Raw genomic sequence first — 57,671 nt, forward strand, 5'->3', positions numbered from 1 at the left:
AGCAGGAGCGCGAGAGGAACGACGCCGCGAATGCGGCCCGCGATTCCAAGATGGCGGATTTTTTGCGCTCAATCGGAGTTTCCGAGAAAAACGTAAAAACGGCCCTTGCAATTAAGTAAGCCCTCTGACACTTTCTCAAGAAGTTAAAGAACCGGTCCCTAGGGCCGGTTTTTGTGTGTACCCCGACTAAGGTCCCTGAGCTTGTCGAAGGGCCGATGTGCTGTTGAAGGGAACATGTCGTTGCTGCGTAGCGAAGCAATCTCTATTGACATAGCCCCTTTCTGGCTTGGATGTTGTTCGCCGTGCAATGTTAGCTCCAGAAGATAAGCTCGCATCGCTCACATGGCCTCGGGCTTCGCCCGACGAATGTTCGCTTAACGACTTATCTTCTTACGCGTCATTCTTCGTCCTTGATGCAACGAACAGGTTCATAAGAATCCATTCCTATACCACTAATATCAATCATACCCTGATTTATATACCAGTCTACTGCATTCGCGCAATGCACATATCCACTAACACACGCACTCGTAGGATCAACGGCTATATCAGAACTTAAAATACGCGCCTCCTCAAAACCCATATATCCATATGAAGAATGATAAAAACTTCCTGGTAAAACAGAAAAACCATAATCATCTGTAGCAAATCTCCAACTCTTTATTATTCCTTTAGCCAAAAGAGTCTTGCTGTCATCATTTACATAATTTTTTAAAACAGACCATTCCTCTTGACTCGGCAAGTGCCACCCACTTGGGCATATACCTTTCACCTGTTTGGGCAATCTACACATTTTCAACAACTCATTATCCTCATAATAGTCAAACTCCTTATAGCCGCAAGTTTCACCTTTTTCCGCCCAATATATAGAATCTATAGCCGCAGACCACATATAATAACGTCCATATTTTTCGCAGCTATCCAGGTTTGCCATACACCAATTTTTTCCTATCATACTTGGATAAATACTTTCATCAGCAAGGTTCAAATTTTCCGCCATCCACGTCTGATCACCTATTTGAACCGTTCGATAGATTCGTCCATCTCGCTCATCTTCTAATTTTCCATATGAAATAGATTCGTTTCCGTAGAATCGTTTCCATTCTTCACCATAACAGAAATAGACGTAATCAGCATTTATATTTCCATGAACAATTTGACCAAATTCAGAGCATTCCTGTTTATATGTATCATACTGTAATGTAGTCGCAATATTCCACTTGCGGGGATTGCAGATATAATACACATCGCCTACTTTACCAACGGAATCTTGTATAGCAGCAACGCATCCGCCTAGCACTTCTTCAATATTGTTAGCAGCACGCCATGCAGTCGCATCAAATACATAAATAGTGTTCGTTACTGAGCCCTTCTTTATTTCGCCATCAACGCCATCTTCCCAATCTTTATTATTCTCATGGTCGTAGGTGTCTTTTTCTAAAGTGGTAGCATTTCGCCAAATCTTCTTATCAGTCTCGTAAATGTAATAGATGTTTTTGTTTATTTGCCCTGTACGAACTTCACCATTAAATTCTCCGACACCCCAAGTCGCGGTATCCTTTTCTATGTTGGTTGCAGCACGCCAGGTTTGCGATACGCACTTGTACCAAACATCATCTTTTCCCTTGCCAACGGTATCCTGCCTTAGCGTGGTGCAGCCCCGCAGTCCGAGCGAACAATCGGTTTTGTTTCCGCTGCGCCATGTCTTATTTTCATAGACATAACAGTTGGCAGTATTCACAGAGCCGGGCTTGCTGTCGCCGTCCTTTCCTGCCGCCCAGCGGTATGTGTCGTATTCAATGGCGGACGCTTCGACCCACTTGCTCGATTTGCATATGTAATAGGTCGAGCCGACCTTGCCTACAGTATCCTGCCGCAAAGCAGTGCAACCACGCAAGCCAAGTGAACAATCTGTAGATTCTCCACTGCGCCAAACCGAATCTTCGAAAACATAACAATTCGTCTTAACGACATCTCCGTATTTCACGTCGGCATCGTTACCAGTTTTCCAACCATAGGTATCTTTTTCTATATCAGCCGCTTTACGCCATTCGCGTTTTTGACAGATATAATAAACGCCTTCTGTTTCCGCAACTTTGCCAAATCTTTTTTCAACGCAGCCACCTAATGCAGATTCCACATTGCTGGCATGACGCCATCTTTGGACATCGCAATCGTAGGCGTAATCCTTGTTCACGTTGCCGAAAACAATTTTTCCGTCTTTGTCACATTTCTGCTGATAGGTGTCATATTCCGTATCGTACGCAACGCGCCAAGCACCGCTTTCGCATATAAAGTAGGTGCTGTAATTTCGACTGAGTGCGTTTTCGTTTTTCTTTACTTCACCTTCGCGTTTTTTGTTGCAGGTGCCGAGACCGTAGTTTTGCCACCAGAAATTATCGACGTATTTTTCGAAGGCAGGAACGTCGGCGGAAAGGCCCCAGTTTGTAATTTTTTCACGTATGTAAGACAAACTCTGGCCTAGGCTTTTGGCTGCGGCCCAGTCGGCGATTTCTGTTGCCGTTTTGGAATCGTCCCATTTTCCGTCTGTTTCCATATCGGCTGCATAGTCGGCGAGGCGTTCGCTGAAGTCCGCCTCGTTTAAGTCACCCTGCATAAGAACACTTATGGCTAGGAGTGCGGCGGCGCCTTCGTCTTCTCCAAAGATGTTTAAATCTTCAGCGCTTTTGAAATCTCCATCTATTCCGAACGACGCTAGCACTTCGCGTTCTGCCTGTTTTTTGGCTACGGAAACCGTCACGGAATCGTCTGCAGCCAAGTACAGCGAACGTTCATATTCCAGATGCGTGAGCAGGTTCACGTTCACTTCGTCGCGGTTGCTTAAATCGGTAAGCGCATAGAGTGTCACTTGCGATTTAGATTTTTCGCCAGAAACCTCGTTGCGGTAGAAACCGTTCGCTTTAAGAAGTGCATATTGCGAAGCGAGTTTTGCCACTTTCACCGAGAATTCGCCCATATCGTTCTTGATTTTACCCTCGTAGCTGTTACCGGTCTGCGCGAGAGTCTCGCCATCAAGTTCCTGTACAGTTACACTGGAACCGTTTACGAACGGGCCTTTCTGCGATACGCCCGAAACGGTCTTGTCGGAAATTGCGATGACTTCCTGATCTTCAACCGTACCGCCGGCATTCTTGTTGTCGTCTCCGCAGGCGGCAAGGAATAAACTGATTGAGACTGCCGCTGTTGCAAGGCCCTTCGGCAAGCTCAGGGACCGAGCAACAAGATTGTTTTTGTTGAGAGTTCTCATTTTTTCCTCCGTTTGTTAGAGGGGTTGCTTTCTTTGTAAACTTTATCTAGAGATCCTTCGACTTCGCCTTTCAGGCTTCGCTCAGGATGACGGGGGGTGTGGGTTCCTTCGCGGAGCTTCACTTGCTCAGGATGACAGGTTCTGTGCATTTTTTCGCTTAGGTTCGTTAAAGGGAACAGTTGCATGTTCAGACGGTAAACTTCATCGGTTTGGTCGGTTTCGGAGGCTATTGCTACGATTCGACGCCGACATTCGGCAAGTTCTGCGACAATGCGGTCGTAGTTTTCATGCGTGATGCCTAACGTAAGTCCTGTGATGTTTCGACCATAGGCGCTTTCATTCTTTAAGGCGTCTACAGCGAGTTCTGCCATTTGGAGTTGAAGGTCGTGGGCGATGGTGCGACGGATGGAAGACGGACTCATTTTTAGTGAGCGGTCGATTTGCCTAAAGTTCCCATTTTCGTCTTTTTCGAGATAGCCAGCCTGTTGCAGGAATTCGAGAATGTCGCCTACTTCGCTAGTCGATATGCGGCGCCGTGTTGCACTTGCGATTTGTCTTGGCGTTGCCTCTGGCATGGCGGGGGCGAGTTCGCGGATGAGCGCGTTTTTCCAGGACCTGAAAAACTCGAATTCGTCGGCAGCGACACTACGCACTTTATGGATCTTTGCGAGTTCGGTGATGGCTTCAAGTGTCTTTTTCTTGCCTTCGATATTTTTGGCGTTGTCGTATTGAACGAGTAACTGGAAATAGGTTGCTTCGAAGCCTGCAAGTCTCATGGCTGCGGCGACCTGTGGTGCCGTGCTTTCGCTCAGGTTCTTTTTGCCTTCACATACATATTGCAAAAACACCGGCGACGAAATATTGGCAAGTTTCGCGAATGTAGCCCAAGAAAACCCGACGCGAGCCTTGCGCTCGTCGTAGAAATCTCGGATATATTTCCGATAATCTATGTATTCAATAATCGGTGCCATCGTATTGAATATAAATCTGAAATCTGAAATTAGCAATAGTTGGAATATGAAAATTACTTATTTTTTATTATAAATGTCAAAATTCGCTTAAATTCGCAAATATTTTAGTCTAATTTGGAATATGACAGCCGTTGAAGTTCGCTTCCCGTACCGGTCCTGTTTTTATCTATAATGGATAAGATTGTTTTTACACGGTTTTTAAACGGTGTTGTTGTAATACACAACACATAAACTAAAATTAACACAAATTTTTACACACATGGAATTATTTTTATGATATAAAGTGGAGGATTTATGGGCTATTGGGCTAAAGTCATTTCTGCCACGGCGCTATTGGCGTCTTTTTCGCTTGCGCAGACCTACGATCTGCCGATTGTGTTCATTGATACCAAGGGCGAGTGTCTCGACCAGAATGTGACCGAGAAAATCCCTGCCACCATGAAGGTTCTAGATGGTGCCACGAACAATGTGGCCGACAGTGCCAAGGGTACCCGCTACGACATCGGCATCAAGGTTCGTGGGCAGTCTTCGGCCAAGTTCCCGAAACCGGGTTACAGCATCGAAGTCCGCGACGAGAAGGGCGAGGGCATGGACGTAAGCCTGTTCGGCCTCCCTCCAGCTGACGACTGGGTCTTGCACGGCCCGTATGTCGACAAGAGCATGATGCGCAACGCCCTTGCCCATTGGCTTTTTAGGCAGGCAGGGCATTACAGCCCCCGCACCAGGCATTTCGACTTGTATATCAACGGCGTGTACCGCGGCGTCTACGTGCTCATCGAAAAAATCAAGCGCGGCAAGTATCGTGTAAACGTGAGCAAACTCAAGGAAACCGACATCAGTGGCGACGACGTGACTGGCGGCTACATCTGGGCTTTCGACAAGACGGGCACCAATACCGGTGGCATGGGCATGGAAGATATCAACAAGGAAGGTTTCAGCACGGCTGACGGCCTGAATGTCATTATGCACTACCCCAAGAAGGAAAACCTGCAAACTCAGCAGCAGGCCTACCTGAAAAAGTACCTGGAAGATCTCGAAAATCTGTTCAAGAACGGCAGGAACGGTAGCGGCTATGAAAATTATGTCGATATGACTTCTGCGCTCGATTACGTGCTGCACGAAGAGGTCACCAACAACTCCGACTCCTACTGGTGCAGTTTCTTCTTGCACAAGCCCAAGGACAGCAAGGGTGGCAAGGTGACTCTTGGCCCGGCTTGGGACTTTAACCTCGCCATGAGTAACGGTGGCGGCATGGGCTCGACATCGACCGACGGCTGGCAAATCGAGAATCCTCAGAAACAGGGCCAAGGTGGAATGATGATGATGGGTGGTGGCCTGAAAGCTCCGAACTGGCTTATCGGTATGTGGAAAGATAGCCACTACCAGAGCGAACTGAAAAAGCGCTGGGCGGAACTCCGCAGCGGTGTATGGCATACCAAGACGATGGATGCGTACCTGGATTCCATGAAGGTCTACATCACCAAGGCGGCTGACCGCAACTTTAAGCGCTGGCCTAACCTGGGGCAGGGTAGTGGTCAGGGGGATCCCGATCCGGAGCCGATGAAATACTGCAACAACCAGAACCAGGGTGGCCAAAACCAGAACCCGTGGGGAATGTGGGGTGGCGGCATGGGTGGTGGCATCACCATGGGTGGCAATAATGCAAGCACTTGGGACGGCGAATTTGAACACCTTCGCAAGAAGATGAAAGAAAGAATGCAGTGGATGGACCGGCAACTCGGATTTACCGAACCTGCGCAGCCCATTGTGACTGAGCCCGTGATTCATGATCCGGATTGGCAGATGGATACCGTAACGCAGTCAAATTACAGGAATGTTCAGATGGAAAATCTGAGCAGACTTTCTCCGACGAATTACTTTACCGTGAACGGGGAGTATCTTGAAATCCAGACGGACCTGGGTGGAACATTAGCCCTTCTCGACTTGAATGGTTCCGTTCTGTACAAGACCAGAATCCAGAAGGGTCTCACGAGCATGAAGGTTCCTGCCAAGGCAAAGAACAAGCTCTGGATAGCCACTCTTAATGGCAAGATGATGAGCCACTAAAAATAAATCCTGTAGCGGAAGCTACAGGAAATCTTTATAGATAATGCTTGACCTTGTTGATAGGGTCAAGATTTTCTTTTGGAGGCTTCGGTACGTAGATTTTCACGGCGTACACGTAGTGCTCCGTTTCGGCAAGGATGTCTCCTTCCTGCATGTCTTCGTTGATTTCGATTTCGAGCTCGACTCCGTCGCGGGCAATGCGGCGGATGGAGTGTTCCTTAAGTTCGTGGCTTTCGAACAGTACGTCGATGACTTTCTTGTAAGTGCCGTGGTGGGTGGTTCCCAAAATCCTGTCGCAAATCATTGATATTCCCGTGTTAAACCGCATCCATGGTGTCCACCTGGTTCACGATGCCGGTGACGGTCGCAATATAGCTATTTATGCTTTCAATGAATGCTTTCTCGTTTCGGCTAGAGAGGGGTGCCTTGAGCGCAGGGTAGGCGTTAAAGATTTGCTGGTGGTTTTCGGGGTAGGTCCTGTGAATCAAGTAATAGACGCCGTACATGATCGGGAGCAGGGTCGCGTTTGCACGGGCGAAAAATCCGAGCGGGTTACGGTCCTGTTGCAGGTAGATGTAGGCTTCGCGGAGGTGTATCAGGAGCCCGCGGAGTTCGCGTTCGCATTCCAGGCGCAGGCATTCCACGTTCGGTTCGTAGTTGGGGAGCGGCTTTGCTCCGGCTAAGGCCACGTTCCTGTTGGCGATGTGCAAAAATTCGAGCGGAAAAACGTCTTCGGAGGTCTGGATTTCCTTGAGCGTAAAGAAGTAGCGGAACTCGATGTTTTCCTTTTTCGCCTCGCGCAGCAGGTCTTGCAGGGGCTTGATGCTTGCGGTTGAATTGTCTCGCAGGATAAAGCTGATGGTCCAGGGGCTTTCGAGCGCGTTGAACCCCTCGACTAGGCAGTCTCCGTGAATAAAGGCCGAAATCAGGTTGTCGCCCAGGGCTTGCTGCAGCATGCCCGGCCAATTGGATCTTTGAAGTTCTACGATGCTCAGGTTCTTTTTCATGATAACCTCACCAGGAATTGCGCCGCCCGAAACCGTTACGGCTTTCTCCGCTGAAACTGCTGCCTCCGAAACTTCCACCGAGTCCGCCGCCAAAGCCTCCTCCGAAACCTCGTGGACTGCTTCCGAATCCGCCGCTGAATCCGGTCTCGGGTTCGTCCTTTTTCTTGTTCTTGATGGCGCCTCCGAACAGGAACCAGAGAATTCCGTTTCCGCGCCCGCCGCTGAACTTTGCCATGAGCAGCAGGAAGAAAACGAACAGGATAAAGAGAATCATGAGCGCGGGGACGCTGTTTTCGTGGAGCTTGTAGGGGGCTTCGTCGATGTCGAGCTTTATTCCTTTCGCCTTTGCGCCCATTTGCGCCAACGCGTACGAAAGGGAGAGGATTCCTTCGCCGTAGTTGTATTCGCGGAAGGCAGGAAGAAGCGTCTTTTGCTGAACTTTCGCGAGAGTTTTTTCGCTATAGATATTCTCGATGCCGGGGGTCACGACAATGTTTTTCCAGCGTTGTTTTTGCGAAACGAAAATCATGATCCCGTCGCCGTTCTTTTTGCCGAGTTCCCATTGGTCGGCGGTATTCTTGGCGTACAGGTCTCCCTTTTCGAACAGGTTCACGTGCCCGATGTCGTCCATAAGTACGCAGGTAAGTTCGATACCCGTCTTTTGGAAGAACTCTACTGCAAGATTGTTGAAAAGGCCTGTCTCGGATGCGTTAAGCAGGTGGTTGTCGTCGTAAATTTGGCTTTCGGCTGGCTTTTGCGGGTATCTTTGGGTATCTGTAGATGTTTCTGCCGTTACTCCGAGAGTAAGGCTCAGGCATAAAAGTGCAATACGAATGAAAAGTCGCTTGGTAGAAAACATCTACTAGAAAATATAAAGTTTATTTCAAAAAAGTAGACTATGAAATTTATTTTTCATAGTCTTATCGAATAAACGGCCCGAGTTACGGATGGCTTGGGCTCAGTTGCTTTTGCAGGGGGCCAAAATCCAGTTTGCCGATTGCCTTTACGGTGGCGTCATTGGCGGACTTGCCTGTTTCCCTTGCCGATGCGATAAAGGATATTCCCTTGCCCTTGAGGGCCACATCGACGTTGTAGGTGTAGCGGGTCATGTTGTCGCTAATCTTGAGAGCCTTTTCTTCGGTGGAATTCACCTTGAGTTCCAGTTGTGGCGCAGTCGTTTCGTTGTCGACGTAAATGGATTTCTTGGCGAGTGCCTTTTCGATCGCGTTGCAGAGGGGGGCTGTCTCGTGGCAGAGAATCCGGATGGAGTACCGGGTGTCGCTTACCTGGTAGGAAAATGCGAGTTTTTGACGAAGTCCTGTCGCTTCAAGCAGTTCGGGGGTGAAATTGGGCTCGACGATGATTTCGTAGGGACCTTTTTCGAAATTCACTTTCCTCAGGTTGAATGTGGCGGTACCGTCGGTTTGAGTCCTGCGTTCGAGCAGAACCTGGAATCCCTGCTTGGCGACAAGAGGAAAATTGGAAACGGGACCGACATTGTCAAAGACCGTAACATTCCAGGGCGGCATTTCGGATTTGCTTAAGGTGAATGTCTCACTGGGGCCTTCGATTCGAATTTGCGAGAGCTTTTCCAGGAGCTTTGCTTCGAGTTCTGGAATGTGATGCTTGAGCTGATGCGCTTCGTTGACGGGGTAGACGGAGGCGAGTCTGGAAACCAGTTGTTGGTATTCGTCAATCTTGCGGTTCGCGTTCTGGAGCGCGTCGATGCCTTGCGCGTACTGCCTTTCGTCAATGGATTTTGAAAGTTTTGCTTCGAGTTCTGCAATTTGTGTGCGTGCCGCACTCATCTGAAACTGAATGTCGGCGGTGAATTCGTCCAGGTCGAGCGTGGCGGTTGCCTTGAAGCCTTTGTCCGTCTTGACGGGGGTAATGGTGATGCCCTTGATTTTAAGGTTGCTTGTCACCTGGCTTGTCGCATAGAAGTTTTCGGTGAGGTTGGATTTTTTACCCGATGTCGTTTCTTCTTTTGTGAGCGTTTGAGTCGCGCGGACTTGCGAGGAAATTTGTTTTGCGACACCTGCGATGGCTGTATTGTTCGCATCTTCCTGGGATACGTTAGAAGAGGCCGTGTAGGTGATGACCTTGCTGGCGAAGGAGGCTCCCGTTGCCAATAGAACAATCCAACATAATTTAAAAACTCGCATCATCTTTTTCCTTTAATAGCCAATTTTTCCCTGGATTCCCTCCCTCGTTACACTCGGTCGAGGATGGCCTCTCCTAACCACTAACCGCAGCCTACTTCACTTCCATCACGATCAGCTTCTTGGAAATGTTCAGTTTCTTGGTTTCTGCAGTTGACTTGAGGGTTTGGCGAATGGTCCTGTAGACGTCGTTGACATCTTCGAACTTGTCACTGGGGGCGTAGACGACCAGGTCGATGGTCTTGGACGTCATGGCGTTAATCTTTACCTTGTTGAACATTCCTTTTAGGCTTTGGGTAATCTGGTCGTGCAGGTCTTCGAGTGCGGAATCGGAATATTCTCCGGTGATGTTCATGACCACCTTGTACTGGCTTCCGGTCTTGATTTCGTCTTTCCAGTAGTTAAGAATCTGTGCCTCGATTGATGGCATCGCCTTCTTGGCCGCATTTTTCAGGTTCGCCTGCTGGTCTAGGTCGGTTGTGCGGCCGTGGCTGTTGATAGAACTGGTCTGGGAACCCAAAAGACGTGCCGTCGTCGTTTCGTAGGCGTGGAGGTCTATCGTCACAAAACCCTTGGGATCGATCGCGGTCGAATACTTGATATAGATATCTGCGTTCAGGGCGAGACCCGCGAGGTAGGCCAGGTCTTCGTCGTTTCCGGCAATGTCGTTTTGCATTTGGACGATGTTGTCCAGTTCGGCGCTGCCTTCAAGGGATTTTACCTCGTAGTGATGCTGCGTGAGGTAGTCGTTTAGACCGTCCTGGGCCGCTTTTGCAAAAGGATTGCTCGAGACCTGTTGCAGACTGCCGATACCCTTGCCCTGGGAGACCGGAATGACCATGATGACCGGTTTCGTGAAATTTTCGGTGGCCTGTTCTGTCTTTCGGCCAGTCTTGTTTTCTGAAAGTGTTTTTGGGGATGAATTTTTCTTTTTGTCCCAGTTGAGTTCCTCGTACGAGGATTTGGCCCGTTCGCGAGTTTCGCGGGCGGAGTCATTTTTCTTGTTGCCGGACCATGATGCCGTTGTGGCGACCAAAAGGAGCCCTAAAATAACGTTTATCGTCTTCATATATGTAAAAAATATGTAAACAGTAGCATAAAGTCAATATGTGGGGTGAAAAAAGAACGATTTTATCTTTTTTTTCAAAATAATGTCCTATTCTAAAAAAACTCTATATATTTAGAGTAAAGATTCGGTATCAAATTGCAGAAACGGAAAGGTTCGTATGAATGAAAAATGGCTTTGGCTCCCGGATTTTGCATCGGATTTGGGACTGTGGGAAGATGATCTGGTCGGCGTTGCCCCCGCTGCAGACCATGTTTTTGTGCCGTACGAAAAGATGGCGAATTCCCTGGATGATCTTTATGGGTTGGAGGACATGTCGAGTGCGTCAACCGTGGCCGCCTGGGGGCTTGGCGCCTTTGCCCTGCTGAAAAATGCGGCGCATCGCCCGAAACGGCAACAGTGGGTGTTGCTTTCGCCGTTTGCCGATTTTTGTTCCGAAGATAGCGAGTGGACGACCGAGAACTTGTCCTTTATTGCGCACCAGACCCTTACGGCGATCGATGCGACCGTCAATGCTTTTTTTGAATTGCTTGAAGACGAACTGGGTGAATGGCAAGACGACTGGCTGAAAAAGGCCAAAAGTATGGACCCGGCGTCTTTGCGCCTTGGGCTTGATTACATGGCGAAAAACCGTATCGATTCTCCGGTAAAGACGGACGGTGACATTCGTGTCCTGTTTGGACGCTTGGACAAGGCGATTTTACCTGCGATGACTTTGGCTTTGAAAGATTTCCTGCCGCAGGCGGAATTCAAGGAACGTCCCAAGGCCGGGCACTGGCCTCCGATGCTACTCTTTTAGGGATTTTTGCTATCTTTCTTCTCGATGCATACACTATATATAGTTGCGACCCCTATCGGGAACATGGAAGATATCACTTACCGAGCCGTGCGGATTCTGAAGGAAGTTCCGCTGGTGCTTGCCGAAGACACTCGCCATACGCGGGTGCTGTTCGATAATTTTGGCATTAACACGCCCATGGAGCCTTACCACGATTTTAACAAGGAAAAGGTGACGCCCCGGTACGTGGAATACCTGAAGAACGAAGGGGATATTGCGCTGGTGAGTGACGCGGGAACGCCCGGTGTTGCAGACCCTGCGTTTAACTTGGTTCGCGAATGTGTGCGAGAAGGAATTGACGTGCGAGCCGTTCCTGGGGCCTGCGCGATGATTACGGCGCTGGTTTCGAGCGGTATGCCGACGGACCATTTCAGCTTCCAATATTTTTCGCCGAAGAAGAGTGCGCAGCGCATTCACCTCCTCGAAAAGCTCAAGGACGAGGAGGCTACGCAGATTTTTTACGCGAGTCCGCACAATATCGACAAGTTCGTCGAGGAAATCGGCCAAGTTTTCGGTGAAATCAAAATTGCACTGATGCGTGAACTCACCAAGAAGTTCGAGGAACATCTGATCGGGACTCCGAGCGAGGTTACGGCGCATTTCAAGGCGCATCCGCCCAAGGGTGAATTCGTGCTGATTTTCAACCCCCAGGACAAGAGCGGGCTCTGATGCTTGAAAGAATGAAGTCGCTGCTGAAAGCGCTCCCGAAAATCTACTGGATTTATGTAGCGGTCCTTTTGGTTGCAGAAGTTGTCGTGTTTGCCCTCCGGCCCGATACGCCGGGGCTTTATACGATGCACTTGCAGTGGTTGCCGTTGGCACTTGCCTTGCCGTTCCTGATTTTTAGGGGTATCCGTCAGAATTTCAAGCGAATGCTCTATGCATTTGCTCTACTTTCGTTCCTGTTCCTTTCGCTAGATTATTGTATAGGTGATTTGGCCGGTGCGGGGCATGCGGGACTTATCCAGGTGGTTTTGGCGTTTTGTCCGATAGGACTTTTCTGGCTGATTCTGTTTGCGATTTGGAATTTTTCCCATTTGAGAAATCGCGATTCGCTCGTGGCGCTTTTGCTTTCTTCTTTTGGCTGGGGGCTTTACGCATTTGCGTACCCGCCGATGCCGCTTGGCCCTGCTGCCCTGCTGTTGCTGGTGCCGTGGTTTATAGTCCTGAACCGTTACACGCGCGGACAGGCGATGTTTGCGACCTTCTGGTCGGGCATGCTTTACAATGCGGTCAACTACTATTGGATCTATAACGTGATGCACGTGGAAACGGCTCCTTCGGGGTTGATTCTTTTTGGTCTGATTTTGCTGATCGCCTTCTTTAGCGCCTATAACACCTTGGCGGGCTTTGCCTATACGCTCGCAAATAGTGCTCCGCGAAAGTTCCGCCCCGTTTTCCTGCTGCTTTATCCGGTGTTCTACGCAGGTCTTGAAATGACGCGTACCTATGGCGACTTTGCATTCCCGTGGAGTCATCTGGGATATGTATTCGGAAACCATCTGGAACTGATCCAGATGCTTTCGTATATCGGCATTTTCGGCTATACGATTCTGGTGGTGGGCTCGAACCAGGCCGTGGCGCATGTGTTCTGCAGGGCGCAGAGCCTGAAAAAGTCGATTCCGGTTTTGGCGCTTCCGGCAGTCATTTTTGTGGTGTTGCTTGTGCAGGGATGTGTCGTTCTTTCAAGGCCCGAAGCAGAGCCTTTCTACGGAACGGAACGTGAAGAAAATCCAGATATCGCCCTGGTGCAACCGAGCATTCAGCAGGGCGCCAAGTGGAGCAAGGAACGCTTCGATGCCATCGTGAACAAGACGCTCGGCATGGTGAATGACAGCGTCAAGGAAGGCGCGGACTTGATTGTCCTGGCCGAGACTGCAGTTCCTGATCATATTCGTCGCCAGCCAAGAGTGATTGACCGACTTCATCGGGTGGCGGACCGCCAGAAGGCCCAGATTCTAACAGGGGCACTTGACTACAAGAGGAATCCTCGGGGAAGTGCGCGGCGCTTTGACATCTACAATGCCTCGTTCCTCTTTACTCCGGGGGATGATCGTTTCCCGGAACGTTACGTCAAGAAGCACCTGGTGCCGTTCAGCGAAAGAATTCCTTTCGACGAAGTCTTTCCTATCTTGAATTATGTGGACCTAGGGGAAGGCGACTTTGTGGCGGGGCATGAAACTCCCGTTTATGGGCCGTTCAACTGGACTCCTTACATTTGCTACGACGCCATTTTCGGTGACTTGGTCCGCGAGGCGATTCGCAGTGGTTCTCGCTTGATGGTAAATATCACGAACGACGGCTGGTTTGGGCGGAGTTCTGCACCGTATCAGCACTTGAATCTGATCCGCTACCGTGCAGTAGAAAGCGGAATGCCTGTGGCGCGTCTTGCGAATAGCGGTGTTTCGGTGTTTATCGACCAGTATGGTCACTTTGACGGAAATACTGAAATTTTCACCGACCGCGTTATCCAGAGAAAGGTTCCTCTCCGGACGCGCGATACGGTTTATACGCATATCGGCGATGCGGTAGAAATGATGCTGCTCGGTTTCGGCGTGCTGTATTTAGTGCTAGTCCTGCTGGTGGCCGGGTTACAGGCGAGAAGGGCGCGTAAGGCAGCCATCGCCTGACTTAAAAGTCCTGTGCCGCATTGAGGTCGGTGAAGCGTCCAAGTCTGGTTTCGAACTTTAGCCGTTCCAGAAGTTTCCGGTGCATCTCCTGCGAGGCGTCGTTGACGAGATCTGAACGCATTTTGCCGAACCAGAAGGCTTCGACATGTTCGCTTTCTTCGAATTCTGCCTTGAATGCGAGTGCGCCGTTGCAAAAAATGCGAACGTCCATGTGATAATTCCACGTCTCGCTGACGGGGAGTGCCGGCCAGAAGGGGATGAATGCTGCTCCGATTCCCCAGCTGCTAGGTTCAGAATCGGGGGTGACGGTTGCTTCGATTTGCGCAACGCCCCTGCAGCTTGCCATGGGGTAGCTTACGGTGTCGATGACGGCGGTGTAGGCTCTTTGCAGGTTCCTTTCGAGCGTGACGCTTTCTCCGTTAATCTTTAGCGAAATGGGTTCGAAAAAAGGGACGGTTTTGGGGTATTCCTGCAGGTCGTATCGGGCGAGGTTGACGGAGCAGCCTGAAAGCATTAGTCCGCCTAGGCAGAAAATTGCCCCGAGGGGCCTGTTTGGGAAAATCCAGCGACGCATCGCCCCAAAAACTAGAAAAAAGCGTGGAAAATGGTGATTTGGGGGCGTTTGAAACACAAAAATTAAGGCTGAAGAACGTTTTTGAGAACGTGTAATAATGTAAAATATGCGAAAATATCAAATATTTATCAATTTTTCTATTGATTTTTGCTTCTTTAGAATATATATTTTGAGAAAAATTTTGAGAACATTTGCGATCCAAGGGGTGGGTTGACGGATGTTTTCGAGGAAAAGGGATGGATGTATGAAAATGGTTTCGGAAATGAACTCGAAAAAAGTCTCCAAGGTGGCTCTCGGTGTGGTGCTGCTTGGTTTTGCCGGGGCTTATGCCCAGGTGACGGTGAATAAGGCCGAAGGCTGGCTGGAATCCGCTTTTGCGGAATGGGCTCCTGTTTCGGGGGCGACTAGCTACAACGTCTACTGTGACGGCAACAAGATTGACAATCAGCTGATTCGTAGCTACGGCAGCTACATACGTGCCGATGTGCTTGGACTCAAGGGGGGCTCGCATACCTTGAAGATTGCGCCGGTGGTGAATGGTGCCGAAGGTACAGCCGTGACCAAGTCGGTGACGGTGCTTGCCCACGACCGTAGCGGTTTTGCTTTCAGTAACGGGCGCGTACCCGGTGCCTACAATGCCGACGGTACGCTCAAGAGCGGGGCCGCGGTGCTCTACATTTCTGAGAACACCAAGAATACGGTGACGATGAACGTGACAACAAATGCCAAGGGATCAAAGACGACCTGTGAGGGAATGCAGGGAATCCTGAACTGCTATAAGAAAGGATATGAAACTGTTCCGCTCGATTTACGCCTTATCGGTAATGTTACCGATGCGTCCGTTATGGAAGCGGGAGACATGCTGATCGACCTCGGCAGTTCCGAAAAGTCCTACGTGACGGTCGAAGGTGTCGGTAACGATGCCGTGGCGAACGGTTGGGGCATCCGTATCAAGAATGCGCAGAATGTGGAAATTCGCAACTTGGGCATTATGAACGTGAATAGCTCCGAAGGCGACAATGTTGGACTTCAGCAGAATGACCAGTATATATGGGTGCACAATAACGATTTCTTCTACGGCGATGCGGGAACCGACAAGGACCAGGTGAAGGGTGACGGTGCCCTGGACTGCAAAAAGTCCACCTATATCACCTTCAGCTACAACCACTTCTGGGATAACGGCAAGTCGAACCTGCTCGGTCTTTCCGAAGGCACCACCGAAGGCTACTATATTACCTATCACCACAACTGGTACGACCATTCCGATAGCCGCCATCCGCGCGTGCGTTACTACAGCGCCCACGTGTACAACAACTACTACGACGGTATTTCCAAGTACGGCATTGGTTCGACGCTCGGTTCGTCGGTGTTTGCCGAAGGAAACTATTTCCGCAACTGTAAGTACCCGATGTTGACCTCGATGCAGGGGAGCGACCTTTATGCCGGTACGACATCCGCCTCTACAGAAAATGCGACTTTCAGCAAGGAAGCGGGTGGTTCGATCAAGGCCTTCAACAACTATATGGAAGGTGCGGTGACCTTTATCCCGTATGGCGCAAACAAGTACACCCTGAAGGGGGCTGAAACCTCGGTGGGGTCCATCAATACCAAGACGGATTTCGATGCTTACGTGGTAACGAGCCGTTCGGCGCAGATGCCTTCTTCGGTTGCGTCTAAGTCCGGTGCCAATACCTACAACAACTTTGACCTGAACAGCTCGATTATGTATTCGTATACGGCAGATGAACCGGCCGTGGCGAAGGCGACCGTGATGATTTATGCGGGGCGTGTGCAAGGCGGCGATTTCAAGTGGACCTTCGACAATTCTGTGGACGATGCTGCGTATGCCGTAAATCAGCCGCTCAAGAATGCTCTTGTGGCGTACAAGGGCTCCGTGCAATCCATCCAGGGGGAAGGCAACTTGCCGGTGTATGTGCCGACGTCCTCCTCGTCGTCCGGGAAAGTTTCTTCTTCGTCGTCTAAAAACGAAAATGCAAAGTCTAGTTCCAGCTCTGTTTCGTCCAGTTCCTCTGCGAAGTCTTCAAGTAGCGTAGGCGCAAACGAAGACCCCGTGGAAGATGATGTCTTGACGTTGCCTATCGATAAGGATCTTGTCCACAACTTTACCGAAGAGGCGACATCGAGTGATTACTTTGAATTCTTCGGAAACCTCTCGACGGAGAAGGGTTCGGTAGAATATAACGGTGAATCTCTGGCCCGTTGCCTCAAGATGGAATCGGCAACCTTGATTGAATTTATTTTGTCTAAAAAGGCGACGGTGACACTCGTTTTCAATGCGGATTTTGAAAAGAAAGTGAAAGTGGATGGTGAAAAGGAAACCGCGAAGGCCGGAATCGTGACGGTTGAACTTGCCGCAGGTACGCACAAGATTACCAAGGGCGATGTTGCGAATCTGTACCTGATCGTGGTCGATGTCGATGAATCGTCTGTGGAGTCTAGCGGTTCTCTTGAAACGTCTAGCAGTTCCGAGGCTGGCGAAACGACCGCTTTGGTGCCGACGTTAAATTACGGTGTTCATCCGATGCGTTACGTCGCTCACGATTCGCATCTGGAAATTTTTGCAGAGAATGTCCGTAGGCTCGATATTGTTAGCGTGACGGGGCATGTGTTTATGAACTCTACCGAGGTGAGCTCGAATGTGGACCTGAGAGGTCTTAAGCCGGGTGTATATCTGGTGCGTCTTGTTGCGGGTGAAAGGACTTATCTGCAAAAAATTGTAAAACGATAATGCTGTTCTGAGCGCTTTCGACGAATTCGTTAACCGTGTAAGGTCCCTGAGCACGGTTGGTGAGCCTGCCGAAACGAGTCGAAGGATCTAAGAGCCGCTTAGTTCTTGTCGCAATTTTCTGAGGTGTTTGGGGTTGCGATAGAACTTTGTGTGGAGTGGCTCCCGGATGTTTCATCCGGGAGCTTTTCATTATTTTATGTTGAAAATAGATAAAGAAATATGTAAATTACACATAAAAAGATAAGTCTTTTATGCGTCCCTCGTTTTTTTTCCATAAGTTTGTTGGCTCTTTAGCGTTTTCGGTCGTTCTTCTTTTCATTGCTTGCGGTGAAGAGTCGACTCGAGTTGTTCATGATCCCTTGTCTGTGGTCGAAACTTTCGCTGAACTCGATTCATGCTCCGATGAAAATACGGGGGACCGCGCTCTTGTAAAAGCGGATTCGACGATTTATGTGTGTGTCGATGCCAAGTGGGTGGCGACCGTAGAACGTTCCGATGAAGTGGCGATTTCACTTGATACCTTGTCGGGCTATATCCAGAAAGGTCCGTTTCTGAAAGGCTCCACGGTGTACCTTTACGAACTTTCCGATGGGCAAACGTTAAAGCAGACGAATGGCAACTTTATGAGCGTCATCACGGGAGATGATGGCCGTTACAGGTTTTCTTCGCGCGACCTCAAGAGCCAATACGCGATGCTTGTCGTAGAAGGAAAATACCGTAATGAAGTGACGGGGGAGCCTACCACCACGCCGATTCAGCTGCAGGCCTATACCAATATGCTGATGCGCAAGTCGGCAAATGTGAATCTGCTGACGCATTTGGAAAAGGAACGTGTGTATTACCTGGTGACGCACGAAAAATTGAGCGTCCGTGGTGCCAAGAAACAAGCCCAGGCCGAAATCCTGAGTCAATTCTATATCGATACGCTCTCCTTTAAGGCGGAATCCGAAGACCTTGATGTGTTTGGTAAGAACGATGCCGATGCGGCCCTCCTTGCTGTATCCATTCTTTTGCAGGGCGATTCGAACGAAACGGCCCTTTCGGTTCTTTTGACTGAAATCGTGGCGGATATGGCCGAGGATGGTGAATGGAACGGAGCTAACGCAAATGCGACCAAGACGCGTATTGCAGATTGGGCTATGGCGGCGGATACTTCCGGTAGGCTTGCGATATTCCGCAAGAATGTGAAAAGTTGGGGCTTGAGCGATACGGTGCCCGAATTTGAAAAGCATGTGCGTCGCTATTGGACAAAACAGTACGGTTTTGAAGATTGCGATAAGAAAAGCGAAGGTGAAGTGGTTGCCACGGAGAATGAACTAAGTGATTCTTATGGAACAAAAACCCGCTTTGTCTGCAAGGATGGTGCTTGGAAAACCGCCTCGGATTTAGAAAAGGATACCTACCAATGGAAGCTGGGCGCAAAGGATGGTGAATCCAGACTAGGGGACGTGACTAGAAGGACCTATTTCTATGACAAGGAAAAGGAGGCTTGGCATAAGGCGTCCAATGTAGAAATTGCGCTTGGATTCTGTTCTAAAAATATCGAAACGGACAAGTCGAAAAGATATGGCAAGGTGGATAGTTCCTGGTATCTTTGCAAAAACCGCGAGTGGAGTGGCGTTGACGAATTTATGCTTGATACGCTTGACGCTAAATGTTCTTCAAAAACGTTGGGTAAAAAGATTGACGGTGCTGTTGTTAAGAAAAATCAGTATTACTGTACGGCGAAAGGTTGGGTGAACTTGATGGATTGGAATTGGGATGTTCCTAAGGAAGCTCGCTTTAATCCTGATATCAAGTATGATTCCATGATAGACCCGCGAGACAATAAGGTCTATAAAATTGTGACGATCGGAACGGGTGAAAAGGCGCAAACCTGGATGGCTGAAAACTTGAATTATGCCGACAGTGTCGCAACGCCCAGTCTTAAGGGACGTAATTGGTGCTTTGACAATGTAGAGGCGCATTGTGATGTCGGAGGACGCTTGTACAGTTGGTCTGCTGCGATTGATTCCGTAAGACTTGCTACTGACGAAAATCATCCGATGCGTTGTGGTGAATTGAACGTTTGTAATCTTTCGGGGCGTGTGCAGGGCATTTGCCCTGAAGGTTGGCATTTGCCTCGTTATGCGGAAGTCGTTGCGATGACGGAGCTTGTTGGCGATGTCGAGTTGGGTTCTGCTTATATTACGCAGACAGGCTGGAATGGTGGTAAAGGGGGAACAGATATTGTCGGCCTTTCGATGCTGCCCACAGGCTTTTACCATTCAGCCGGGAAATTTGGCTTGGACGGTGTATTGGCTTCGGTCTGGATGTCTACGGAAGATGACGAAAACGATGCGTTCCTGATATCCATAAGTGCTAACTCAACAGACGAAGGTGTGTCGTTTGTAAATATGTATTATAGCAAAAGTTGTGGGATGAGTGTTCGCTGCATTCAAGACAGAGATTAAGTGAGAAAGAAAATGAAAAAGTTTGTACTTCAATGTCTTTTGACTACGGTGTTTTTCTTTGCTGCGTGTAGCGAAGACTCGACTGAGGTTGTCGTAGAAAAAATGAATGTGGTGGAAAGTGAAACGGATCTTCCTGAGTGCGAAAGCGAAAACGAGGGCGATCAGGCGATGGTAAAGGGCAAATCCTCCATTCTCGTGTGTGTCGATGGCGACTGGTTCGTGACTGCAGGAGAAAAAACGGAAACGGTGTCCGGAGATAGTGTTGAGGAAGCGGTACAGATTGATTCCTTGGTGGGCTATTCGCAGAAAGGCCCCTTCCTCAAAGGTTCGATGGTCTATCTTTACGAACTTTCGGATGGACGCACCTTAAAGCAGACGAACGGCAACTTTACAAGCAACATCACAAGCGATGATGGTCGCTACAAGTTTACGTCGCGAAACCTTGTGAGCCAGTATGCGCTAGTCGTTGTAAACGGCAAGTATCGTAATGAAGTGACTGGAAAACCTACCACGACGGCAATTCAGCTGCAGGCGTATACGAATGTGTTGATGCGTCGGTCGGCAAACGTGAATTTGCTTACGCACCTAGAACATAACCGCGTCTATAATCTGGTTGTGAAAGAAAAGCTGAATATGAGACAGGCAAAGCGACAGGCTCAGGCCGAAATTATGAGCGAATTCTATATCGACACGGCTGGATTCGTGGGCTCTTCCGAAGACTGGGATGTGTTCGGGAGTACCGATGCTGATGCCGCTCTTCTTGCGATATCGATTCTGTTGCAGGGGGATTCGAACGAAACCGCTCTTTCGGTGCTGCTTACGGAAATATCGGATGATATCGCGGCAGATGGCTTGTGGAATGCTGCGGTGGCTGATTCTGTAAAGACTCGCATTGCCGACTGGGCCATGGTGGCGGACAGTGCCGGACGATACGCCAAGTTCCGTAAGAATGTAGAGGGCTGGAAACTAAGCAAGACCGTGCCGGATTTTGAAAAATACATGCGTCATTTCTGGGCGACGACCTACGGCATTGGTGATTGTACGAAAAAGCGTGAAGGCGAAATTGTCGCTACAGAGAATGAAAATAGTGCCGTCTATGGAACGACAACGCGCTTTATCTGTAAGAGCGGAGCCTGGAAGGTTGCCGAAGATATTGTGGTGGATACAAGGAGCTGGAAAGACGGCTCCGATGGAAAACTGAAAAAAGGAGATGTTACGGATCGATTCTACAAGTTTGACAAAAAACTGGGAAAGTGGCTTTATGCGACTGAAAACGATTCGACGACCGGCTTGAAGGGATGCACCACCAAATTGGAAGGCTCCATTGGCAGAAGCCCTGAGGATGATCGTTTCTATACTTGTGAAAACCTTGATTGGGTTGAAGTGACTGAGACGATTGCTTATGACACCCTTGGCTTGGTCTGTTCGAAATCTGTATTGAACACTATTGTTAGCGGTGTTGTCAATGATTTGAACAAGTATTATTGTTCGACTCAGGGTTGGACAAGTTTGATGGATTGGGATTGGACTGTGCCGAAGGAATTTCGCCTTAATCCAGAAATCAAGTACGGTTCTATGACTGACCCGCGTGACAACAAGGTTTACAAGACAGTTGTCATTGGAAAGGGCGAAATGGCTCAGACATGGATGGCGGAAAACCTCAATTATGCCGATAGCGTTGCAACGCCTAGCCTTAAAGGACGTAACTGGTGCTATGATGACGTTGAGTCGAATTGTGATGTCGGGGGGCGCTTGTATAATTGGGCTGCTGCTATAGACTCTGTAAAGTATGCTACGGACAAAGAAAATCCGATGACTTGTGGCTTCGCGGGTTTCTGTGAGTTTTCCGGTGATGTGCAGGGTGTTTGTCCGCCGGGGTGGCACTTGCCTAGTATAGAGGAATTTTACGATTTTACGGCCATCATAGATGCCGATTCCTTGGGCAAAGTTCTTAAGGCTCAGTCGGGGTGGGGTTATTTTGAAAATACTGGGAAAATGGAATCGGGTAGTGGTTCGGATGATGTTGGATTTACGGGGCTTCCTGCTGGAATGAGGCCTTTTACGGGAGATTATGTCTATGGCGGTAGTTTCACTGGTTTTTGGTTGTCTACCAATAAAACATCATTGGATGGGTACTTTTTTGGAATGTTTAACGAAGAATCCGGTTTTGAACTCCTAAATTATCTTGAAAAAAACTTTGCGTTGAGTGTCCGTTGCATTAAGGATAAGGTATCAGATAAGGAATAGTCATTTTTGTTGCTATAAAAATTTTTTAGCAATAAACCTGTTGCGTTTTTTTTGAATTAGTGCTATATTTGTTGTAACAGCGTAGGGACCTCGGGTCGAGCGCTGCGAAAATCCATTGTCACCTCCGGCAGTGGATTTTTCTTTTGGGGCAAGGCTCTTGCCAAACACGACCGCACGAGCTGCAAATAAGTCGGTTCTTCCCGCTGGCTCGTGCTCTCGCCACCACGACTCATTAAGATGAGTCGCTTGTGGCTCACGATAAGACCGGACTGGCTAGGCTCTACGAGTTTATTACTCTGGAGCCAGTCCTCTCGCCACCACGACTCATTAAGATGAGTCGCTTGTGGCTCACGGTACTCTTGCCAAGAGGTTTGTATTTTGTTACATTATGGGCATGATGAAGAAGAATCTACGACTTATTAACCTACTAGGACGTTGCGCTGGAGCGCAAGCCGGTTTTTAAGCATAGGTTCAAGACGATTTTAGAGTTTTAACCCAAGGATTTAAACCAACTTAAACCGTTTTGCCCGCTCCAATAAGGACGCGGGCTTTCGTTTTTGAGTCAAATTTCTATTTTTTAGACGAAAAATGAGCTTGCCGCCTTGTTGGACTGGCAAGGAGATAAAAGATGAACGAGAATAAGAACACGATTGAAAGACAACCCTTCTTTTACGACGTCACGCTGCGTGACGGTAACCAGGCTCTTCCGAAGCCCTGGAACAATGCCCAGAAAAAGGACGTGTACCTGCAACTCTTGAAACTCGGCGTGCAGGGCGCCGAAGTCGGTTTCCCGGCTTCAAGCGAGATGGATTTTGAATCGTGTAAGGAACTTGCCCAGCTGACCGCCAAGATGGCCGAAGAAGGCGACGAAGTCGCGAAGCGCATCGTGGTCTCTGGCCTCGCCCGCTGCGTGGAAAGCGATATCCAGCGTTGCTGGGAAGCGGTGCAGTACGCTCCGCATCCGCGTATCCATACCTTCCTGGCTACAAGCCCCTTGTCCATGGAACATGTGCTGCACATGACTCCGGAACAGGTGAAGGAAAAGGCCGTTCATTGCGTGAAGTTTGCGAAGTCGCTCGTGGGTGACAAGGGTGACGTGGAATTCAGCGCCGAACACTTTGGCGACTGCCTCGAAAACATGGATTTTGTGATTGACGTGCTGAAGGCCGTGGTCGAAGCCGGTGCGACGACGTTGAACCTGCCGAATACGGTGGAACGCTATCGTCCGTTCCTGTACGTGAACCAGGTGAAGCAGGTTTATGAAGCGATCCCGAAGAACGTGACCATTTCTGTGCATTGTCATAATGACCTCGGCATGGCGACTGCCGCCACGGTCGAAAGCTTCTTTGTGGGTGCGACCCAGCTGGAAGTGGCCCTGAACGGCCTTGGCGAACGTTGCGGTAACACGAACTTCTACGAAGTCGCTGTAGGCCTGCACAATTCCGGCGTGAATACGGGCCTGCACATGGAGCGCATTTACGAAACGGCCATCTTGATTTCCCAGTGGTCCGGCATCAGCATTTACAGCCGCGCACCGCTGATCGGTGCCGAAGCGATTGTGCACCGTAGCGGCATCCACCAGGATGGCGCCAGCAAGACGAAGGACATGAAGAAGGGCGCCTACCGCCCGATCGACTACTCCATCATCGGTCGTCACCAGAACGATTCCCTCAGCTTTACAAGCCAGAGTGGCCGTACCGCCGTGTACGAAATCATCACGAAGTTCGGCTACAAGATGTCGCTCGCCGAAGCAGCTGAACTGCAGCCGATTCTGAAAGCTTGCAGCGAAAAGGAAGGCGAACTCTCTGCCGAACGCGTGCTGGATGTGTTCCGCGAGCATTTCGTAAATGTGAACGGCCGTCTGGTGTTCAACAACATCGAGGTCATTCCCGACGAAAACCGCTTTATCTTCCACTTCAAGAAGGATGGCGAAGCCTTGGTGAAGTCCGTGACGGCCGAAGGCCCGATCGAGGCTGCCCTCATGCTCATGCGCGAAATCGGCATGCCGGTCGAACTCGTCAAATACCGCCAGCTCGTGGTGCCTGAAAAGGACAAGATGTGGGCGGGCCGAGGCCTCAGCCGCATCGTGCTGAAGGCGAACGGCGCTGAAGTTGAAGGCCGCGGTGTAAGCAGCGATACGCTCAAGGCGAACATGCGCGCACTCTTCGGTGGCGTGAACTTGCTGTATAAGAAAGCATAACATATCATTGGGGTAAATAAGGAGGAGAAATGTTTCGACGTTTCGTTGTTGCATCGGTAATGGCTGCTGTTGTGGCCTTTGCCGCAGATTGGTCAGACTTCGCGGTTGAACCTGATGAGGCTTTCCTAGAGGGAAAGCTTTATTACGAGATTTCTTCGGCGAAAGAACTTGCTTGGTTTTCCAAGACGGTTGCTGAGGGTGAAACTCAGGTGAATGCCATCCTGAAGAACGATATTGTTCTCTGGGATTCGGTATCGGGCGATACGAACTATTGGACTCCGATCGGTCTTTCGCAAAATCTCGCTTATGAAGGGACTTTCGACGGTAATGGCAAGACGATTATCGGGGCTCGTTCTGAAAATGCTCTCGAAAAAGTGGATTCCGTGTATAACGGCTTTTTCCGGTTCGTGGGCGCGGGGGCTATTGTCAAGAATTTGACGATTAGGGATTTTGTCATCACGGCAAACCACCTTGGCAGCGATACGCTGATGACTTTGGAAAACTTTACCAAGTATACGCCAAAATTCTATTCTATCGTTGGCGGAATTGCAGGGGTGAACTGGGGCGTTATCGATAGCGTAAACGTAATCGCCTCTGCAGCCTTGGCGAAGGGGAGCACTTCTACGAAGACTTCCATTGAGTCATCAAAGGTCTTGGTGAACGGCTACCTGATGTATTACTTTGTTGGCGGTGTTGCCGGCCTGAACTATGGACTGGTGTCGAATGCACGTGTCGATAGCCTCGCCTTGCCGCCGCACGCTTCGAATGTCGTGATGTACATGGGGGGCGTAGTCGGGGCAAATAAGGCGAATGTTTCCAATTCAATCAACGAATCCGATTTTATAGAAGATGTTCCCTCGATGCTTGGGGGTATTTGTGGCTTGAACGAAGGCACGCTAGAGTATGTCAAGATGACCGGCGATATGGAAACCTACGACGGAATGGTTGGTGGTATTGTCGCCGATAACCGGGGTGCTGTGGCGTGGGCGCAATATACGGGATCCATCGGATATACCTGGGCGGGTCAGGGGGCTTCGCTTGGCGGTATTGCGGCGCTTAACAGTGGTACGATTTCCAAGTGCTTTTACGGAATGGAGGACAGTGAGCGAAAGTTAATCCAGACAAACCTTGGCGACAATGGATTTGGTATTTCCCCCGAGGCCTATGCCGGTGGAATTGTTGCAAGACAGTCGAAAGGGGGATCGATCGATGAATGTGGCGTCAGGGCAACCAGTATTGGTATATCGACAAAATCCGAAAAGTCGGGGAGTATCTATACGGGTGGCCTAGTCGGCATAGATTCGGGTTATGTCGATAACTCGTTCGTGGCGATCAACTATTTGTCGGGAAAAGGAAACAAGAATCCCCTCTACAATATTGTTCTCGTCGATGGCACTCATCACTACAACTACTACGATTCCGTTTTGCTCCAGACCGATGTACCGAGGGATACTTCGGGAATCGACAAGTCCCTGATGAAGTCTCCGAAGTTTACTTGGCTATTGAATACAAAGTTTCGTCAGAAGGGAAATAAAGGCGTTTGGTGCAATGGTGGAGCGTATCCGCTGCTTGCTGTTGACGGACGGCGTCCTTCGTACAGTGTTGCGCGCTATGTGAACGGGATGCCTTTCGATACGGTCTATACGGACTGCGATGGTCATGCGGTTTGGGGCGATAGCATTCCAGACCCCTCTAGCGGAAAGGCCCTGAAAAATTGGCAGTTCAAGAACGGCGATAAAATGGTTGATGTGGCGGCCGACAATGTATTTACGAGGGATACGAGCGTCTATGCGTTGCTTGAAAATATAGAGGGCCTGTTCTTTACCGTGACCTTCAAGGATTACAACGATACGATTTTGCAGGTGTTCAATGATGTGGGGTACGGAAGGACTCCAGCCTATTCGGGGACGCCTCTGTTCAGGGATTCGGCTGAAACCAAGTATGCCTACAAGTTTATCGGTTGGACTCCCGAAATTTCGCCGGTCTATGGAAATCAGACCTATAAGGCCGTTTATGATTCGACGGTTCGGTATCGTACGGTATGCTTCAATTTGAATGAATCCTATTTCAAGTGTACCCAGGCTTATTATGGGCAGGTGGGAGTTGAGTGCCCTGAAAATCCGACTCAGGAATCCGATGAATTATACGATTACACCTTTGAATCGTGGAGTCTGGATTGCAAAACGCTTGTGGTAAAATCGGATACGTCGGTTTTTGCAAAATACACTGCGCACAGGAAAGGCTCTTCGAGTTCTTCGGAAAACGATGTGGAGTCGTCTTCGTCAACCGTCGGTATTCGTGTGGTGGCAAATTCGGTGCCTTTGCGTTATTCTGTAACTGCAAATCAGCTTCATTTGGAAGGACTGGAACTGAACAAGGCTGTAGCTCTGTTTGATGTCCAGGGGAACCTGGTAAAGCGTGAAGTGGTCTCGACTGAACGGATGTCGATTCCGCTTTCCCGTGGCGGAATGTATATTTTACGCTATAACGGAAAGAGTCTAAAAATATTTGTTCCGTAAACGTGCTTTGAAAAAACGGAGGCTCCTATGCTCGAACAACTGAAACGCCCTTTCAAGAAACGCTACGACAAGGCCTGCGCTTATGCGGGGCGTTTTGCAGGTCCTGTCAAGGAATCTGCTTGCAAGTTGTTCGCTCTTTTCCCGAAAATCGATGCCTTCGCCGGCTCCGAGGATTTGGCCGAAAACTCTGCGGAAGGGGCTACAGCAAAGTCTGGCCTGATTGCCAAACTCAAGGATTTCAAGAACTCGCTCAAGGGTCTTTCCGACTTGCAGAAACTGATCCTTTTGACGATTGCGGTGGTGCTCCCTGCGGGAATTATTATCGCGGTGGCGCTTGCGGGATTCCTGCGTAGAAAGAAGTGATTTTTTAAGCTATGCTTTCTTCGCGACTCCCTAAAGATTTGTCTCCGTCACCGTTCTTTGCCGAACTGGAAAATGCAAAAGCTGAAGCCCGAAAGGATGCTTTGGCTGGGGAACTCTCGTTTATTGACATGACGGTAAGTTCGCCTGTAAAGGCGGGACTCCCGATAGACCTGGATGCGGCTGTCGATGACGGCCGCGGTTCTTTTGGCTGCTGGAATCCGGATGCGGCGGGCTGGAAGTCTGCTCGCGAAGCGGTGGTGGAGTATTACCGTGAACGCGGCGGAAACTTTACTGCAGGGCAAATTATTCTGACCGCAAGTACGAGCGAAGCGTATTCTGTTCTGTTCAAGACATTCTGCGATCCGGGAGACGTGATTCTGACGCCAATGCCGGGGTATCCGCTCTTGGATACGCTTGCGCAATTGGAGCATTTGGAATGTGCGCCGTATTTTCTGCAACTTAGACGAGAGAACGCTCGCAAGCTTACCGATCTTAAAAGGGGCGCTGAGCGACGCTCTGCGCCAGCCGAAGCGAATGCTTTCCGCTTTGTCCTAGATTCCGACAGTCTGTTGGCTGCTCCGGAAAAAGCGAAAGTCCTGCTGCTGGTCTCGCCACATAATCCGACGGGCCATTGCGTTTCCCGCGAAGAATGGAATTTGGCGGTACGCTTTTGCGAAGAAAACGACATGATTCTCGTGGTCGACGAAGTCTTCGGCGATTACGGCTTTTCGAATAAAGTTTCGCGGACATGGAAGTACGTATTAGACGAGAGAACGCTCGCAGGCTCGCTACAGACGAGAGGTGAAAGAAATATGTGGGATGCAGGCGGTAACGATTTCGTCAACCTTCCCGAGAATGGTCCCAAGTGCCCGATATTCTGGCTGAACGGCCTGAGCAAGGCTGTGGGCTCGCCGCAACTTAAGCTTGGATGGATGGCTTTCTATGCGCCACGCGAAAAATTTGAAGAAATACGTGCTGCACTTGAATTCGTGGAAGACGCTTACTTGAGCGTATCCGCTCCGGCGCAGGCTCTCGGTATGTCGCTGTTGCCCAAGGCTTCTGCTTACGAGGCTCAAGTCATGGAACGCCTGCTTGCAAATTGGCAGACGCTCCGAGAAGCGTTCCCTTCAAAGTACTGCCCCGAAGTTCTGGGCGGCTGGTACGCGGTGGTACGCCTCGGTGAAGATGACGAAGAAATCACGCTTCGCTTGCTCAAGGAAAAACATGTGCTGGTTCAGCCCGGCTTCTTCTTTGATTTTGACGAAGACGGCTGGGTGGTGATTAGCTTGTTGCAGGAACCTGCGCTATTTAAAGAAGCGGTCCGCCGCATGGCCGACCGCTAAAGTTCGATTTGAATTTTTTAGATATAATTACATCTCAGGCACATCAATGTCGTAGCTGGCTTTGTGGCCGGCTTCGTCGACGAGCTTGATGTTGATGCTGCCGCCTGCTTCGGGGATTTTTTCACCTTCGAGAACAATTTCACGTGGCTCGGAGTCGTATTCCGCGGCAATCCATTTGTTCCCGACCTTGACCGAGAGTGCGTTTCCGTCGGGAATGCCGTCGTACTTGAATATCAGCGGAATTCTCAAGGCGGGCTGACGGATTCCGTTGATAAACATGTCTCCCCAGTAGGGGAATCCGAGGATCGGTGCTTCTTCGTTATTGATGTTTGTAATGTCGCGCAGTTCGTTCGTCGTGGCGCAACGGTTCTTGCCCTTGGTCTGTTTGCTAAAGATAAACCAGTTGCGGCTAGTTTCGCCAAGCCAGTAAAGCGGATAGTTGTTTTCGCTGTTTTCGATACAGACGGTCCAATCCTTTAGCTGCATTCCCTTGGGGTGGAATTCGAAGTAGTCGAGGCTGTCGGTACGTGTACGGGTGACGGCTAGAATCTTTTTCGTCGTGTCGCGTCCGGTAGGAATGCCCGTGATTTTCTGCGTGATGCCGACGTTACCTATTTTGGTGGTCCAGTTCACGCTTCTTTGGTACTGGTTAAATGCGTAAATCGAGATGGTTTCATCGACAGCCTTGCCATCGCCTGTGGAGCCCGCGTCTGCAGTATAGCGGATGCTTGTCATTTCAGGGTAGATTTCAAGGATGCGCCCAAGGGTAATCGGTCTTGGCTTGAAGGATTTGCACATATCTTCTTCGATAACCTTGTCGCCAGTCATTGCCGTAAATTTCATTCCGTTCTTGCAACGGAACAGGTCAAGCATCGGACGGCTGAGGAAAGTGAATAGGGGAGACGTCTGTACCTTGGTAAGGGTAATGCTTTGGTCACTCTTGCAACGGGCGTGGAACGTGAATTTCTTGCTCGTGACATTTCCGTTGAAGTCTTCCACTTCGAGGGTGTAGGTGGAAAGCGGAGCGAGTTTTGCGTTTATCACGTGCCAGTCGCCTGCGGTGTCCGCTTCTTCGGCCCACAGCAGCTGGTCGCGAATCTGTGCCATCTTGCTATATCGCAGCGTGTCGAGCCATTCGTCGAAAATCTTTTCGTCGTAGCGCCATACGGTAATGCGGCGTACCGACATCGGATTTTCCTTGGGCTCGCGGCTGTAGTCTGCAACCTTGATAGCCATGTTCAGGTTGAATTCGTTTTTTACCGGAGTTTCGACGCAACCCTTGTCGATTGCTTCGGGACTTGTAATGGCGAGGTGGTTGCCCTGCCAGACGGCGGCGCCGAAAATCTGCGGAGCCATCGTATCGGCGATGACAACTCCTGCGAGTACGGGGTTGATGACTCGGTCGTTGTCGAGGCGAACTTCCAGGTGAAGGTGTGGGTTGCCGATACCGGTGCTCCCTGCAAAGGTAAGTGTGTCGCCTTTCTTGTAGCTTGTTCCCGGCTTGATGATGACGTCGTTTTTCTTGCTCGCGTATTGCTTCTTGCTGATCAGGTCGTCCAGTTTTCCGAAACTGCTCTGGTGTGCAAAAGCCCATGTCTTGCCACTCTTGCCCTTAAAGAGCATGAGCTTTCCGTAGAAGAACGGCGATACCCGAAGTTCTACGACCTTGCCGTCTTCGGGGGCGTAAATCGGCCATCCTTCTTCCATTTGGGTAGAATAGTCGAAACCGGCGTGGTAGCGGGTGCCACGGTTTTCTCCGAAACTGGAGGTCAGGTAAGCGTCGCGCTCGAACGGACGGTAGGTCGGGGCGTCCGGCTTAAGGACGGTCTTCTGTTCCATGCCGTCGGCGTTGTCTATTCCGGCCTCGCTACCCTGTGTAGCGGCCCCGTAATTGGTGGTAGAAACCTTTTCGCCAGACTTTGCCTTGATGCAGTCTTCGTAGGCGAAGGCGTCCATCGTTTCTTCGTTGCATTCCTCCGCGTAGGCGGGGAACATTAGGGCAAGGCATCCGGCGATGCCAAGGATTGTTTTTTTATGTGTAAGTTTGGTGAATTTATTCCAAATTGTCATCATGAAATAAAAAATACAAAAATGTTACAAGTTTGTCTGCGATTCTTCGGGAACAGGCCTATTGCATGTTGAACATGGGAATAATTTTGTCGTTTCCGTTGACCTGCGGGAGTTTTCCGTCCCATTTTTCAATCCACTTGAGCATCAGGTATTCCTTGCCGTTCTGTTTCTTAAGGGCCTCCATTTGGAGGGCTATGACGGCAGAGTCGGCTTTAGCCTTTGCAACACGCTGTTCGTTCTGGTAGTCCATCTTGATCTTAATGTTCTTTTCTTTCAGGGCTTCCTGCTCCTGGACCTGTTTCGCTTCGATAGCTTCGTTAAAGGCTCGGCTGAACTGGAATTCCGTGATGGTAAATCCGTCGATGATAATGTGGGCGTTTGCCGAGTCGAGTTTCGACTTGAGCGCCGATTCCATGCGACTGCGGATTTCTTCGCGTTTCTGGAGCATTTCTTCGGGGACGTACTGCGGAGTGATTCCGGTAATCGTTTCCTTGATCTTGGGCTGGAGTACCGTCGAAACGTAGTGGGTCCCGTATTTTGAATAAATTCGGCCCACATTTTCCGGATCCACGTGGTAGTTCACGTTTGTGCCGACGTAAACCGTCTGCAGGTCCTTCGAGCCGGATTCGATCTTGACGGTTTCGAGTTGCGTGCATACGGGGATGCGGATGACTTCCTTGGTGATAATGTTGTAGAAGTTTAGACCGGGCTCAAAGGTCTCGTTATATTTTCCGAACTGGAGAACGACGCCGCGTTCAGTTTCGTCGATCTGGGCGCATCCAAAGAGGGTGAATGCTGCTGTGATGGCAATAAGTAGAGATTTTTTCATGGAGTGCTTCCTTTTTTGTTTCGTATGAAATTTACCTATTTGGTGTGTGGGACATAAGGTGAAATGCAAAAAAAGAGCCGTTTGCTTATTGCAAACGGCTCTTTTTCAGTGGAGCTAAGGAGAGTCGAACTCCTGACCTCCTGCATGCCATGCAGGCGCTCTACCAACTGAGCTATAACCCCGAAAGGACACGCCAAATATAGAAGAAATATTTTTGCTTGTCAAGGGGGAAGGATGAAAAAAAATGAAATTTTTTTTTGAGTTCTACGATTCCATTAAAAAAGCCCGCTTGGGGCGGGCAAATTTCAAGAGACAAGTGTCTTATGCTGTTATGCTTTTTCGATCGTCACGGATTCGATGATCACGTCTTCGAACGGTGCGTCGCGGCGGTCGGTCTTGACTCCTGCAATTTCGTCGAGGACTTCGAAACCTTCATAGAGCTGGCCGAATACGGAGTAGCCGTCGGCGGGGCCGGGGCCAACCTGGTCGTGATCCAAGAAATGCACGTTGTCGCCGTGAACAATGAAGAACTGGCTACCGATGGAGTTCGGCATGGCAGTCTTTGCCCAGCTCAGAGCGCCACGCATGTGGGTGAGACGCGGGTCGTACTTGTCGCCAATCGTGGTGCCGGGGCCCTTGGCGGAGTGTCCGCCGGTACCGTTGCGGTTCGTGAAGTCGCCACCCTGGATCATGAAATCCTTGATAATGCGATGGAACGGGGCTCCGTCATACTTGCCCTGCTTGGCGAGTTCAATAAAGTTCGTGGCACATTCGCCGACGAGTTCTTCAAAAAGGCGCAACTTCATGGTGCCGTGGTTGGTCTTCATGATGGCGATGGTTTCGCCTGCTTCCGGTTTACCCAGCTGATTGAACATAGAATCTCCTATAGGTGTGAGGAATGAGCTCGCTACGCTTTGAGCTGCGAGTTTGAAAGGAATAGTCTCTAGCAAAAAGCGTAATATGTTGTTTTCCTTATATATATAAAAAATAGGGGTGTTTTACAACTTTTCCAAAAAAAAAGTCAAGAAAAAAACTAATTTCTAGCAGAAAAACTCAAAACGAACGGCGCGAGTGACCTCGAACCTCAGAGGGCGCTTTGCGACCGACCTGATACCTATATGAAAGACAACTGCAAAAAGATCAGAGAATTGCTGTCTGCGCAGGCGATGGAATTCGCCCTCGACGAAATGGCGGCAAAGCTTGCCAAGATGCATCCGACTGCCGACGACATGGTGGTGCTCGGCATGGCAAGCCGCGGAATCCCTCTCGCGAAAAAGCTTTGCGAGCGCTTAAGCCAAAAGTTTAACAAGACTGTCCCGATGGGGAGCCTCGATGCGACCTTCTACCGCGACGATTTCCACTATCGCACCCACATGGGTTCCAGTGAAATGCGCATTACCGAAATGCCAGCCTCTGTAGAAGGCAAGACGGTGATTCTCGTGGACGACGTGCTTTATACGGGCCGCTCGGTGCGTGCCGCCATGCAGGCGATCCTCGACCTCGGACGTCCCTCTGCCATCCGCCTTTGTGTGCTGGTGGACCGTGGACATCGCGAACTCCCGATTGCCCCCGATTGCGTGGGACTTACGGTTGAAACCGCACAGGATCAGGAAGTCCGTGTACAGATCGAACCGATCGACAAAGAAAATTCCGTTTACCTTGTAGAAGTGGAGGCTTAAGTTGAGCGCGCTTCAGATTAAACACTTGTTTGGACTCCAGGGCGTGTCCAAGCAGGATATCCGTACTATCCTCGATAACGCCAAGCAGTTCCGTGAAATTTTGGAACGTCCCATCAAGAAGGTTCCGTCGCTTCGCGGCCTTACGGTGGTGAACCTTTTCTTCGAGAACAGCACCCGTACGCGTACGAGCTTCGAACTCGCCGAAAAGCGACTCTCTGCCGACACGGTGAACTTCACGAGTTCCAATTCCAGCGTCAAGAAGGGCGAAACCCTCGTCGATACGCTCCGGAACATCGAGTCTATGAAAATCGATATCGTGGTTGTCCGCCATAAGGGGACGGGTGTCCCGAAGTTCCTTGCCGAACACAGCAACGCGATTATCGTGAACGCGGGCGACGGTGCGCATGAGCACCCCACGCAGGCGCTCCTCGACATGCTCACGATTGAAGAAAAGCTCGGAACGCTCGAAGGCAAGAACGTCACGATCATTGGCGATATCCGCCACAGCCGCGTGGCTCGCAGTAACCTCTGGGGCATGTCCACGATGGGCGCCCATGTGACACTCTGCGGACCTAGCACCCTGGTGCCGCGCAACACCGACCTCATGAACCACGTGACGTGGGAACCGGATGTGAAAAAGGCTGTCGCAAATGCCGACGCCATCATCGCGCTCCGCTTGCAGAAAGAACGCATGGACGACGCGCTTCTCCCGAGCATGCGTGAATACCGCAACACGTTCGGCATCACGGAAGAACTCTTGGAATGCGCCAAGGACAAGGTCATCATTATGCATCCGGGGCCGATCAACCGCGGCGTGGAACTCGATTCCGACATCGCCGATGGCGAACACTCTGTAATTCTTGATCAGGTGACCAACGGCGTTGCAGTCCGTATGGCCGTTCTCTTCCTTTTGGCTGGAGGCCGCAATGAAAACTCGTAAGCCTAGTTATGAACATTTTGCAAATGTTGTCTTGAAAAATGCGAAGTTCTGGAACGGCAAGTCCTTTGAACTGCGAGATGAAGTCCGCCTGACGGGTTCCACAAGCAACGAAGACACTCTTGAATATGACTGCAATGGTGCGCTTGTAATGCCTGCGCTCTTTGCTCTTGGCGTTGATTTTATGGAACCGCTACGCGACGATGTCTATACCTATGTCGACGGTGTAGATGCGATGCGTAGAGGTGGCTTTTATGGAGCTCTCTACGAAAGTGCAGCGAACCCGATTGACGATGTCGATAAGTTGACCGCAGCAGATAATCGTAGACCCTGCGATTTAAATGAGGGTCATGGAGGGTCTCTTTATAACATCCGCTTCCTCGGCGCCTACAGCAAGGGCTTTGGTACAGACAGCCTTGCCGAGATGATGGAACTTGCTCCGGGAGTTGCTGGTTTTGGTGATGGAAATGCCGCCATTCCTCATTCCCGTTTCCTGCGCCTTGCCATGGAATACGGCAAGATGACGGACAAGCGCTTCTTCTTCCAGCCGATGGACAAGACGCTTCGCCACAGCGGATGCGTTCACGAAGGCGCCTATTCCGACATGCTTGGCATGAAGGGCATCCCTCGCATCGCCGAGACGATTGCGGCATACACGGTGCTCGAAACGGCTCGCTTCTTGCAGGTGCCGGTCCACTTCAAGCAGGTGACTTGCGGCGAAACTCTGGACTTGATTCGTAACGCCCGCAAGCAGGGAATGGATGTGACCTGCGATGTCGGTCTTTACCATTTGCTACTCGACGATTCCTGCCTTGAATCGCTCGACTCTGCTTACCATATCTTGCCGCCGATTCGCTCCGCTGCAGACCGCGAGGCGTTGTGGAAGGGAATTGAAGACGGTACGGTGAACGCCATCAGCATGAACCATACGCCGGTGCTCCGTCAGGATAAGGTGGTGAACTTCGAAGATTCCGTACCGGGTGCACTCTCTCTTGAAATTGCGCTGCCAGCCATCTGGCAGAAGCTGAGCGAACGCGTGGGCGATGCTCGTGCTATCGAACTTCTCTCGACGGCTCCTGCTCGTTTGGCGAACGCGGTCCGTGGCGAAAACCATGCCGCCGCTGTGGTCGTGCTTGCTGCAGATAAACCGCACGTGGTCGTCGAAAGCGACTTCGCGGGCCATGTCTGCAATTCTCCGTTCCTTGGCAAGGAACTCCCGTCATCGATTCTTGCAACCTACATCAACGGAGTCTGGACAGAGCTGTCCTAACCACTGTCTACTTTCTACTGTCTACCAAATAATGATTAATCCGCTGCACATTATCTGGATTGCGTTTATCGTCTGCATGTGTCTCGCGCTGCTGGTGCTGATTGAAATACGTCGCATCGAGTACCGTCGCGAGAACGAAGAAATGTTTGGCACCAAGGCGTTTGACGATAAGGTGGCTGCGGTTGGTTTTACGGACAAAGAAAAACGGACTCTGGATAAGATTATTCGTGCGTCCTCATTTGAAAACAAGGATGCGATCCTGAATTCGTCGGGCTTGTTTGAACAGGCCGTGGCGGCGTTCTATGATTTCCGCAAGGGAGTTTTTTCCGTGCGCGATGAAACTCTGGAAGCCGTCGCCCGCCTTCGTAACAAGCTGGACTTTACAGCCTCGAACCCGCTGTCCGAGGTCTTCTCGACGCGCCAGTTCAATGAGGGCGACCGCATCGACATCATTCTCGAAAACGGAACGGTCGTAAAACGCTCCGAAATCGTTCGCCGCAACGAAAAGGAATGGGCAATTTCCTACGACGGTAACGACGGGAGCCTCGCTGCGTTTGCAAACCGCGAAATTACGGTACGCTGGACCCGTCCAGACGATGCTATCTATTCTACCAATCTGGTCGTGCGCTATGTGGAACCCGGTATCCTGGTGTTGCCGCATTCGTCTTTACTTGACAAGCGTCAGTTGCGTCGCTGGGTTCGTGAACAGGTGGCGTTTCCTGTAACGGCCATCTTTGATGACGGTTCTACCACTGGCGGTATGCTTTTGGATTTGTCTGCAGGCGGTATTATGATCGGATTCCCTCGGGAATGTTACCCGGGGCAGCATCTGCGCATCCAGTTTGAACTCCCCAGTTTTGGCGAAGAAAACGTCGAAATCGAGATTTTGCGTAATCTGGGGCACAAAAATAAGGACTATCCGAACTACTTCTGCCTCACGGCATCGTTCCACGGAGCCTTCGGTTGGACCCAGGAAAGGGTGCTGCAGTATCTATTTGAGGCGAATAAGGCAAAAAAACAGGCCCAAAAAAGGGTAAAAGAGGCCTAACTTCTTCATTTTCAACGACTTAGATGAAAATTTCGCTTGACATTCGGCTTTTATAAAGGTAGAATTAGTAAGGTATTGTTTTACAATCGGAGTTAACTTTGGCTTTAGGATTGATTTCTAAAATCCGTGGAATGCGCGAAACCGTAGGCATTGATGTTGGTCATTTCAGCATCAAGTATGTCAAGGTGCTGCATGGCGCAACCGGAAATAAGATTGTAGTAGATGCAGATCTAGAGCGTGTCCCCGATGGAGCTATAGTCAACGGCGAAATTCAAGTTCGCGAAGGCGATGCCCCCACCGACGACAAGGGCCAGCGTGAAAAGGATGGCGCTGAACTGCTTTCGGATGCGCTGAACAAGCTCTTGATACGTCACCCGATTGACGATTCCTGCGACGTAGTGGCTTCCGTGAACTGCGGCGCCGGTGCCGGTGGTGTTCTGGTCGATAAGATTGCGGTGAAGGTTCCTAAGAATGGCAATGAGGCGGCTATTATTCTTCAGACTGCCCAATCCCGTCCGCCCTTCGATGACCAGGACAACGTTCTGGACTATGAAGTGTCCTCCCGCGAAAATGACGAACTCAAGGTGAATGTGGTGGCAGCCAAGAGCGCCCTGCTTGATTCCTGGGCACAATTCTTTAGTCGTCGCGGGGTCAAACTGGCAGCGCTGGATGTCGATATTTTTGGCTTGCTGAACGCATACGTCGCAACGGTCGAAGATAGTGAGAAAGACGCGACGGTCGCAGTCTTCAACATTGGCGAAAAGAAAATGAGTGTCGCCTTTGTCCAGGACGGAACCTTCCATTCGATGCGTGCCATGGCCGGCGGTTCTTTGGATATGGTGATTAGCAAGACCTGCATGAACCTGGGCATTGACTCTGATAAGTGTCATGAAATTTTGAGCAACGGCGATCTGTCGGTGGTGGATGGATTTTCGGAAGCCGAAGTCGAGGCCGCGCTTAGACTGGCATACGAGGACCTGATGGCGCAGATCGATATCGGTATCCGTTATTTCTCTTCGTCCGAAGATTCCAAGCCGTTGAATAAGATCTTGCTTGGTGGTGGTGGTGCCGCTGCCCCGGGACTGAAGGAATTTATTGCCGAACGTTCCGGTTACGAAACCGACACCATTAACCCGTTTAGGCTGGTTCCCTGTGACTCCAAGGTGTTTGGTGAAAGTGGAATCTCTGTGGCGTTGTCAAACATCTATGCTCCCGCACTGGGTCTCGCAATGAGGAAGTTCTAATGGCGTCTAAGAAAAAAGAACCTGTTAAAAACTCCTTGGCGATATCCATTAACCTGCTTCCGCCGGAGTACCGTAGAAAGCAGAAGGATTTCACCTGGGTTACAGACCGTCGCATCATTTGGCCTACAGTGGCGCTTATTGTCGCTATTGTTGCGGTCGCTATGTTGCAGACCTACACGAGTGAAATCATTGCTGATTTGGGAAATGAACTTTCCCGAGTGCAGGAAGAGGTGGACCGTGAACGTCCGCTTCTGGGTAAGATTAGCGACCTGGAACAGAAACAGGCGGTCATCAATACCAAGATTAATGCTCTTAAGTCCATCCAGACAAGTAAGAAACGCTGGGTTATTTTGTTCGAAAATATATCCTCGGTGCTTCCTCCCAACATGTGGTTGCAAAGCGTAAACCAGTTGGGCGAATACGATCTGGAAATGAGGGGCGTTACCTTTGACTTCTCGGAAGTTGCAGAATACATGGTCAAACTCGAAAAGCAGGTGAGTGTTGAAAATGTATCTCTGGTCACGATAGCCACCACGAAGGTGGACGGCGAAGAAGCCTATAATTTCACCATCAAGGTGGTCTTGAAACAGGACCTTGACCTTGGGGAGGGTGATCATGGGTAAGATAGACCTTAAAGACAAAAGAAACGTATACGCTATTGTCATAAGCCTCCTGATTATGGCGGCTGCGCATTTGGTGTACAATTACATTTGGGACCCGTTTGTTTTTCAGCGTGAAGCCTTGGAAAGGGATCTCCATTCGGCTCAGGCGGAACTCGACAAGATTAATGCGAAAAAGCATCGCGTAGCCGAACTCGAAATGCAATTGGTGCAGGCTGAAAAGGATTTCGAAAAGCTGAAGGAAATGTTCCCCGAAGAAGAAAAGGTTCCGCTTCGTTTGCAGGACCTCTATTCCGTGCTTCGTAGCTCGGGCGTTCAAATTCAGAAGTTCAATCCCGAAGGACAGGCAGAAAAGGAACATTACAAGGAAAACCGTTATTCCATTGCGGTTAATTCCGGTTACCACATGCTTGGCTACCTGTTTGCCGAAATCGCGAACTTCAATTATCCGACCTCCATATCGAACCTGAGGCTTAGCCGTTATTCGGGCATCGCTGCTGAAATCCAGAAGGCGGAAACCCATGGCTGGACCCCGATTACGATGTCGGTGACTTTCAACTTGACCACTTATACATCCAAGAAGGTGGGCAAATGATGAAATGTAAGTTCCTCTTTTTGATGATGTCTTTGGCTGCTGTATCCTTTGCGGCCCAAATTAAGGATGTTCGCCTGGCTTGCGATGCGAAGGGATGCCAATCGGTATTCGTCTTTGCTTCAGAAAAGAACCTGCCGACATTCTTCCAAAAGTACGATGCTGCTTCCGGAAAGTTGACCATTGGTTTCTCCGATACGCAATTTGCTCTTGGTGAGGGCGAATTTGCTGTCGATCTGGAGTCCAAGTTTGTCAAGTCCATCCGCGTGTTCAAGGACGCCTACAAGGGAACTCCGTTCCTGAAATTCGAAATGGCGGTGGGAGCCTCTATCACGACGGACAAGAATGAAATTGCCTTGGACAAGTCCAACTTCTTGATCAAGTACAAGAACAAGGGTGGCAAGTCCTGGACGCTTTCCAAGTTGTTTGCCGATCGCAAGAAGGCTGCCGAAAAGCAGGCCGAACTTGACAAGAAAGCGGCAGAAAAGGCTGCTCTCGAAGAAAAGAAACGCCTAGCCGAAGAGAAAAAGGCCGCCGAAAAGAAGGCTCTTGAAGAAAAGAAAGCGGCAGAAAAGGCCGCTCTCGAAGAAAAGAAACGCCTAGCCGAAGAGAAAAAGGCCGCCGAAAAGAAGGCTCTCGAAGAAAAGAAAGCGGCCGAAAAGGCCGCTGCCGAAGAAAAGAAACGCCTGGCCGAAGAGAAAAAGGCAGCCGAAAAGAAAGCCCTTGAGGAAAAGAAGGCTGCCGCCAAGGCCGCTGCCGAAGAAAAGAAGCGCTTAGCTGAAGAGAAAAAGGCCGCAGAAAAGGCTGCTCTCGAAGAAAAGAAACGTTTGGCCGAAGAGAAAAAAGCGGCTGAAAAGCGTGCTCTTGAAGAAAAGAAGGCGGCTGAAAAAGCGGCTCTTGAAGAAAAGAAGCGCTTAGCCGAAGAAAAGAAGGCTGCAGAAAAGGCTGCCCGCGAACAGGAAAAGCTGTTGGCGGAACAGCAAAAGCAGCTGGACAAGGCCATTAACGAAGGTGGCAAGATTTCGGCGCTTCTCCCGAATCTGAACGAAATGACCGTTCTTATCGGTTCCGGTATGGAACAGTTCCGCCTGGTAGCCGATAGCCCGATCGAAATTCAGAATGTGTCTGGCCCGGATAAGAATTCGACCATCACGGTGGGCCTTGCCGGTCCGCAGAAGTCTCCGGTCTTTAGGATTGGGGCGGGTACCTTGGTGAAGTCTGTTACCTGGGGTGCAAATGGCCTCAAGATTCAGCTGAAGAATACGGTGAAGCCCGTGATGCTGGTGCAGGACGGTGTGCTTGTCTTGCAGGTTGCCGAAAATTCCGTCAACAAGGATGGCTTTATTTTCTGGTCTGCAAGGCCGAACGGTATCTTTATCCGTGACTGGATGAGAGCAGTCGAAGAAAAGCCCGACTTTGATGTATTCGTGAAAAAGCTGGACAAGGATAGCAAGAAAATTATCTCGGGTTCGCAGACGTTCCATCTGCGTCCTGTCATTCGCGAACTGATTGTGGTTGCCGATGAAATCGAATTCTATGCGGCTCCGAATGAAAATTCCCAGGTATTGCAGCGCCTTGTGTTTGGCGAACGTCTTGTGAGCCTTGATCTTACGGGGCTTTATCGCAAGGTGCAGTTCGGTAACCGTGTGGGTTACGTGAACCGTCGTTCCGTAAGTTTCTTCGATGAACTTTCTTCTGTGCAGGCCGAACGCCTGAAGCAGATTGACCAGGAACGCGGAACGGATCTCACTCCGAGTGCAGCTCCGGTTGGAAGCCAGCTTGAAGGTCTTTATGAAGACCGCGTGACTTACAGTTCCTTTGGCCGTCGCGATCCGTTCGTAGACATTAAGGGACTTGTCGAAGAAGGTATCAACATCGATCAGGTGGAACTGGTCGGTATCATTTGGGAATCCGACATCCCGATGGCCATTCTGGTCGAATCCAAGAATCCTGCCATTTCCTACACGCTTAAGGAAGGTGACAAGATTCTTAACGGCAAAGTTCTTAAAATTACTCAAACTGACGTCCTCTTCCTGATCCAGGAATTCGGGGTGAGCCGTCGCTACTCCATGAGTCTTCCCGATAAATTTGGGGGTACAAAGTGAAAACTATGACAAAAATACTGACTGTTCTCCTTCTGGCGATTGGCCTTGCCACCGCCGCCCCTGCCGAAGGTTCGGTGAAGGGCCCCAATACGAAACTGTATGACTTCAGTTTCGTCGATATGAATTTCGAGGCTGTGTTCAACTCGGTGTCCAAGGTGGCGCAAGTCGACATTATTCTTGCTCCCGAAGTCAAGGGAAAGACGAGCCTGAATATCACGAAGAAAACGTGGCAAGAAGCCCTGGATATCGTTTGCAGTATGAACGATTTGACCTGGGTGGTCGAAGACAAGTACATCTTGATCCAGAGGACCAGTACCTATCAGGCCAAGCAGAAGAAGATTGCCGATGAGGAAGCCCAGGCCGAACAGAATGCGCCCCTTGTGCGTAAGAACTTCCAGGTTCACCATGCGAAGGCCGAGGAACTCGTGAAGGTTCTCGAAAGCATGAAGTCTAACCGCGGTCGTATTACTACGGTCGAACGTACCAACTCGATTATTGTTTACGATACCGATGGAAAAATCGAGCAGATGGAAAAGGCTTTGAACGAACTGGACGTCGAAACCTTGCAGATTATGATTACCGCAAAGCTTGTCGTTGTGAACAGCGACAAGTCCCGTGCCCTCGGTGTGGACTGGACCGCTGCCATGGGTCGCGGAGGCAACCTGACTCCGGGACAGACGACTGTTCCTACGGGTTCTTCTTATGGTGCTACCCGTACATCGGCTGTTATTCAGTCGGTTCCGGGAGCTGCATCGATGGATGGAAATACCGTTATTACGGCAAGCCTTCTGGACAACAACCTCCAGATCGCTATTGCTAACATTATGGGTGATGCTTCTACCGAAGTGCTTGCGTCTCCGCAGGTTTCCACGCTTGACAATACCGAAGCCCAGGTGTTCATGGGTGACAAGGTGTCTATCCGCGTGATTGACGATAACGGCGAATCTTCGACGCAGCTTGTTGAAACGGGTATCAAGCTTACGGTGACTCCGCACGTGTCGGGCGACAACCGCATCTTGCTCGATCTGTATCCTCAGAACAACTCCTATAGCTACGATGACCACGGCCAGATTATTATCAGTACCCAGGAAGCCAAGACCAAGGTCGTTGTGGCTGACGGTGAAACGGTCGTGATTGGTGGCCTTACCCGTAACGAAAATACCGAAAGTGAAACGGGTGTTCCGTTCCTCAAGGATATTCCGCTCTTGGGTAATCTGTTTAAGTACACCCGTAAGCAGGTGGGCAAGCGTGACCTGATTATCTTCGTGACACCGCGTATTATCCGCAACTATGTGGGTGACGTTGAGCTTTCTGAACCGTCGCTTGCTCCGAATGCGAAGGATGCTGAACCGCCTGCAACGGGTAAGTTGCCCTCTTCGAAGGCTCCGGAAGCAGAGGAAAAGCCTGCTGCAGAAGCACCGGCTGAAAGCCAGGGCGCTCCGGCAGCTCCGGCACCCGCTGAAGAAGTGGAAGACTGGAACTAGTTTAAATCCTACTTAAAAAGAAATTTCCCCGAAGCGATAAATGCTTCGGGGATTTTTTATAGAACAAAAAAATAAGAATGAAAAATTATCTCACGACGAGTGCTGCGAGGGCGAGTTCTTGGCTGGTAACGGTCCAGCTGCTGCTCTTGAATTCGTAGTTGAGGTCGGCAAGGCGACGAATGACGCGGCAGAGGAGCGGCTTTCCCCAGCGACGGCAACACTCGGCGGCGTTGCCTTGCTTGCAGAACATGAAGTAGTTCTTTCCAAGCGTCTGGGCTGCATCTTCGGGGCTCATCTTTTTTGCGGTGAGCGACATGAAGTTGAGAAGGTCTACGGCGTGGCTGTAAAGGGCGTTTACGATTCGAATGGCGTCATTGTCCTTGTTGCCGTAAAGGATTTCGTGTAGCTTGCGCGTGTAACCTACGGCATCGCGCATGCCGAAGAAATTCAGGATCTCGTAAGGGGGGATTTCTCGACGGGGAGTAATCATGGTCCTTACAAGGTCGTAAGTGATCTTGGCGCAGTCGGGTTCGAAAATGAGAGCCTTTTCGATTTCTTCGCAGACAAGCTTGGTGTTGGTGCCGAGTGCGTCGGCAAGGTACTGGCTTGCGGCGGGTTCGATCGGTTTTCCGAAGTGTGCAGGAACGTTGGACGCAATCCATTCCTGCATCTTGTACTGCTTGGGTTCTTCGTACTTTTCGATTTTTGCGACTTTCTGTAAAATCTTGTAGAGTTCCGAATTGGCGCGCAGTTCGTCAAAGTCGAGCAGGAGCTTGCAGTCGGGGGCATCTTTTAGCCAGCGGGCAAGAGCCTTGGTTTCGTCTGCTTTCATGGCGTCCGCATTGCGGACGACCACCGCCTGATCTGGAGCGAACATCGAAACCGCCCCGCAGCTTTCCATAATGAGACCCGCTACCGATGGAATATTGGTGTCCGTAGCGTACACGACCTGCTTGGAAAGCGGGTCGTCCTTACGTTCTCCGAGGGATTCTGTCAAGAATTTCTCGACTTGCTTGTCCTTGGAGAACTGGTCTTTGCCGATCAGGGCGATAATCATAGATTACTTGAAGTCAATGATTTCGAAGCGGTTCTTTCCCTTTGGGGTCACGACTTCGACGATATCGCCCTTCTTTTTTCCCATGAAGGCGGAACCCATGGGGCTCTTGAAACTGATTTTGCCGTTCATCGGGTCGACGCCTTCGGGGCTCACTAGCTGATAGACCACTTCCTTCTTGGTCGCAAGGTTTTTAGCGGTGACGGTGGCGCCAAAGCGGACTGTGTCGGAGTTCGCGTCAAATTCTACGATAATTGCATTGGAAATCTGGTCTTCCAGCTTGGGAATTTCCAGGTCAATGTGAGCCAGCATTTCCTTGGCGGCATGGTATTCGGCGTTTTCGCTCAGGTCGCCTTGCTTGCGGGCTTCTTCCATTTCATCGACAACGCGGGGGCGTTCAATCTTTTTGAGGAAGGTGTAACGTTCAACCAGCTTGTCGTAAGTTTCTTTAGTACAGGGTGTTTTAGCCATGACCTTAAATTAGAATTTTTTTGCGGGGTAGAAGGGGGTGGGGTTCAACATAGTCGCTTTTTTGCTATAATTTAAGGTGTAGAAAACAATAGGAGATTCTATGTACACAGTATTGGAAAAAGGCGGCGTTTGCTCCCCCAAGGGGTTCACCGCGTCTGGAATTTGCGCTGGTATCAAGGCTAGCGGTAATGCCGATATGGCGCTTTTGAAGAGTGAAAAGGCTGCTCGCTGCTTTGCCGTGTTTACAACGAACAAGGTGAAGGCCGCTCCGGTACTTTACGACAAAGCCGCTCTTGAACATGCGCACTTTGCCTCTGCCGTGGTGGTGAATAGCGGTAACGCTAACGCCTGTACCGGTGAACAGGGACTTCGCGATGCAGAACGTATGGCTACCCTTACGGAAGAAGCCCTGAAGCTGACTCCGAAGAGCGTTCTCGTTTGCAGCACAGGTGTGATTGGTCACCTGATGCCGATGGATAAGATTGAGGCGGGCATTCCGAAGCTCGTGGAAAAGCTCCATGCTGACGCTTCTGAAGAATTTGGCCGCGCCATTCTGACGACAGACCTTGCGCTCAAGAGCCATGCCGTCGAAATCCAGACCGAAAAGGGTGTGGTGACGATCGGTGGCGCCTGCAAGGGTTCGGGCATGATTCACCCGAATATGGCGACGATGCTTGCCTTTATTACGACAGACCTCGCTCTCCCGATTGATTTCTTTGCCGAATTCCGCGCCGACATCGCTGATTCGTTCAATGCGATTACGGTCGACGGCGATACGAGCACCAACGACACTTGCATCTTGCTTGCTAACGGCATGAGCGGCCTCAAGTACGAAGACTTGACCCTTACGGAACAGGGTGAATTCCGCGCCGCACTGATGCTTGTGATGAAGGAACTCGCAAAGGATATCGTGCGTGACGGTGAAGGTGCAACCAAGCTCATTGAACTTTGCATCGAAAAGGCCGAAAGCCACGAAGAAGCTTTGCGTATGGCCCGTTTCATTGGTACGTCTAACCTTGCCAAGTGCGCCATGTTCGGCGAAGATCCGAACTGGGGCCGTATTCTGAGCAGTGCAGGTAGCAGTGGCTGCAACATGATTGCCGAACAGACGGATCTTTTCTTTGGCGATGTGCAGGTGCTTTCTAATGGACGTCCGGTGCAACTGGATGACGAACAGATGAAGGCTCTGCGTGCGGTGGTTCGTCAGCGTGAATACAAAGTAACGCTGGTGCTGAACATCGGACACGCTAGCGCAAGTGCATTTACCTGCGACTTGAGCTACGATTACGTGAAAATTAACGCTGAGTACACGACTTAATAAGACCGAGCTGGCTAAATTCACCAGAATCCTTACTCTGGAGCCAGCTCTCTCGCCACCGCCCCAGCTTAACGCCTGGGGCTTTGTGGCTCACGATTAAGACCGCTCGCTCAGCAAATAAGTTGAAAAAATCCAGACTTGTGAGTCTGGATTTTTTCTTATTTCACGTTCACTTGTCGTGTCTTGTTCCCGATTCGGAGAATGTAGTTTCCAGAATGGGGAATGTTTAGTTCAAAGTTTGAAGCAGAAACGTTTCCCTGATGGAGAACACCTCCCTGCATATCGAACAGCGTGTATCTTTGCCCGAGGGCAGCCTTGTTGATTTGAATATTCTTGCCTAAAGTCTGAATGCTGAATGGCGAATCGCTTGTAAATGCAACAGGCTTGATTGCTGTTGTGTACGAGTCGGGGGCTACGTCGATGCTTCCGCTAAAGTCCGGGAACGCTCTGTCGCTAGCCTGTCCCCAGATGGAGGCGTCCGTGTTTTCGGATTTGTAGTTGTGCAATAGTGTAGCGACGGTTCCATCCTTAAATTTATTGATGGAATAGCTCTTTACGCCTTCGGAATATTTGTTGTTCGTTGCAGGAATTTCGCCAAGCGTAAAAACATGGCTCATTTGCAGTTCATGCTTTTCGATGATTTCTCCGAAAATACCGCAGGACTGATTATTAAAATCGCACTTTTGGAATGCGGGTGAATTAAGGTCGCCTGCGTGGTAGCTGTTGGTGACTCTGTAATGCCCTGTTCCCTTAAAGTCGTGAATGGAGGTCGTACCAACGAATGCCCCTATAGTGGCATCGTGATATTTGGCCGTAACAGATCCGATGTGATAGCTGTTGATGATGTTGATGGTCTCGTAAGCGACCCCGACAAGTCCTCCAGCGATACGCTCTGTTGCATCAAGAGTTCCTTCAAAAGAACAGTTGGTCATGGTTGTGCGAATCGCTCTGCCTGCAATGCCACCAATGGCTTCTTTTCCTCGAAAATAGGAATCGTTAATTCTTAAGTTACTTAGGGTGATTAGGGTGTCATCGAAGGGGGGATCTAATTGAGTGAAAAATCCCACATCAAATGCGTTTTCGATGTTAAAGTAGAGACCGCTTATGGTATGCCCATTGCCATTGAACGACTTTAAATGTCTTGGGCTGATGGGGGCCCATTCTGCAAATCCGTCTTTTAGGGAATCATTTAAGGTGCCATCTTTTTTTAGGACGTTCTTGTTGACGACGATATCTTCGGTAAGTTCGACACAAGCATCGCTTTCTATTTTAGAGCCGAAGTTGTAAGAGGCGAACCCGTACAATTCCTCGACATTGGAAATTTGATAGCAGCCGTCCTTGATAGAAGGGTCCTTTAACTCAATCCATTTTGCATAAAGCGAAATGTCCTTTTCCGAAACGACACTTGCCTGCATGTCGCCGCTAAATTGCTGGTTTTTGTACCAGCCCGCAAAAACATAGCCTTCACGGGTGGGGCGGCTTAGCTTGCGCCTAATTCCTTTGCCTGCTGAAATTTTTTCTGTTTTTCCTTCGTATTCAACAAGGGTGACAGAAATGGCCGGGACAAATTTGGCGTAAAGGGTGACATCATTGGTTTCTGTGGAATCAATTTCTGTGAGGGGTGTCCCTTTGAAATTACTTGATTTGTACCATCCTGCAAAATAGTAGCCGTCTTGCTTGACTTCATCAGCGGAGGGGAGTAGTTGCTTGTAGCCTAGAATGTGCCTTGACGGATAATGTTTGGCGTTCGGGTCGGTATCATAGGTGTGTAAGGTGAGCTTGGAATAAGGGACGTTTGCCTTGTTGATGATGCCACTAAAACTAGGATAAGTTTCCCCTTTTTGCACATCCTGTCCCCAGACGGTTCCGCATACGCCGTAGGTGCAGTTTTGCTGAAGAAGGTTGGCTACGGTTCCGTCTTCAAATTTTTCTAAAGGGAATACGGTGAGTCCGGTGTATACCATGTCCATGTCGGGACCGTCATAAAGAAGATAGCTGTTGATAACTTCCAATTTTGCATTGGTGCGTGCGTCGAGGTGAGGCTTTGTAAGCCCAAGATCGTCATCTCCAAAGAATTCGATAAAGGGTGTTGTTGTATAGCTGTTGATAATGGTCCCTGTTTGCAAAATGGCGCCTATGAAGGCGACGTGGTATGACGCTTTTTGTTTAGCGGTGCAATAGACGTTGGCAATGGTGAGTGAAGTTGCAACATCTCCGATCCCGTATGCATAGTTGTCGGCTGTGATTTCGCCTTCTACATACGTGTTGCTAATCGTTGCATGATGGACGTCAAGCAGAGAGACGATTCCATTTGCCATGTATTCTTCTGCAATGACTTTCCCTTTGAAGTGGCAGTTGTTCATTGTGAAGTCATTTTGGGCGCTATGATAAATGTCGATTAGTCCTGTTGCCGTGAGGTCTGTTGCGATAACGGTTCCTTCAAAAAAGCTGTTTTCTATAGTAAGCGGATTGCCGTATGCATATACAACTAATCCTGCTGCTGAATAGTAGCCTTTGAAGTAGGAGTCTTTAATGCCTAAATTGCGGATGGATAATGGTGTCGAACCCTGACTATTTCCCATTTTTAGGATAAAGGCAGATGAACCTTCGTCTGCATCGGTGTCTTCATAAAGTCCGCTGATGGTGTGACCGTTCCCGTCAAAGGAACCTGTAAAGTGATTCTTTTCCCCGATGGGCGTCCATGTTCTGAAGGTTCCCTTGTTCAGGTTTCCGTTGCGGTCAAGAACATTCTCGTTGACAACGATGTCGGCGGTGAGTTTGCCGTTGAAGGATGCGTTATCAGGAAAATTTTTGGAGGGCAAATTAACTCCTGCTGCAAAACGGTACAGTTCGTCCGCATTGCTGATGAGGCACCATCCTTCGCTATCTTTGGACAATGTCATTGCCCAAAAATCTTGTACGCCCTCTACCGTGTCTGATGCGGTTAATTGAGGCGCTCCTGCAAAGTCTTCGGTGGTGTACCAGCCCATAAAACAATAGCTGTTGTCGTTGAATTCCAGCTTTGCCAGTGGTTCCCCTGGTAGAATCGTTTCTTCAATGGTGGTGCCGTTGGGGTAGTGTAATGTGTAGTGCACCTCGGTAGAGCTGGTCTTTGCTGAGGTGAGTGAAATGCCTGCAAATAAAGTTGCAAAAAGTACGGTGAATTTTGTCATGTTGCGAAAACCTTGTTTTTAATGAACCTTGATCATTTGAAAATCATGCCCGATGCGGACAATGTAGCTGCCGGGCTTGGGCGTGTTTAAAGTGAAGTTGCGATTTTGCACGATTCCCTGCATGATAACGCGCCCTTGCACATCGAGGAGTGCAAATTTCTGACCGGCTGCTGCCCCCGTAATCAGGACTTTCCTGTCTAGGCTCCGTGCAGAAAAATGCTGGACATCTGCGGTGAATGTGTAGAAGTTCTTCAATACAGTTGTATGTTCGGGAATGGAATCTTCTGGATATAGCCTGAATTTTTTAGAATCGAAGGCTTTGGCGTCAATCAAGCTGCATTCGAACCTTGATTTTTCAAGGCAGTAGGTATTGGATACAGAAATTGTTTCTTCTGTTTCGTAGGAGCTGAAGAGCGCATCTCCGCCTTTGACAAGCTTGACCAGGCTGAAGGAACTGTCGATGACAACCCGACCGTAGTTGTGTCCGACAAAACCGCCAAAAGCATAAAGTGTAGAACTGTTGTAAGATCGCGATATTTTAAGGTTTCCGTTCTTGCCTACAATGCTGACAAAGCCTGCGACCTCGCCGAGGTTAAGCCCGTAGGTCTGAAAATAGGAGTCCGATACGCCTAGGTGGTAGATGGTCACTGGTTTTTGGGATGTCCCGCCATTGACGTAGCCAAATAGGCCGACATTTCTCGCTTCCAGAGAGGGCAATAGCATTTTATAGAGTCCGCTGATGGTGTGCCCGTTGCCGTAGAATTGTCCGTTGAAGGGTGCGAGTGTGTCGCCAATGGGAACCCAGTCCGTAAAGCCGTACATTAGGGGACGCTGGAAATTTCCGTTGGAGTCGAGAACATTGTAGTTGAGCGCAATGTCTTGTTGGAGTTCTCCGCAGGCATTGGCTTTGCCTTGCTTGACAATGTCTGCGAATCCATAAAGTTCCCCGATGTCGTATATCTGGTAGCAGTCTCCCACCAGCTTAGGAGCCCTGATTTTAACCCATTTGCCATAAAGGGTCGTGTCTGTCGTAAGTTCGATTTCGATGAGTGAGCTGCCTTTAAATTCGTCGTTATTGAACCAGCCCGAGAATACGTAGCCGTCGCGTGCCATGCTTTGTGCGCTTGGCGGTGCATATTTCGCCCCCTTCACGAACTTGGTCGGGTAGGTGGTGGTGTCGCCCTTGAACGTATGCAGGGTGACGTTCACAAAGCTTGTCTTTGAGCCTTGGATGCTTCCGCTAAGGACAGGGTGCTTTTGCGCTGCCGAGATGTCTTGCCCCCAGACAGAACCGTCAACTCCGTTTTCGTTGTAGTTGTGCAAGACTTTGGCGACTGTGCCGTTGGCAAATTTTTCGATGGGGTATATCGTGGTCCCGTGATAGAAAAGGTTTTCTATAGTGGGGATGGTGTCGCTTGTAAAGACGTTGCTTGTGAAAATATTTTTGCTTGGATTTCTGAAATTGATGATGTCGTTACCGATAATTCCACAAAAGCCCCGTTGGGTGTCGCATTTCTGGTCGTTGTAAAGCAGGTCGCCTATGTGGTACGAGTTGATGATGTTGCAGGTCCCGGTGTCGTTATAGTTGCTGCTTGTTGCAATGCCGAGGAGTGCGCCTATAATCGAGCTAGGATTCTCTGAAATGATGGGACCGACATGGTAGCTGTTGACGATATTGATGGTGTCGTAGGCGATGCCGACAAGTCCGCCTAAATCGTATCTTGCGACGAGTACGCCTTCGAAGAAGCTGTTTTCAATTTTAACGTTTTTGTAGACGCTTCCCGCAAGTCCGCCTACGTTTTCCCTTGCGCGGAAATAAGAATCCTTGATGCCAACGTTGCGTATATAGCTTGAGTCTGAGTTGTTTTCAAATATTCCGAAAAATCCTGCATGATGAACGTTATCGACATCATAGTAGAGCCCGCTGATGGTGTGGCCGTTACCGTTGAACAGTCTGTGTCGTGTTGTAATAGGAGTCCATTCTGCAAAGCCGTCTTTTAGTTTTTCGTTTAGGGTCCCATCCGCATTGAGGACATTCTTGTTTACCACGATGTCGTTGGTCAGTTCAGAACATACTTTTTTCTGGTCGATATATTCCAGACCGTACAGTTCTTCGACTGTAGAAACTTGATAGCAGCCGTTCTCGATGGGCGGTGTCTTTTTCTGGAACCATTTGGCGTAAAAGGTGGTGTCTTTGTTTGAGGTGACACTCATTAGCATTGAAGAATTGTAATTCTTGTCGCTGTACCAGCCGGCAAAAATGTAGTCGCTACGGAAGGGGACGGGGAACTTTCGTTCGAGTCCCTTTCCTGCTGGAATTTTGCTTATCTTGCCGTCGTACTCGACTAGCGTAATGGTAATCTCGGGAATAAACTTTGCATAAAGTTCTACATTCTTGGTTTCGGTGGAATCAATTTCATGGACTGGATTTCCTTTGAAATCGCTTGACTTGTACCAGCCGGCAAAGTAGTAGTTGTCACGCTTGACCAGGTCTGCGGTAGGAAGCGCAAGCCTATGCCCTTTAACAAATTTTGTGGGGTACTTTTGTGCGTTGGGGTCATCGGAGTAGGTGTGTAACGTAAGCTTTAGGTATGGCACCTTCGTTGTGCTAAAAACCGGGGTGAAATGGGGTAGCGTTTCTCCATTTTGTACGTCTTGCCCCCAGATGTTTCCGCAAACGTTGTCGGTACAGTATTCGCGCAAGAGGGCTGCGACTGTGCCGTCTTCGAATTTTTCCTTTGGGTATGCGACAAGCCCCGGATACACTTCGCCAGTATCCGTTTCTTTGTCGATTAGGATATAGCTGTTGATAATTTTCAGCTTTCCCGCGGGGGACTTGACTAGGTTGATTTTTTCCTTGGAATAGGAGTTGCCCGAGTTAAAATGGGGGTTGATTGCATAGCTATTGACGATTGTGCCTTTAGTAGGGATATAATTGATTAGTGATGCGCTATTCTTGCCGGTCGCGGCTGCTGTAAAGTAACAGTTGCTCATGGTGACGTTATCGATGCTTCCAATGAGCCCTTCCACTATGGCGTCGTTAACCGTGGCTTCAGCGTATGAATTTTGAACAAAATTCTGTTGGGATTGAATGGATTTGATCAATCCTGTGGCTCTTTCCGCTTCAATTTTTCCTTTAAAATGACTGTTTTTTATGGTAGCATCGCCTTCTAAGTTGTATACATTTCCCATAAGACCGGATGCGTAGGTTGTGCCAATGAGCGTCCCTTCGAAGAAACAGTTTTCCAAAGTGAAATTTTTGGAAAAGAATACATCGACAAATCCTGTAACCATATCTGACTTGAAATAGGAATCGACGATGCCTAGATTGCGAATAGAGCCGTTTGTGAGAGACTGCGGCGTGTTCATTCTTTCTATAAAGTTCGCATAATAGGTGCATGTGTCAGAGTAAAGTCCGCTGATGGTGTGTCCATCGCCATCGATAGAACCATAGAAGAGTTTACGACTGTTTTTTCCGATGGAAACCCATTGCCGGAATTCGCCTTTGTTCGGGTTGCCGTCTTTGTCGAGGACGTTCTTGTTGACGATGATGTCGGCGGTGAGCTTGCTGTTAAAGATGGTGTCGTTTCCGAGAATGTATTTGGTTGGGGTGTTTACGCCTTGGGCAAAGTGGTAAAGGTCATCGGCGCTACTAATAAGGCACCAGCCCTCTTTGTCTTTAGGTAGTCCCATTGCCCAGAATTCCTGGGTGCCGTAGGAATACTTGGGAATCACTGTTTCAGGACTTCCGCTAAAGTCCGGGGACTTGTACCATCCCATAAAGCAAAAATTGTTGTCGTTGATGGAATCTAGCTTAATCAAGTCGCTGACAACACGGTAATAGCTTGTTTGTGTTGTACCATCGGGCATGTGGTAGATGAAGGGCGAGTATGTTAACTTCTCTTTTCTGGAATAAAATTTAGGATGGTCTACACCTTTTTCTTGTGTCCAATAGGTTGGATAATCTGATCTTGGATCGTCCGCTCTATTTAACTTTACGGCAACAGTACCGTCTTGAAACTGTTTTGACTCGTATGTAGATATCCCGTTGACGTTGTCTCCGCCCACCATGGCATAATCACTAAGGGCGTAGCAATTTGTGAAATGAAGGTCGTTTTCAACGCTTATTCCGGCATTCCTGGAATCGCCTTTTCCGATAAAAGAACTGGCGCTACTTCCGGATACTGTAACGGTATTGTATGCTTCGCTAATTCTAGCCTTTCCGTTGATTGTCCCGGCAAATCCTCCGACAACACTACCGTCGTATCCCTTGATTGTGCCTGTAGCATAGATATCGTCAAAGTAAACTTTATTGTTTGAATTGATGATTCCGACAAAAGCGCCGATTGAACCCGATCCTTCGAAGTGGACGTCTTCGAGCCCCAGATTATAGACATAGGTTAATGCGGTGGAATCTTCTGTGACGTATCCCAGAAATCCCATGGCCTCACTTTGGAAATTTTTGCTGTACAACCCGCGAATGGTGTTGTGCTCTCCCTGAAAAGATCCTTTAAACGGATTTTCTTTTGTCCCGATAGGAGTCCATTCTGCATAATCGGAGTCTATGGAATCCGCATTGACAACAACATCGTTTATTAGAATGCCACATGCATTTGTTTCGCCCTTGTTCACGATTTCGGCGAAACCATAAAGTTCTTCTGCAGTGGTAATTCTATAGCAGTCACCAGCCAAATTGGGTGCTTGAGGAACAATGGTCCTTGCGAAAGGAACTCCAGCCAACAAAAAGGCAGTGCATACAGCAAGCTTTTTCATACATTCTCCTAATCCTAACTTTACAACAAAGGAGAGTCCGAAGACTCTCCTCTAATAATAGCAATTTTAGATAAAGTTTTAGTCTTTCAGGCAACGTAAACTGGCGCCGTATTCGGGGTTGAACTTTTCGAACTTGGCGACATCTTTGTCATGATAGAATACAAGTACTTCACCTTCGGCGGTCCAGAAGTAGGCTTTCTGGCCGGCGCCTTCGAGCTTGCGTTCCTTGAGGGGGACGTCGCTTTTCGCAAAGTGTCCGCCACCAGCCTTGGCTCCAAATCCGAGTTCATCCTTGCCGTTGCCGTAATTGTTGGTACCCTTGATGGGGTCCCAGCCGTAGCCCGCCTTAAGCACGATACCCACGGGCTTGCTAGTGCCCGCATAAGTCAGCAAGACGTCCCATTCGTCCTTCGTGGGCATGTGGAATCCGTCGAGGCATGCCTTCTTTGCGTTTTCAAAGTTGTAAAGGCGTCCCCAGTGGTTGCACTGGGCGCACAGCGAACCCGATGCGGTTGCGTAGTTCATGTTTTCGGCGGTCCAGAGCTGCGTACCGATGCGAATCCATTCGTAGGAGTAACCGTCGCGAGGATCTTTATAGGAACCACTTGTGGCCGGTTCTCCGTTTTCGTCGAAGTATTCCCCAAAAGAAATTTGCTTATTTTGTTTGTAGTCCGCCTTGGAAGCTAGCTTGCCGTTTTTATGGTAGCGGATGACCATCCCTTCGATATAGCCGTCGGAGTAGTCGTATTCGGCTTCGAGGGTGCCGTCCTCGTAGTATTCCTTGACAACGCCTTCGCGGCGGTCGTTCACATAGTTTGCCTCGCGCTTGATGTTGCCGTTTTCGTAGAATTCCTTTTCGGGACCTTGCTTTTTGTCTTTGACGTAGGTGGACTGGATTCGAATCTTGCCGCTTGGGTATTCTTCGGTACGAACGTCTTCGCATGCACTAAAGAAAAGTGCTGCTGCAAGACTCCCTGCGATAATTGCTGGATGCATAATGCTGTTTAGTTTGTTCATCTTCTATTCCTCTTCATTTTTCATTTCTCTAAAACCGAATCTTTCCGGCGGTAGCCAAGAGCCCAATCAGGTAGAGCATTCCGTCGTAGTAACGCCAGAATCGGTACGGAACGGAAAGGGCGGCAAGGTCCTTGACGAATGGCTTAATCAGCGGATCGCCTTCGGGGAGAACCTGCGTTGCCGCAGCGTTCATGGCGATGACGCCAGGGGTTGCGTTTCGACCGGGGCGCGGGAAGTTTCCTCCGTCAATCGCGTAATCCGCGAGGTAGGGGCGACGGCTTTCAAAGAAGAATAGCAATCGTTCGCAGATGTTCTTTTCGCATTCGTGTCCGCGGAAAAGGGCGTAGTCGAGACTCAGGTTCATGGCAACGCGCCACGCATCGCCGCTGAAACAGTCGCTTTCGGGGTACCATGGGGTCGCTCTCGGTGTGCCGTCGTATTCAGAGTATTCGCTACAGAGCCCTGTTACCGGGTGGGCCGCTTTCTGGATGTACTCGAGGCTGTTGTTGGCGATGGTGTTCCAGGTGTCGTCTCCGGTAGCTTGTGCAAAGGCGCGATAGAAGGCAATAGTGTTGTAGCTAGGGTCGGTGAAGTCGTTTCCTAAAACAGGAGAGAACTTGACGAGGTTTCTTTCAGGGTCGATAATGGGGCCGACGATTCCGTTGTTCGGTTTATGACGTAGCCAGTTGATCAGCCCGATGGCTTCGTCCTTGAGGTCAGGACGGTTGAATTTCTTTGCCGCAATCAGGAGAGCCATGGCGAAGTATTCTTCTCCGTCGGGGGCGGCACCCGGGTCCATCTTGCTGAAATCGGTTGTGGAAACTTGCCAGGCGAAGTATCCCACGTGCGGACCGTCATCGTTTCTAAGGTAGCGTTTTGAGAAATTCCACAACTTGTCGAACTGACGTTCGTGACCGGTGAGGGCGGTGATGTACATCCCGTAGCTCATGCCTTCGGAGCGGATGTCGTCATGACCGATGTCGATGATGTAGCTCATATCGTCGGAGGCGTCGAAACAGACGCGTTCATCGATAGGATCACCTTCAAAAAGCTTGCTGTATGCATTCTGGATAAGTTGGTTCGCAAAGTTGGGACCATAGCCTGCTTCAACGAACATGTCGCGCGGTGTAGATATTTCCATTGTTTCCCTTTTATTTATCCCAATACAACCCTTTTTAAAATAAATAATTTGTATCTTGAAGAATGTATAAATTGAAATACAAAGAGGTTTTTATGTCTGATATGTTAATTCTAGGATACGGACCGGCGGGAATTTCGGCTGCATTGTACGGTTTACGTGCAGGACTCGACGTGCAACTGGTGGGCAAAGACGGTGGGGCGCTTGCGAAGGCTCACCTGATTCAGAACTATTATGGACTTGAAAAGCCCCTGACTGGTGAAGAACTTTTGAAAGTCGGCAAGAAACAGGCCTTGGAACTTGGGGCAAAGATTGTCGATGATGAAGTGACCGACCTGATGTTTGATGGTCAGGGCTTTGTGGCGAAGGGTCTCGCGGGAGAATACAGCGGAAAGGTTTGCGTTATGGCTACGGGCTCGGCCCGAAACAAGCATCCTATTGCGGGAATGGTTGAACTTGAGGGCCATGGCGTGAGCTACTGCGCCGTATGCGACGCTTTCTTCTACCGCAAGAAAAACGTGGCGGTTCTCGGCAGCGGCGAATACGCTCTACACGAAGCCCAGGAACTTTTGCAGGTGGTCGAAAGCGTGACACTTTTGACGAATGGCGCTGAAACGACTGCTGCTTTCCCTGAAAATGTGCGCATCGAAAAACGCCGGTTGCAGTCGCTGGTGGGCGAGGGGCTCTTCAAGGGTGTGCATTATGAAGATGGCTCCGAAGAAAATTTTGATGGACTTTTCGTTGCGCTAGGAAGTGCTTCTGCCACGGACTTGGCGAAAAAGGCGGGCGCGGGTTTCGACGCAGGAACGCTCGTACTCGATAAAGATTTCCAGACGACGCTTCCTGGGTTGTTTGCCGCTGGCGACTGCACCGGAGGGACTCTCCAGGTTGCCGTAGCCGTGGGCGAAGGTGCCAAGGCGGGGCTTGCCGCGATTAAGTACCTGAGGGAAAAGAGAGGCTAGGTGCGCCGTCTCACGCTTCTCACGAATCCGGACATGTGCAACATGCATTGTCCGTTATGTTTCTTGAATCAGCGAAAAAAGACGGTGCGTTATGGCGAAATGCCTATCGAAGTGGCTAAGGCTGCAGTTGAAAGGTATGCCTCGGAAAGGGATGCTCTAGGCAGGCGAATCCTTAGAGAGGTGATTCCTTCGACGATGGGTGAGCCGTTACTTTATTCAAATTTTGAAGAACTGTTGCTTTTTTTTGAAACACAGAAAATCAAGTTGAATCTGACGACGAACGGTTCTTTTCCGGGTAAATGGAGCCTTGGATCCGGTATGGAAAAGCTTCTGGCTGCATGCTCCGACATCAAGGTGAGTACGCTCCCTTACGAAATGGGCGGAATTCGTGAATCGCAGTGGCGTGAAAATGTAAAGCGGCTTATGGATTGCCGTAAACGGATGGAAATGGACCGAAAGGAGCCTCTCGCGACGGTTTCTTTGCAGGTGACCTTGCATGGCGAAAACGTTGGCGAATGTGCTTCTGCGACTGAATTTGTTCAGGGAATGTTGCGATTTGCCGAAAAGGTGGGGGTTCAGCGTATCAAGTGGAATCCTGTGGTGCTTTTGGAAGGGGCCTCGCGTGAAATTCGTGAACGGTATGGTGTTGAGGAATCGGTACTGGAAATGCTTCGGGATGAGCTGCGCAAGGGAAAACTTCGCTTTACGAAGGTGAAATCCGAAGGAAGTTTGTTCTTTAAAAAAGATACTGCACTTTGCCCTGTTGGGGGCAAGTGTGATTCCTGCCCTTTTGCAGACGAGGTGTGGGTGTGGCCCGATGGTCATGAAGACCATTGCCCTAATCCCGAACGCCGGTTTGGAAACGGATGAATGATTAAAAACTAAATTTGGGTTATGATTCGCTTAATCACCTGTATTGTTGGTTTGTTTATGATATGCGGCTCTGCGTTTGCTGCGCCAAAGTCAAAAAAGAAAAACGAGTTTAAGGATCCTCGCGACAAACAGAAATACCGTACTGTGGACGTGGCTGGCCTGGAATGGTTTGCCGACAATTTGAACTACAAAATGGACGGTAGTTTTTGCTATAGGGATGATGACGACCAATGTATGGTTTACGGCCGTCTCTACCATTGGAATGCGGCGAAAACGGCTTGCCCTACAGGTTTTCACTTACCGACTCATGAGGATTACGAAAGTCTCTGGACTGCAGCCGGAGCTGACTTTAATGCAGGGTATTTGTTAAAGGCGGATTATGGCTGGTCGGGTGAGACGAATGGAAATGACACTCTCAAGTTTTCTGCAATGTCGGCAGGGAATCGCTTTGATGACGAGACTTATGGCAATATGGAAAAGTTCGCCTTTTTCTGGAGCAGTGACGATTCGTCGGAGGGCGTTCCTTCTGGTTCTGCGCGAGTATGGTATTTGACTAG

41 protein-coding genes and 1 tRNA gene (1 of these 42 running past the window's edge) are annotated in these 57,671 nt (G+C 49.7%); 24 read left to right on the forward strand and 18 right to left on the reverse strand.

Going from position 1 to position 57,671, the window contains the following annotated elements; translation table 11 throughout:
- Positions 1-397: 397 nt before the first annotated feature.
- Both Q0W37_RS04545 and Q0W37_RS04550 read right to left on the reverse strand, forming a co-directional pair.
- Positions 398-3,268 carry an FISUMP domain-containing protein gene (locus tag Q0W37_RS04545; protein WP_297699208.1) on the reverse strand — a complete coding sequence of 957 codons (2,871 nt, stop codon included), beginning with the start codon at positions 3,266-3,268 and terminating at the stop codon, positions 398-400.
- Positions 3,265-4,239, reverse strand: a complete 975-nt coding sequence (locus tag Q0W37_RS04550; protein WP_297699210.1) for a TIGR02147 family protein — start codon at positions 4,237-4,239, stop codon at positions 3,265-3,267. Before Q0W37_RS04550 ends, Q0W37_RS04545 begins: the two co-directional genes overlap by 4 nt.
- A 294-nt stretch (positions 4,240-4,533) precedes the next feature.
- On the opposite strand from Q0W37_RS04550, the gene Q0W37_RS04555 reads away from it, so the two are divergent.
- The gene (locus Q0W37_RS04555; protein ID WP_297699212.1) at positions 4,534-6,306 is read left to right on the forward strand and encodes a CotH kinase family protein; all 1,773 of its coding nucleotides are present in this window, start codon (positions 4,534-4,536) and stop codon (positions 6,304-6,306) included.
- A 34-nt stretch (positions 6,307-6,340) separates the two neighbouring features.
- On the opposite strand, the gene Q0W37_RS04560 is transcribed toward Q0W37_RS04555, so the two are convergent.
- The 5 genes from Q0W37_RS04560 to Q0W37_RS04580 form a co-directional block, all read right to left on the reverse strand.
- The gene (locus Q0W37_RS04560; RefSeq protein WP_297699214.1) at positions 6,341-6,610 is read right to left on the reverse strand and encodes a hypothetical protein; all 270 of its coding nucleotides are present in this window, start codon (positions 6,608-6,610) and stop codon (positions 6,341-6,343) included.
- Between the two features lie 13 nt (positions 6,611-6,623).
- Complete coding sequence (locus Q0W37_RS04565; protein ID WP_297699215.1) at positions 6,624-7,313, reverse strand: hypothetical protein; 690 nt, start codon at positions 7,311-7,313, stop codon at positions 6,624-6,626.
- A gap of 7 nt (positions 7,314-7,320) precedes the next feature.
- Positions 7,321-8,172, reverse strand: a complete 852-nt coding sequence (locus tag Q0W37_RS04570; RefSeq protein WP_297699217.1) for a YgcG family protein — start codon at positions 8,170-8,172, stop codon at positions 7,321-7,323.
- A gap of 82 nt (positions 8,173-8,254) precedes the next feature.
- Positions 8,255-9,445 carry a hypothetical protein gene (locus Q0W37_RS04575; protein WP_297699218.1) on the reverse strand — a complete coding sequence of 397 codons (1,191 nt, stop codon included), beginning with the start codon at positions 9,443-9,445 and terminating at the stop codon, positions 8,255-8,257.
- Positions 9,446-9,569: 124 nt separating this feature from the next.
- Entirely contained in the window at positions 9,570-10,544 is a 975-nt protein-coding gene (locus tag Q0W37_RS04580; RefSeq protein ID WP_297699220.1) for a hypothetical protein, read from the reverse strand.
- Positions 10,545-10,701: 157 nt separating this feature from the next.
- Here Q0W37_RS04580 and Q0W37_RS04585 point away from each other — a divergent pair, with 157 nt between their 5' ends.
- Genes Q0W37_RS04585 through lnt form a run of 3 tightly spaced genes read left to right on the forward strand, consistent with a single transcriptional unit; the run spans position 10,702 to position 14,009 of the window.
- Positions 10,702-11,340, forward strand: a complete 639-nt coding sequence (locus Q0W37_RS04585) for an alpha/beta hydrolase (protein ID WP_297699222.1) — start codon at positions 10,702-10,704, stop codon at positions 11,338-11,340.
- 24 nt (positions 11,341-11,364) lie between these two features.
- Positions 11,365-12,048: a 16S rRNA (cytidine(1402)-2'-O)-methyltransferase gene (gene rsmI, locus Q0W37_RS04590; protein WP_297699433.1), complete on the forward strand. Its 684-nt coding sequence runs from the start codon at positions 11,365-11,367 to the stop codon at positions 12,046-12,048.
- Entirely contained in the window at positions 12,048-14,009 is a 1,962-nt protein-coding gene (lnt, locus tag Q0W37_RS04595) for an apolipoprotein N-acyltransferase (RefSeq protein WP_297699223.1), read from the forward strand. Before rsmI ends, lnt begins: the two co-directional genes overlap by 1 nt.
- 1 nt (position 14,010) lies before the next feature.
- Here lnt and Q0W37_RS04600 read toward each other — a convergent pair whose 3' ends face one another.
- Complete coding sequence (locus tag Q0W37_RS04600) at positions 14,011-14,523, reverse strand: hypothetical protein (RefSeq protein WP_297699225.1); 513 nt, start codon at positions 14,521-14,523, stop codon at positions 14,011-14,013.
- A 304-nt stretch (positions 14,524-14,827) separates the two neighbouring features.
- Here Q0W37_RS04600 and Q0W37_RS04605 point away from each other — a divergent pair, with 304 nt between their 5' ends.
- From Q0W37_RS04605 to Q0W37_RS04635, 7 genes are all read left to right on the forward strand, one after another.
- Positions 14,828-17,332, forward strand: a complete 2,505-nt coding sequence (locus Q0W37_RS04605) for a T9SS type A sorting domain-containing protein (RefSeq protein WP_297699226.1) — start codon at positions 14,828-14,830, stop codon at positions 17,330-17,332.
- A 365-nt stretch (positions 17,333-17,697) separates the two neighbouring features.
- On the forward strand, positions 17,698-19,785 hold the full coding sequence (locus tag Q0W37_RS04610; RefSeq protein WP_297699228.1) for an FISUMP domain-containing protein: 2,088 nt from the start codon (positions 17,698-17,700) through the stop codon (positions 19,783-19,785).
- Positions 19,786-19,797: 12 nt separating this feature from the next.
- Entirely contained in the window at positions 19,798-22,032 is a 2,235-nt protein-coding gene (locus tag Q0W37_RS04615; protein ID WP_297699230.1) for a fibrobacter succinogenes major paralogous domain-containing protein, read from the forward strand.
- A gap of 628 nt (positions 22,033-22,660) precedes the next feature.
- Positions 22,661-24,232 (forward strand): 2-isopropylmalate synthase LeuA2, encoded by a 1,572-nt coding sequence (gene leuA2, locus Q0W37_RS04620; protein WP_297699232.1) that lies wholly within the window; start codon positions 22,661-22,663, stop codon positions 24,230-24,232.
- A gap of 29 nt (positions 24,233-24,261) precedes the next feature.
- Positions 24,262-26,751, forward strand: a complete 2,490-nt coding sequence (locus tag Q0W37_RS04625; protein WP_297699234.1) for a hypothetical protein — start codon at positions 24,262-24,264, stop codon at positions 26,749-26,751.
- A 27-nt stretch (positions 26,752-26,778) separates the two neighbouring features.
- Positions 26,779-27,114, forward strand: coding sequence for a hypothetical protein (locus Q0W37_RS04630; RefSeq protein ID WP_297699236.1), 336 nt, complete (start codon positions 26,779-26,781; stop codon positions 27,112-27,114).
- An 11-nt stretch (positions 27,115-27,125) separates the two neighbouring features.
- Positions 27,126-28,457: a pyridoxal phosphate-dependent aminotransferase gene (locus tag Q0W37_RS04635; protein WP_297699237.1), complete on the forward strand. Its 1,332-nt coding sequence runs from the start codon at positions 27,126-27,128 to the stop codon at positions 28,455-28,457.
- A 27-nt stretch (positions 28,458-28,484) separates the two neighbouring features.
- Here Q0W37_RS04635 and Q0W37_RS04640 read toward each other — a convergent pair whose 3' ends face one another.
- From Q0W37_RS04640 to Q0W37_RS04655, 4 genes are all read right to left on the reverse strand, one after another.
- Positions 28,485-30,452 (reverse strand): M23 family metallopeptidase, encoded by a 1,968-nt coding sequence (locus Q0W37_RS04640; RefSeq protein ID WP_297699239.1) that lies wholly within the window; start codon positions 30,450-30,452, stop codon positions 28,485-28,487.
- Positions 30,453-30,585: 133 nt separating this feature from the next.
- Complete coding sequence (locus tag Q0W37_RS04645) at positions 30,586-31,356, reverse strand: prohibitin family protein (RefSeq protein ID WP_297699241.1); 771 nt, start codon at positions 31,354-31,356, stop codon at positions 30,586-30,588.
- Between the two features lie 109 nt (positions 31,357-31,465).
- A tRNA-Ala gene (locus tag Q0W37_RS04650) sits at positions 31,466-31,538 on the reverse strand.
- A 147-nt stretch (positions 31,539-31,685) separates the two neighbouring features.
- A complete protein-coding gene (locus tag Q0W37_RS04655; RefSeq protein ID WP_297699243.1) occupies positions 31,686-32,231 on the reverse strand; it encodes a peptidylprolyl isomerase in 546 nt (181 codons plus the stop codon).
- Between the two features lie 243 nt (positions 32,232-32,474).
- On the opposite strand from Q0W37_RS04655, the gene pyrR reads away from it, so the two are divergent.
- The 9 genes from pyrR (at position 32,475) to Q0W37_RS04700 (ending at position 42,335) form a co-directional block, all read left to right on the forward strand.
- A complete protein-coding gene (pyrR, locus tag Q0W37_RS04660; RefSeq protein WP_297699245.1) occupies positions 32,475-33,035 on the forward strand; it encodes a bifunctional pyr operon transcriptional regulator/uracil phosphoribosyltransferase PyrR in 561 nt (186 codons plus the stop codon).
- A gap of 1 nt (position 33,036) precedes the next feature.
- A complete protein-coding gene (locus Q0W37_RS04665; protein ID WP_297699247.1) occupies positions 33,037-33,975 on the forward strand; it encodes an aspartate carbamoyltransferase catalytic subunit in 939 nt (312 codons plus the stop codon).
- Positions 33,962-35,242, forward strand: a complete 1,281-nt coding sequence (locus Q0W37_RS04670) for a dihydroorotase (protein WP_297699249.1) — start codon at positions 33,962-33,964, stop codon at positions 35,240-35,242. The genes Q0W37_RS04665 and Q0W37_RS04670 overlap by 14 nt, the downstream gene beginning before the upstream one ends.
- Positions 35,243-35,273: 31 nt before the next feature.
- Positions 35,274-36,290 carry a PilZ domain-containing protein gene (locus Q0W37_RS04675; RefSeq protein ID WP_297699251.1) on the forward strand — a complete coding sequence of 339 codons (1,017 nt, stop codon included), beginning with the start codon at positions 35,274-35,276 and terminating at the stop codon, positions 36,288-36,290.
- A 98-nt stretch (positions 36,291-36,388) separates the two neighbouring features.
- Positions 36,389-37,534: a pilus assembly protein PilM gene (gene pilM / locus Q0W37_RS04680; protein WP_297699253.1), complete on the forward strand. Its 1,146-nt coding sequence runs from the start codon at positions 36,389-36,391 to the stop codon at positions 37,532-37,534.
- Entirely contained in the window at positions 37,534-38,157 is a 624-nt protein-coding gene (locus tag Q0W37_RS04685) for a PilN domain-containing protein (RefSeq protein WP_297699255.1), read from the forward strand. The genes pilM and Q0W37_RS04685 overlap by 1 nt, the downstream gene beginning before the upstream one ends.
- Positions 38,150-38,749: a type 4a pilus biogenesis protein PilO gene (locus Q0W37_RS04690; RefSeq protein ID WP_297699257.1), complete on the forward strand. Its 600-nt coding sequence runs from the start codon at positions 38,150-38,152 to the stop codon at positions 38,747-38,749. Before Q0W37_RS04685 ends, Q0W37_RS04690 begins: the two co-directional genes overlap by 8 nt.
- Positions 38,746-40,851, forward strand: coding sequence for a hypothetical protein (locus tag Q0W37_RS04695; RefSeq protein ID WP_297699259.1), 2,106 nt, complete (start codon positions 38,746-38,748; stop codon positions 40,849-40,851). Before Q0W37_RS04690 ends, Q0W37_RS04695 begins: the two co-directional genes overlap by 4 nt.
- Before the next feature lie 5 nt (positions 40,852-40,856).
- Positions 40,857-42,335 carry a secretin N-terminal domain-containing protein gene (locus Q0W37_RS04700; protein WP_297699261.1) on the forward strand — a complete coding sequence of 493 codons (1,479 nt, stop codon included), beginning with the start codon at positions 40,857-40,859 and terminating at the stop codon, positions 42,333-42,335.
- An 85-nt stretch (positions 42,336-42,420) separates the two neighbouring features.
- On the opposite strand, the gene holA is transcribed toward Q0W37_RS04700, so the two are convergent.
- Entirely contained in the window at positions 42,421-43,392 is a 972-nt protein-coding gene (holA, locus tag Q0W37_RS04705) for a DNA polymerase III subunit delta (protein ID WP_297699262.1), read from the reverse strand.
- Positions 43,393-43,395: 3 nt separating this feature from the next.
- Positions 43,396-43,860, reverse strand: a complete 465-nt coding sequence (gene greA / locus Q0W37_RS04710) for a transcription elongation factor GreA (protein ID WP_297699263.1) — start codon at positions 43,858-43,860, stop codon at positions 43,396-43,398.
- A 100-nt stretch (positions 43,861-43,960) separates the two neighbouring features.
- Here greA and argJ point away from each other — a divergent pair, with 100 nt between their 5' ends.
- On the forward strand, positions 43,961-45,178 hold the full coding sequence (gene argJ / locus Q0W37_RS04715; RefSeq protein ID WP_297699264.1) for a bifunctional glutamate N-acetyltransferase/amino-acid acetyltransferase ArgJ: 1,218 nt from the start codon (positions 43,961-43,963) through the stop codon (positions 45,176-45,178).
- A gap of 158 nt (positions 45,179-45,336) precedes the next feature.
- Here the strand turns inward: argJ and Q0W37_RS04720 are convergent, their stop codons facing one another.
- The 4 genes from Q0W37_RS04720 to Q0W37_RS04735 all read right to left on the reverse strand — a co-directional run bounded on the left by Q0W37_RS04720 (position 45,337) and on the right by Q0W37_RS04735 (position 55,282).
- Positions 45,337-48,351 (reverse strand): InlB B-repeat-containing protein, encoded by a 3,015-nt coding sequence (locus tag Q0W37_RS04720; RefSeq protein WP_297699265.1) that lies wholly within the window; start codon positions 48,349-48,351, stop codon positions 45,337-45,339.
- A gap of 18 nt (positions 48,352-48,369) precedes the next feature.
- Entirely contained in the window at positions 48,370-53,124 is a 4,755-nt protein-coding gene (locus tag Q0W37_RS04725; protein WP_297699266.1) for an InlB B-repeat-containing protein, read from the reverse strand.
- Positions 53,125-53,202: 78 nt separating this feature from the next.
- Positions 53,203-54,141 carry an FISUMP domain-containing protein gene (locus Q0W37_RS04730; RefSeq protein ID WP_297699267.1) on the reverse strand — a complete coding sequence of 313 codons (939 nt, stop codon included), beginning with the start codon at positions 54,139-54,141 and terminating at the stop codon, positions 53,203-53,205.
- A 28-nt stretch (positions 54,142-54,169) separates the two neighbouring features.
- Positions 54,170-55,282 carry a glycosyl hydrolase family 8 gene (locus Q0W37_RS04735; RefSeq protein ID WP_297699268.1) on the reverse strand — a complete coding sequence of 371 codons (1,113 nt, stop codon included), beginning with the start codon at positions 55,280-55,282 and terminating at the stop codon, positions 54,170-54,172.
- Positions 55,283-55,374: 92 nt separating this feature from the next.
- Here Q0W37_RS04735 and Q0W37_RS04740 point away from each other — a divergent pair, with 92 nt between their 5' ends.
- The 3 genes in view from Q0W37_RS04740 to Q0W37_RS04750 are tightly spaced (at most 24 nt apart) and all read left to right on the forward strand, a layout consistent with a single transcriptional unit that may run on beyond the window.
- On the forward strand, positions 55,375-56,241 hold the full coding sequence (locus tag Q0W37_RS04740) for an NAD(P)/FAD-dependent oxidoreductase (protein ID WP_297699269.1): 867 nt from the start codon (positions 55,375-55,377) through the stop codon (positions 56,239-56,241).
- Positions 56,242-57,111, forward strand: a complete 870-nt coding sequence (locus Q0W37_RS04745; protein WP_297699270.1) for a radical SAM protein — start codon at positions 56,242-56,244, stop codon at positions 57,109-57,111.
- A 24-nt stretch (positions 57,112-57,135) separates the two neighbouring features.
- Positions 57,136-57,671: the 5' portion of a fibrobacter succinogenes major paralogous domain-containing protein gene (locus Q0W37_RS04750; RefSeq protein WP_297699271.1), read on the forward strand. Its footprint extends 76 nt past the window's final position; 536 of the gene's 612 nt are visible here — the first part of the coding sequence; the start codon lies at positions 57,136-57,138; its stop codon lies beyond the right edge, outside the window.

The organism is uncultured Fibrobacter sp. (assembly GCF_947166265.1).
Classification (GTDB): domain Bacteria; phylum Fibrobacterota; class Fibrobacteria; order Fibrobacterales; family Fibrobacteraceae; genus Fibrobacter.

Excerpts from the sequence above, each read along its gene's own strand:
- Q0W37_RS04545 (WP_297699208.1), bottom strand. The coding sequence starts at position 3,268 with ATGAGAACTCTCAACAAAAACAATCTTGTTGCTCGGTCCCTGAGCTTG.
- Q0W37_RS04550 (WP_297699210.1), bottom strand. The coding sequence starts at position 4,239 with ATGGCACCGATTATTGAATACATAGATTATCGGAAATATATCCGAGAT.
- Q0W37_RS04555 (WP_297699212.1), top strand. The coding sequence starts at position 4,534 with ATGGGCTATTGGGCTAAAGTCATTTCTGCCACGGCGCTATTGGCGTCT.
- Q0W37_RS04560 (WP_297699214.1), bottom strand. The coding sequence starts at position 6,610 with ATGATTTGCGACAGGATTTTGGGAACCACCCACCACGGCACTTACAAG.
- Q0W37_RS04565 (WP_297699215.1), bottom strand. The coding sequence starts at position 7,313 with ATGAAAAAGAACCTGAGCATCGTAGAACTTCAAAGATCCAATTGGCCG.
- Q0W37_RS04570 (WP_297699217.1), bottom strand. The coding sequence starts at position 8,172 with ATGTTTTCTACCAAGCGACTTTTCATTCGTATTGCACTTTTATGCCTG.
- Q0W37_RS04580 (WP_297699220.1), bottom strand. The coding sequence starts at position 10,544 with ATGAAGACGATAAACGTTATTTTAGGGCTCCTTTTGGTCGCCACAACG.
- Q0W37_RS04585 (WP_297699222.1), top strand. The coding sequence starts at position 10,702 with ATGAATGAAAAATGGCTTTGGCTCCCGGATTTTGCATCGGATTTGGGA.
- rsmI (WP_297699433.1), top strand. The coding sequence starts at position 11,365 with ATGCATACACTATATATAGTTGCGACCCCTATCGGGAACATGGAAGAT.
- lnt (WP_297699223.1), top strand. The coding sequence starts at position 12,048 with ATGCTTGAAAGAATGAAGTCGCTGCTGAAAGCGCTCCCGAAAATCTAC.
- Q0W37_RS04600 (WP_297699225.1), bottom strand. The coding sequence starts at position 14,523 with ATGCTTTCAGGCTGCTCCGTCAACCTCGCCCGATACGACCTGCAGGAA.
- Q0W37_RS04605 (WP_297699226.1), top strand. The coding sequence starts at position 14,828 with ATGAAAATGGTTTCGGAAATGAACTCGAAAAAAGTCTCCAAGGTGGCT.
- Q0W37_RS04615 (WP_297699230.1), top strand. The coding sequence starts at position 19,798 with ATGAAAAAGTTTGTACTTCAATGTCTTTTGACTACGGTGTTTTTCTTT.
- leuA2 (WP_297699232.1), top strand. The coding sequence starts at position 22,661 with ATGAACGAGAATAAGAACACGATTGAAAGACAACCCTTCTTTTACGAC.
- Q0W37_RS04625 (WP_297699234.1), top strand. The coding sequence starts at position 24,262 with ATGTTTCGACGTTTCGTTGTTGCATCGGTAATGGCTGCTGTTGTGGCC.
- Q0W37_RS04630 (WP_297699236.1), top strand. The coding sequence starts at position 26,779 with ATGCTCGAACAACTGAAACGCCCTTTCAAGAAACGCTACGACAAGGCC.
- Q0W37_RS04635 (WP_297699237.1), top strand. The coding sequence starts at position 27,126 with ATGCTTTCTTCGCGACTCCCTAAAGATTTGTCTCCGTCACCGTTCTTT.
- Q0W37_RS04640 (WP_297699239.1), bottom strand. The coding sequence starts at position 30,452 with ATGTTCCCCGCCTACGCGGAGGAATGCAACGAAGAAACGATGGACGCC.
- Q0W37_RS04645 (WP_297699241.1), bottom strand. The coding sequence starts at position 31,356 with ATGAAAAAATCTCTACTTATTGCCATCACAGCAGCATTCACCCTCTTT.
- Q0W37_RS04655 (WP_297699243.1), bottom strand. The coding sequence starts at position 32,231 with ATGTTCAATCAGCTGGGTAAACCGGAAGCAGGCGAAACCATCGCCATC.
- pyrR (WP_297699245.1), top strand. The coding sequence starts at position 32,475 with ATGAAAGACAACTGCAAAAAGATCAGAGAATTGCTGTCTGCGCAGGCG.
- Q0W37_RS04670 (WP_297699249.1), top strand. The coding sequence starts at position 33,962 with ATGAAAACTCGTAAGCCTAGTTATGAACATTTTGCAAATGTTGTCTTG.
- Q0W37_RS04675 (WP_297699251.1), top strand. The coding sequence starts at position 35,274 with ATGATTAATCCGCTGCACATTATCTGGATTGCGTTTATCGTCTGCATG.
- Q0W37_RS04685 (WP_297699255.1), top strand. The coding sequence starts at position 37,534 with ATGGCGTCTAAGAAAAAAGAACCTGTTAAAAACTCCTTGGCGATATCC.
- Q0W37_RS04690 (WP_297699257.1), top strand. The coding sequence starts at position 38,150 with ATGGGTAAGATAGACCTTAAAGACAAAAGAAACGTATACGCTATTGTC.
- Q0W37_RS04695 (WP_297699259.1), top strand. The coding sequence starts at position 38,746 with ATGATGAAATGTAAGTTCCTCTTTTTGATGATGTCTTTGGCTGCTGTA.
- Q0W37_RS04700 (WP_297699261.1), top strand. The coding sequence starts at position 40,857 with ATGACAAAAATACTGACTGTTCTCCTTCTGGCGATTGGCCTTGCCACC.
- holA (WP_297699262.1), bottom strand. The coding sequence starts at position 43,392 with ATGATTATCGCCCTGATCGGCAAAGACCAGTTCTCCAAGGACAAGCAA.
- greA (WP_297699263.1), bottom strand. The coding sequence starts at position 43,860 with ATGGCTAAAACACCCTGTACTAAAGAAACTTACGACAAGCTGGTTGAA.
- argJ (WP_297699264.1), top strand. The coding sequence starts at position 43,961 with ATGTACACAGTATTGGAAAAAGGCGGCGTTTGCTCCCCCAAGGGGTTC.
- Q0W37_RS04720 (WP_297699265.1), bottom strand. The coding sequence starts at position 48,351 with ATGACAAAATTCACCGTACTTTTTGCAACTTTATTTGCAGGCATTTCA.
- Q0W37_RS04725 (WP_297699266.1), bottom strand. The coding sequence starts at position 53,124 with ATGAAAAAGCTTGCTGTATGCACTGCCTTTTTGTTGGCTGGAGTTCCT.
- Q0W37_RS04730 (WP_297699267.1), bottom strand. The coding sequence starts at position 54,141 with ATGAACAAACTAAACAGCATTATGCATCCAGCAATTATCGCAGGGAGT.
- Q0W37_RS04735 (WP_297699268.1), bottom strand. The coding sequence starts at position 55,282 with ATGGAAATATCTACACCGCGCGACATGTTCGTTGAAGCAGGCTATGGT.
- Q0W37_RS04740 (WP_297699269.1), top strand. The coding sequence starts at position 55,375 with ATGTCTGATATGTTAATTCTAGGATACGGACCGGCGGGAATTTCGGCT.